This window comes from Enterobacter sp. H2G27, assembly GCF_054403075.1.
Map to the genome: position 1 here is coordinate 2,700,052 of NZ_JBSVSI010000001.1, position 57,671 is coordinate 2,757,722.

At 57.2% G+C, this 57,671-nt stretch carries 46 protein-coding genes and 1 riboswitch (2 of these 47 only partly in view); of the genes, 24 read left to right on the forward strand and 22 right to left on the reverse strand.

The features are described 5' to 3' along the window. The 3 genes in view from wzc to ACW9E7_RS12850 are tightly spaced (at most 6 nt apart) and all read right to left on the reverse strand, a layout consistent with a single transcriptional unit that may run on beyond the window. A protein-coding gene (wzc, locus tag ACW9E7_RS12840; protein WP_111965784.1) for a tyrosine-protein kinase Wzc crosses the window boundary here: on the reverse strand, positions 1-1,861 show its 5' portion. 302 nt of this gene lie to the left of the window's left edge; only the first 1,861 of its 2,163 coding nucleotides appear in the window; it begins with the start codon at positions 1,859-1,861; its stop codon lies beyond the left edge, outside the window. Positions 1,862-1,863: 2 nt separating this feature from the next. Further along, positions 1,864-2,307 carry a low molecular weight protein-tyrosine-phosphatase Wzb gene (gene wzb, locus ACW9E7_RS12845; RefSeq protein WP_023312405.1) on the reverse strand — a complete coding sequence of 148 codons (444 nt, stop codon included), beginning with the start codon at positions 2,305-2,307 and terminating at the stop codon, positions 1,864-1,866. Positions 2,308-2,313: 6 nt separating this feature from the next. Then, positions 2,314-3,453, reverse strand: coding sequence for a polysaccharide export protein (locus ACW9E7_RS12850; RefSeq protein ID WP_014170829.1), 1,140 nt, complete (start codon positions 3,451-3,453; stop codon positions 2,314-2,316). Positions 3,454-4,145: 692 nt separating this feature from the next. Between ACW9E7_RS12850 and ACW9E7_RS12855 the strand changes: the two genes are divergently transcribed. After that, positions 4,146-5,729, forward strand: a complete 1,584-nt coding sequence (locus ACW9E7_RS12855) for a TerC family protein (protein ID WP_115875802.1) — start codon at positions 4,146-4,148, stop codon at positions 5,727-5,729. A 90-nt stretch (positions 5,730-5,819) separates the two neighbouring features. Here the strand turns inward: ACW9E7_RS12855 and asmA are convergent, their stop codons facing one another. From asmA to udk, 3 genes are all read right to left on the reverse strand, one after another. Further along, positions 5,820-7,670 (reverse strand): outer membrane assembly protein AsmA, encoded by a 1,851-nt coding sequence (asmA, locus tag ACW9E7_RS12860; protein WP_458727875.1) that lies wholly within the window; start codon positions 7,668-7,670, stop codon positions 5,820-5,822. A 22-nt stretch (positions 7,671-7,692) separates the two neighbouring features. Continuing rightward, on the reverse strand, positions 7,693-8,274 hold the full coding sequence (gene dcd, locus ACW9E7_RS12865; protein WP_111965787.1) for a dCTP deaminase: 582 nt from the start codon (positions 8,272-8,274) through the stop codon (positions 7,693-7,695). A gap of 91 nt (positions 8,275-8,365) precedes the next feature. Then, the gene (gene udk / locus ACW9E7_RS12870) at positions 8,366-9,007 is read right to left on the reverse strand and encodes a uridine kinase (protein WP_008500855.1); all 642 of its coding nucleotides are present in this window, start codon (positions 9,005-9,007) and stop codon (positions 8,366-8,368) included. 343 nt (positions 9,008-9,350) lie between these two features. On the opposite strand from udk, the gene ACW9E7_RS12875 reads away from it, so the two are divergent. Next, positions 9,351-12,680: a diguanylate cyclase gene (locus tag ACW9E7_RS12875; protein ID WP_458727876.1), complete on the forward strand. Its 3,330-nt coding sequence runs from the start codon at positions 9,351-9,353 to the stop codon at positions 12,678-12,680. On the opposite strand, the gene alkA is transcribed toward ACW9E7_RS12875, so the two are convergent. Further along, positions 12,651-13,517 carry a DNA-3-methyladenine glycosylase 2 gene (gene alkA, locus ACW9E7_RS12880; RefSeq protein WP_127731632.1) on the reverse strand — a complete coding sequence of 289 codons (867 nt, stop codon included), beginning with the start codon at positions 13,515-13,517 and terminating at the stop codon, positions 12,651-12,653. The genes ACW9E7_RS12875 and alkA overlap by 30 nt on opposite strands. Positions 13,518-13,647: 130 nt before the next feature. Between alkA and yegD the strand changes: the two genes are divergently transcribed. The 8 genes from yegD to trhP all read left to right on the forward strand — a co-directional run bounded on the left by yegD (position 13,648) and on the right by trhP (position 27,680). Continuing rightward, positions 13,648-15,000 (forward strand): molecular chaperone, encoded by a 1,353-nt coding sequence (gene yegD / locus ACW9E7_RS12885; RefSeq protein ID WP_115875806.1) that lies wholly within the window; start codon positions 13,648-13,650, stop codon positions 14,998-15,000. Between the two features lie 212 nt (positions 15,001-15,212). After that, the gene (locus ACW9E7_RS12890) at positions 15,213-16,415 is read left to right on the forward strand and encodes an MdtA/MuxA family multidrug efflux RND transporter periplasmic adaptor subunit (protein ID WP_458727877.1); all 1,203 of its coding nucleotides are present in this window, start codon (positions 15,213-15,215) and stop codon (positions 16,413-16,415) included. Next, the gene (locus ACW9E7_RS12895) at positions 16,415-19,537 is read left to right on the forward strand and encodes an MdtB/MuxB family multidrug efflux RND transporter permease subunit (protein ID WP_252093241.1); all 3,123 of its coding nucleotides are present in this window, start codon (positions 16,415-16,417) and stop codon (positions 19,535-19,537) included. Before ACW9E7_RS12890 ends, ACW9E7_RS12895 begins: the two co-directional genes overlap by 1 nt. Further along, positions 19,538-22,615 carry a multidrug efflux RND transporter permease subunit MdtC gene (mdtC, locus tag ACW9E7_RS12900; protein WP_458727878.1) on the forward strand — a complete coding sequence of 1,026 codons (3,078 nt, stop codon included), beginning with the start codon at positions 19,538-19,540 and terminating at the stop codon, positions 22,613-22,615. Next, positions 22,616-24,031 carry a multidrug transporter subunit MdtD gene (gene mdtD, locus ACW9E7_RS12905; RefSeq protein WP_458727879.1) on the forward strand — a complete coding sequence of 472 codons (1,416 nt, stop codon included), beginning with the start codon at positions 22,616-22,618 and terminating at the stop codon, positions 24,029-24,031. It abuts the gene before it with no gap. Continuing rightward, positions 24,028-25,431 carry an envelope stress sensor histidine kinase BaeS gene (gene baeS / locus ACW9E7_RS12910; RefSeq protein WP_455507416.1) on the forward strand — a complete coding sequence of 468 codons (1,404 nt, stop codon included), beginning with the start codon at positions 24,028-24,030 and terminating at the stop codon, positions 25,429-25,431. The genes mdtD and baeS overlap by 4 nt, the downstream gene beginning before the upstream one ends. After that, positions 25,428-26,150 carry an envelope stress response regulator BaeR gene (gene baeR, locus ACW9E7_RS12915; RefSeq protein ID WP_032642850.1) on the forward strand — a complete coding sequence of 241 codons (723 nt, stop codon included), beginning with the start codon at positions 25,428-25,430 and terminating at the stop codon, positions 26,148-26,150. The genes baeS and baeR overlap by 4 nt, the downstream gene beginning before the upstream one ends. Positions 26,151-26,318: 168 nt before the next feature. Continuing rightward, complete coding sequence (gene trhP, locus ACW9E7_RS12920) at positions 26,319-27,680, forward strand: prephenate-dependent tRNA uridine(34) hydroxylase TrhP (RefSeq protein WP_133294786.1); 1,362 nt, start codon at positions 26,319-26,321, stop codon at positions 27,678-27,680. Positions 27,681-27,841: 161 nt separating this feature from the next. On the opposite strand, the gene ACW9E7_RS12925 is transcribed toward trhP, so the two are convergent. Beyond that, positions 27,842-28,342 (reverse strand): 2-thiouracil desulfurase family protein, encoded by a 501-nt coding sequence (locus ACW9E7_RS12925; protein WP_115875813.1) that lies wholly within the window; start codon positions 28,340-28,342, stop codon positions 27,842-27,844. Between the two features lie 140 nt (positions 28,343-28,482). Here ACW9E7_RS12925 and yegS point away from each other — a divergent pair, with 140 nt between their 5' ends. Then, positions 28,483-29,382 carry a lipid kinase YegS gene (yegS, locus tag ACW9E7_RS12930; RefSeq protein WP_136195408.1) on the forward strand — a complete coding sequence of 300 codons (900 nt, stop codon included), beginning with the start codon at positions 28,483-28,485 and terminating at the stop codon, positions 29,380-29,382. A 53-nt stretch (positions 29,383-29,435) separates the two neighbouring features. On the opposite strand, the gene fbaB is transcribed toward yegS, so the two are convergent. Continuing rightward, the gene (gene fbaB / locus ACW9E7_RS12935; RefSeq protein ID WP_458727880.1) at positions 29,436-30,488 is read right to left on the reverse strand and encodes a class I fructose-bisphosphate aldolase; all 1,053 of its coding nucleotides are present in this window, start codon (positions 30,486-30,488) and stop codon (positions 29,436-29,438) included. Between the two features lie 250 nt (positions 30,489-30,738). On the opposite strand from fbaB, the gene ACW9E7_RS12940 reads away from it, so the two are divergent. Genes ACW9E7_RS12940 through ACW9E7_RS12950 form a run of 3 tightly spaced genes read left to right on the forward strand, consistent with a single transcriptional unit; the run spans position 30,739 to position 33,967 of the window. After that, positions 30,739-32,016, forward strand: coding sequence for a nucleoside permease (locus tag ACW9E7_RS12940; RefSeq protein WP_458727881.1), 1,278 nt, complete (start codon positions 30,739-30,741; stop codon positions 32,014-32,016). Continuing rightward, positions 32,013-33,017, forward strand: coding sequence for an ADP-ribosylglycohydrolase family protein (locus ACW9E7_RS12945; RefSeq protein WP_133294788.1), 1,005 nt, complete (start codon positions 32,013-32,015; stop codon positions 33,015-33,017). The genes ACW9E7_RS12940 and ACW9E7_RS12945 overlap by 4 nt, the downstream gene beginning before the upstream one ends. After that, on the forward strand, positions 33,014-33,967 hold the full coding sequence (locus ACW9E7_RS12950; protein ID WP_458727882.1) for a PfkB family carbohydrate kinase: 954 nt from the start codon (positions 33,014-33,016) through the stop codon (positions 33,965-33,967). Before ACW9E7_RS12945 ends, ACW9E7_RS12950 begins: the two co-directional genes overlap by 4 nt. On the opposite strand, the gene ACW9E7_RS12955 is transcribed toward ACW9E7_RS12950, so the two are convergent. The 3 genes from ACW9E7_RS12955 to thiM are packed head-to-tail and all read right to left on the reverse strand — an operon-like array spanning position 33,941 to position 36,297. Continuing rightward, the gene (locus ACW9E7_RS12955; RefSeq protein ID WP_288460842.1) at positions 33,941-34,687 is read right to left on the reverse strand and encodes a GntR family transcriptional regulator; all 747 of its coding nucleotides are present in this window, start codon (positions 34,685-34,687) and stop codon (positions 33,941-33,943) included. The two genes, ACW9E7_RS12950 and ACW9E7_RS12955, sit on opposite strands and share 27 nt — an antisense overlap. Before the next feature lie 42 nt (positions 34,688-34,729). Next, positions 34,730-35,530, reverse strand: coding sequence for a bifunctional hydroxymethylpyrimidine kinase/phosphomethylpyrimidine kinase (gene thiD / locus ACW9E7_RS12960; RefSeq protein ID WP_115875817.1), 801 nt, complete (start codon positions 35,528-35,530; stop codon positions 34,730-34,732). Then, positions 35,527-36,297 carry a hydroxyethylthiazole kinase gene (thiM, locus tag ACW9E7_RS12965; protein WP_458727883.1) on the reverse strand — a complete coding sequence of 257 codons (771 nt, stop codon included), beginning with the start codon at positions 36,295-36,297 and terminating at the stop codon, positions 35,527-35,529. The genes thiD and thiM overlap by 4 nt, the downstream gene beginning before the upstream one ends. Before the next feature lie 35 nt (positions 36,298-36,332). Next, positions 36,333-36,429: riboswitch (TPP riboswitch) on the reverse strand. A gap of 612 nt (positions 36,430-37,041) precedes the next feature. On the opposite strand from thiM, the gene ACW9E7_RS12970 reads away from it, so the two are divergent. Both ACW9E7_RS12970 and ACW9E7_RS12975 read left to right on the forward strand, forming a co-directional pair. Next, positions 37,042-38,115, forward strand: coding sequence for a YadA C-terminal domain-containing protein (locus ACW9E7_RS12970; RefSeq protein WP_458727884.1), 1,074 nt, complete (start codon positions 37,042-37,044; stop codon positions 38,113-38,115). A 213-nt stretch (positions 38,116-38,328) separates the two neighbouring features. Then, positions 38,329-38,790, forward strand: a complete 462-nt coding sequence (locus tag ACW9E7_RS12975) for a hypothetical protein (RefSeq protein ID WP_458727885.1) — start codon at positions 38,329-38,331, stop codon at positions 38,788-38,790. Positions 38,791-38,874: 84 nt separating this feature from the next. Here ACW9E7_RS12975 and ACW9E7_RS12980 read toward each other — a convergent pair whose 3' ends face one another. Both ACW9E7_RS12980 and ACW9E7_RS12985 read right to left on the reverse strand, forming a co-directional pair. Continuing rightward, complete coding sequence (locus ACW9E7_RS12980) at positions 38,875-40,308, reverse strand: glycoside hydrolase family 32 protein (protein ID WP_458727886.1); 1,434 nt, start codon at positions 40,306-40,308, stop codon at positions 38,875-38,877. Positions 40,309-40,323: 15 nt separating this feature from the next. Further along, positions 40,324-41,565, reverse strand: a complete 1,242-nt coding sequence (locus tag ACW9E7_RS12985; RefSeq protein WP_119312181.1) for an MFS transporter — start codon at positions 41,563-41,565, stop codon at positions 40,324-40,326. Between the two features lie 238 nt (positions 41,566-41,803). Between ACW9E7_RS12985 and ACW9E7_RS12990 the strand changes: the two genes are divergently transcribed. The 3 genes from ACW9E7_RS12990 (at position 41,804) to ACW9E7_RS13000 (ending at position 46,005) form a co-directional block, all read left to right on the forward strand. After that, positions 41,804-42,811, forward strand: a complete 1,008-nt coding sequence (locus ACW9E7_RS12990; RefSeq protein WP_136195417.1) for a LacI family DNA-binding transcriptional regulator — start codon at positions 41,804-41,806, stop codon at positions 42,809-42,811. A gap of 332 nt (positions 42,812-43,143) precedes the next feature. Then, the gene (locus tag ACW9E7_RS12995) at positions 43,144-44,520 is read left to right on the forward strand and encodes a diaminobutyrate--2-oxoglutarate transaminase (RefSeq protein WP_014884533.1); all 1,377 of its coding nucleotides are present in this window, start codon (positions 43,144-43,146) and stop codon (positions 44,518-44,520) included. Positions 44,521-44,538: 18 nt separating this feature from the next. Next, positions 44,539-46,005 carry a pyridoxal phosphate-dependent decarboxylase family protein gene (locus tag ACW9E7_RS13000; RefSeq protein WP_126330746.1) on the forward strand — a complete coding sequence of 489 codons (1,467 nt, stop codon included), beginning with the start codon at positions 44,539-44,541 and terminating at the stop codon, positions 46,003-46,005. Between the two features lie 36 nt (positions 46,006-46,041). Here the strand turns inward: ACW9E7_RS13000 and ACW9E7_RS13005 are convergent, their stop codons facing one another. After that, positions 46,042-46,557 (reverse strand): protein disulfide oxidoreductase, encoded by a 516-nt coding sequence (locus tag ACW9E7_RS13005; protein WP_458727887.1) that lies wholly within the window; start codon positions 46,555-46,557, stop codon positions 46,042-46,044. Between the two features lie 251 nt (positions 46,558-46,808). Here ACW9E7_RS13005 and ACW9E7_RS13010 point away from each other — a divergent pair, with 251 nt between their 5' ends. Both ACW9E7_RS13010 and ACW9E7_RS13015 read left to right on the forward strand, forming a co-directional pair. After that, entirely contained in the window at positions 46,809-47,132 is a 324-nt protein-coding gene (locus ACW9E7_RS13010; RefSeq protein ID WP_048992494.1) for an RcnB family protein, read from the forward strand. Next, positions 47,107-47,562 (forward strand): GNAT family N-acetyltransferase, encoded by a 456-nt coding sequence (locus ACW9E7_RS13015; RefSeq protein WP_136195419.1) that lies wholly within the window; start codon positions 47,107-47,109, stop codon positions 47,560-47,562. Before ACW9E7_RS13010 ends, ACW9E7_RS13015 begins: the two co-directional genes overlap by 26 nt. Before the next feature lie 92 nt (positions 47,563-47,654). Here ACW9E7_RS13015 and apbC read toward each other — a convergent pair whose 3' ends face one another. Continuing rightward, on the reverse strand, positions 47,655-48,764 hold the full coding sequence (gene apbC, locus ACW9E7_RS13020; RefSeq protein ID WP_127731658.1) for an iron-sulfur cluster carrier protein ApbC: 1,110 nt from the start codon (positions 48,762-48,764) through the stop codon (positions 47,655-47,657). Positions 48,765-48,901: 137 nt separating this feature from the next. Between apbC and metG the strand changes: the two genes are divergently transcribed. Beyond that, positions 48,902-50,935: a methionine--tRNA ligase gene (gene metG / locus ACW9E7_RS13025; RefSeq protein WP_458727888.1), complete on the forward strand. Its 2,034-nt coding sequence runs from the start codon at positions 48,902-48,904 to the stop codon at positions 50,933-50,935. A 31-nt stretch (positions 50,936-50,966) separates the two neighbouring features. Here the strand turns inward: metG and ACW9E7_RS13030 are convergent, their stop codons facing one another. Genes ACW9E7_RS13030 through ACW9E7_RS13040 form a run of 3 tightly spaced genes read right to left on the reverse strand, consistent with a single transcriptional unit; the run spans position 50,967 to position 53,882 of the window. Next, positions 50,967-51,437 (reverse strand): YehS family protein, encoded by a 471-nt coding sequence (locus ACW9E7_RS13030; RefSeq protein WP_271368655.1) that lies wholly within the window; start codon positions 51,435-51,437, stop codon positions 50,967-50,969. 46 nt (positions 51,438-51,483) lie between these two features. Next, a complete protein-coding gene (btsR, locus tag ACW9E7_RS13035; RefSeq protein ID WP_045908659.1) occupies positions 51,484-52,203 on the reverse strand; it encodes a two-component system response regulator BtsR in 720 nt (239 codons plus the stop codon). Next, the gene (locus ACW9E7_RS13040) at positions 52,197-53,882 is read right to left on the reverse strand and encodes a sensor histidine kinase (RefSeq protein WP_274240350.1); all 1,686 of its coding nucleotides are present in this window, start codon (positions 53,880-53,882) and stop codon (positions 52,197-52,199) included. The genes btsR and ACW9E7_RS13040 overlap by 7 nt, the downstream gene beginning before the upstream one ends. A 217-nt stretch (positions 53,883-54,099) precedes the next feature. Between ACW9E7_RS13040 and mlrA the strand changes: the two genes are divergently transcribed. Both mlrA and ACW9E7_RS13050 read left to right on the forward strand, forming a co-directional pair. Beyond that, entirely contained in the window at positions 54,100-54,840 is a 741-nt protein-coding gene (gene mlrA, locus ACW9E7_RS13045) for an HTH-type transcriptional regulator MlrA (RefSeq protein WP_115875827.1), read from the forward strand. A 69-nt stretch (positions 54,841-54,909) separates the two neighbouring features. After that, positions 54,910-55,023, forward strand: coding sequence for a protein YohO (locus ACW9E7_RS13050; protein WP_008500895.1), 114 nt, complete (start codon positions 54,910-54,912; stop codon positions 55,021-55,023). Here ACW9E7_RS13050 and ACW9E7_RS13055 read toward each other — a convergent pair. The 3 genes in view from ACW9E7_RS13055 to ACW9E7_RS13065 are tightly spaced (each overlapping or abutting the next) and all read right to left on the reverse strand, a layout consistent with a single transcriptional unit that may run on beyond the window. After that, positions 54,998-55,735 carry an ABC transporter permease gene (locus ACW9E7_RS13055; RefSeq protein ID WP_458727889.1) on the reverse strand — a complete coding sequence of 246 codons (738 nt, stop codon included), beginning with the start codon at positions 55,733-55,735 and terminating at the stop codon, positions 54,998-55,000. The genes ACW9E7_RS13050 and ACW9E7_RS13055 overlap by 26 nt on opposite strands. Beyond that, complete coding sequence (locus tag ACW9E7_RS13060) at positions 55,719-56,669, reverse strand: ABC transporter ATP-binding protein (RefSeq protein WP_302235104.1); 951 nt, start codon at positions 56,667-56,669, stop codon at positions 55,719-55,721. Before ACW9E7_RS13060 ends, ACW9E7_RS13055 begins: the two co-directional genes overlap by 17 nt. After that, positions 56,662-57,671 carry the 3' portion of an ABC transporter permease gene (locus ACW9E7_RS13065; protein ID WP_458727890.1) on the reverse strand. 148 nt of this gene lie beyond the right edge of the window, so the window shows 1,010 of its 1,158 coding nt (coding positions 149-1,158); its start codon lies beyond the right edge, outside the window — the gene reads right to left on this strand; it ends in the stop codon at positions 56,662-56,664. Before ACW9E7_RS13065 ends, ACW9E7_RS13060 begins: the two co-directional genes overlap by 8 nt.

Sequence of the window (57,671 nt, forward strand, 5' to 3'; positions counted from 1 at the left end):
TCAGCAGTTCGGACGGGTTAGGCGGCACCTGACCGCGTGGGATCAGATCGAATTTCGGCACCGTTGTAGGTTTCGCGCTCTGGCTGATGTCACCTTTACCGAGCAGGATTTCCGACAGACCGTTAACGTTGTTGGTGCCCAGCAGTTCGTGGGTGTAGCCCTTACGCATATCGCAGTCGATCAGCAGCACGCGCTTGTTGGTCTGGCTGACAACGGCCGCCAGGTTGGCGCAGACGAAGGTTTTACCGATTGACGGGCTAACGCCGGTTAACATCAGGACGTTGTTTTTGGCCTGCATCATCGCGAAGTGCAGGCTGGTGCGCAGGCTGCGGATCGCTTCGATAGCAAGGTCTGTTGGGTTACCCACCGCCAGAAGCTGGCTCTGTTTGTAACGCTTAACGCCCTTGATGGTTTTCACGCTGTCACGGGATTTTTGCCACTCAGACAGCGGAATGCTGGCATAGACGTTGATACCGCTCTCTTCCAGCACCTGCGGGCTTTCGATTCCGCGGTTGAACAGCGAACGCAGCAGTACACCGACGATGGAGAGCATCAGGCCGAGAATAATGCTGCCGAGAATAATCAGCGCTTTCTTCGGCTTCAGTACCCCTGGCTGGGTAATCGCCGGGTCGACGATACGCACGTCACCGACGGTACTGGCTTCGGTGATTTTCAGCTCCTGCTGCTTGTTCAGCAATTGCATGTAAACCTGCTGTCCGGACTCCACGTCGCGGGTCAGACGCACGATCTCCTGCTGCGTTTTCGGCATCGCGGTCACGCGGTCATTGAGCTTCGCCTTCTCCTCTTCCAGCGTACGGCGTTTCTCCAGCAGCGTGCGGTAGGCCGGGTGGCGTTTGGTATAAAGCTTGGAAATTTCCGCCTCTTTGAAGGTCAGCTCGTTGAGCTGCGCATCAATGTTGACCATCGAATCAAGGACCGATTTTGCCTCCAGCGGCAGGTCAACGGAGTCTTTATCCTGACGATAAGCGTTCAGCTTGTTCTCGGCTTCATCCAGATGGGCGCGCACTTCCGGAAGCTGTTTTGACAGGAACGCCAGGCTTTTCGCCGCTTCCGCCGACTTACGCTCGACGTTCTGCTCAAGGTAGTTGCGGGTAATGCTGTTCAGGATGTCGCGGATTTGATCCTTATCTTCACCGGTAAAGGTCATGCTCAGCACGCCGGTGTCCTTACCGTTTTCGGTGACGGTCAGGTTGTTTTGCAGATTGTTGATCATCCCCAGCGTGGAGAATTTGGTGACGGTGAATTCACCGCCCTCCTGGGCGTTAATCGCGCTGACCATCATGCTGACGCCGTCTTTGGTCAGCATCTGCCCCACTTCACCGCGGGCGCTAAAACCTGCGTCGCTGGTTAGCTGATACTGTTTCGGGCCAAGCACCGTCAGGGTAAACGTCTGATCGGCAGCCCCTTTCGGCAGCACGAAGTCAGTGACTTTCACCGTGTCATTGCTTCGCCCCATCAGACGGTCCCAGCCGGCACCAAAGACTGGGAAGGTATTTTTGGTAACGGAGATATCGAGCCCGAGATCGTGAACCGTTTTACCCAGCACCAGACGTGACTGGATGAGCTGAATTTCAGCGTCGGATGCCGGCGGCTTGTTCGCCAGCGCGGAGCCGATATCCTGCACCAGCGAGTTACCGGTATTCTGCTCGATCTGCACCAGCGCGTCGGCGCTGTAGATAGGGGTGGCGAACAGCGTATAAACGACGGCCGCCGCGGCGAATACGGCGGTAATGCCAAGCACCCACCACTTTGCCTCTACAACAGTGCCGACCAGGCGCCCAATATCGATTTCATCACTGCCCGAAGTCGGGGCGGCAGAAGGTCTTGTTTTTTCTGTCATTGTTATCCCTGCTGAACTTTCAGTGCCTGCGCCCACTGTTGGGCAGACTGGTCAAGTAAGGTGTAAACCGCCTCAAAGGCCTCATGGCTTTTGCGATACGGATCGGGGATTTCACGTTCATTGTCCCAGTGACCAAACAGCATCACCTTGCCGCGCATCTCCGGAGCGATATCGCACAGCGCATGAATATGGCGTTTTTCCATCGTCAGGATCAGGTCATACTCCCGGCACATGCGGCCAGTGACCTGGCGGGCCACGTGACCGTCAAGAGAGAGGTGATGATCCCGCGCTACGCTCGTTGCGCGCTCATCGGCACCTTTACCGACCAGTGCACCCAGCCCTGCCGAATCAACGGTCAGTTCGGGCTGGTAGTGTTTCAACAACCGCTCAGCCGTAGGGGAACGGCAAATGTTCCCCACGCATACCACCAGAATTTTGTTAAACATCGCGGATTACCAGGTATGAATGTCGCGCGCCGTATCCGTCATGTAGCGAACGCCACTGATGGTTGGCAGCAACTGGTTGATCAGACGGTTCCAGCGGGCAACCGGCGCGGTGGTGACGTACACCACATCGTATGGCTGGAGACGGAACTCCGTCGCCATCACCAGAGAGGTCGCATCGGACATATCCAGCTGGTAGATGTTGGCAATCTTGCCTTTCGCGCTGCCCTCACCTTTCAGCGGACGGATCACGAAGATACCGGTCGCGTTAGAGGTCGTCAGATCGATACCCTCAGCATTGCCCAGCGCTTCGGTCAGCGTCATACCGCTGAAGTCCATCTTGAGGGTGCTCTGTTTCTTCACTTCACCCATCACGAAGACTTTCAGATCGTCATTGCGCGGCACGTAGAGAATGTCGCCCGGATAAAGCAGGCGGTTCTGGGTCAGATCGCCGTTTTGCATCAGCGCCTGCAGCGAAATGCGCTGCTCCTTCCCGTTGTGGGTGAGCACGACGTTGCGCCAGTCGGCGCCGTCGGTTAACCCGCCCGCGGCGTTGATGGCATCCAGTACGGTCAGAGGAACGTTGGTGATGGCCTGCTGGCCGGATTTGTTCACCTGGCCGGAGATATAGGCTTTTTGCGAGCGGAATGCGGCGATATTAACGTCCACCTGCGGATCGGCGATGTACTGCGCTAAGCGGCCGGTAATATCACTACGGATCTCGGCAAGCGTTTTCCCCGCAACATGGACTTTACCAATGTAGGGATAGAACATGGTGCCATCTGACTGCACCCAGTTACCGGTGTCGCTTGAGCTGCGGTACTGGCCCGCAGGCGTGGTCAGTTCGGGGTGGTCCCAGACGGTCACGTTGATCACGTCACCCGGCCCCACGCGATACTGGTAGGACGCAATTTCCTGGTCCAGCGACATATTCGGCTGGGCAACATTCGGACGTGGACGTAATTGTTCGACCAGACGAGGCGTAAGTGGATAAACATTCACCATTTTGTCGAGATCAAAATCGGCATCCTGTTGCTTGATCACATCCTTACCCATTGTTGACATATTGCTGCCGGGAAAGACCGTGCAACCACTCATCAAGGTCACAGACACCAATAATGGCATCAATTTCATTTTGGATTTCATCATTGATTATTTATCACTTTGGCAGAGTAATTATCCTGTGCAATTTAAATAAGCTCGAGTCGTATTGGGTTTCAGCATGCAGTTAATCAAATAGAAATATAACTGGCATCAGTCCTAAAAAAAGCTTATTCATCCATTGGCTCTTGACAGAATAATCGAGGCTGATTCACACGCTTTCAGGCACGCTACCGCCCTTGGCTTTCAGTTACCAATCCACTGACTAAACAATGTGTTATGGATAGACACCCTCTTGAGCAAGGTCTTCTGGAAATATATCAGTCGCTTGAGAAACCCGACGAATAATGAATAACCATCCCTGAAGACCGAACATTAATAGCAACACCGAGATTTAACATTTGATGCTGGGAGAATTGTTGCAGCTAACCTAATAGCAGGCAAGGAGACAACTGTCCTAATATCGGTTTTTAAGATTAATATTAAGAGCAAATTTTTGACCTTTTAGGATTTTCTTTATATTGACAAAATGAAAGCAAAAATCATCACCTGCGATATATCCTAAAATGCTTTCCCTGTAATTAAATATACGTATTTCGCTTATTTACAGATTATTGAGAATGCTCTCTTTTTTACCCGTCGTATTAAGAGAAATCTCAGCCCGGCATTGCAATTTCTCCCAGCTTTATCCATGATCGAAGTGTGACATTTGTCATATTACAGAAGGTATTGCTATTACTATGGAATGGATTGCCGATCCCTCAATCTGGGCAGGGCTGGTTACGCTGGTCGTCATCGAGCTGGTGCTCGGGATTGATAATCTGGTCTTTATCGCCATCCTCGCTGAAAAACTACCTCCTTCCCAGCGCGACCGCGCGCGCGTAACGGGTCTGCTGCTGGCAATGGTGATGCGGCTACTGCTGCTGGCCTCTATCTCCTGGCTGGTGACGCTCACTCAGCCTCTGTTCTCCATTCACGGTCTGAGCTTTAGCGCCCGCGACTTGATCATGCTCTTCGGCGGGTTGTTCCTGCTGTTTAAAGCCACGGTGGAGCTCAACGAGCGGCTGGAGGGCAAAGACAGCGAGAACCCGACCCAGCGCCGTGGGGCGAAATTCTGGCCGGTGGTGGCTCAAATCGTGGTGCTGGATGCGGTCTTCTCCCTTGACTCGGTGATCACCGCCGTCGGGATGGTGGACCACCTTGCGGTGATGATGGCCGCGGTCATTATTGCCATCACGCTGATGGTAATGGCCAGCAAGGCGCTGACCCGCTTCGTGAACAGTCACCCGACCATCGTGATCCTCTGTCTGAGCTTCCTGCTGATGATTGGCTTTAGCCTGGTGGCCGACGGCTTTGGCTTCCATATTCCGAAAGGCTACCTGTATGCCGCCATCGGATTCTCCGTCATGATTGAAGCGCTTAACCAGCTGGCGATATTTAACCGCCGCCGCTTCCTTTCCGCGAATCAGACCCTGCGTCAGCGCACGGCCGACACGGTTATGCGCCTGTTAAGCGGTAAGAAAGAGGATGCCGAGCTGGACGCCGAATCCTCCGCCATGCTGGCCGATCACAGCGACGGGCAGATCTTTAACCCGCAGGAACGGCTGATGATTGAGCGGGTGCTCAATCTCAATCAGCGGACGGTTAGCAGCATCATGACATCGCGACATGACATTGAACATATCGACCTGACGGCCCCGGAAGCGCACGTTCGCGCCCTGCTGGATAAAAACCAGCACACCCGCGTGGTGGTGACCGGCGGTGAAGAGGAAGATGAGCTGCTGGGCGTGGTGCACGTTATTGACCTGCTCCAGCAGCAGCTTCACGGTGAGCCGCTCAATCTCCGCGTCCTGGTTCGCCAGCCGCTGGTATTCCCGGAAGGGCTACCGCTGCTTTCAGCCCTGGAGCAATTCCGTAACGCGCGCACGCACTTTGCCTTTGTAGTAGATGAGTTTGGTTCAGTGGAAGGGCTGGTCACGCTCAGCGACGTGATGGAAACGATCGCCGGTAATCTGCCTAACGAGGTGGATGAGATTGACGCGCGCCACGACATTCAGAAAAACGCAGACGGCTCCTGGACGGCTAACGGCCACATGCCGCTGGAAGACCTGGTGCAATACGTGCCGCTGCCTCTGGATGAAAAACGGGAATATCACACCATTGCCGGCCTGCTGATGGAGTACTTGCAGCGTATCCCGCAGCCGGGAGAAGAGGTTCAGGTGGGAGACTATCTGCTCAAAACGCTGCAGATTGAAAACCATCGAGTGCAGAAGGTTCAGCTCATTCCGCTGCGGGATGAAGAAGAACTGGATTTTGAGGTATAAAAAAGCCGGGTGGCGCTTCGCTTACCCGGCCTACGATGTTCGGTTTTTGTAGGCCGGGTAAGGCGAAGCCGCCACCCGGCGCAACGGACATCACAGCTTATCCAGCAGCTTTTTCACATCCTTGCCGTCCTGTGAATCTTTATTACGATCCGCCCAGCCGCTAAGCCGACGTTTCGCTTCATCCTGCAGATGCTTGCGCAGGATCTGATCCACCTGCAGGCTGTAATTCAGTGCCTGCCATTTGCCGTATACGGTCAGCGGGACCGGCGTCTCTTTCAGGAAGTCGATGAGCTTGCTTTCACCCTGCCAGCCGGAAAGTACCCGAACGTTAAAGCGCGTATCCGCCGTCTCTTTCACCAGATCCAGCTTGCCTTCACCGGTCACTGATAAGAGTGAAGAGGCGCCCTGCATTCCGTCGAGAGTAAGCTGGCCGTTGTCCAGCGTCAGGTCCGCGGTGAAGCTCTCGAGGCGGGTGGCGCTGTCGTAGTTATCCTGGGCTTTTACATCGCTGCTGCGCTCAACCGCCTGCTGCACCAGCTGCTGGAAGTTAAGCCCTTCCATACGGGAATTTTTCAGATCGAGATGCGCCTGCCCCTGCCACTCGCGGCGGAAAGCATCGGCATCAATTTGCGAACCTGAGAAGTCACCCGCGAGCGTCAACTGCCCCGTCAGGGATATCGGGTAGTTAAACGCCTTCAGGATGGTGCCTATCTCAACATTGTCGAGACGCGGCTGGAATTCGGCGCTGGCAACGTCTTTACGGACATCCAGCGTACCGGGCAGCGAGAGGTTCCCTGCGCCCATCTTACCGCTCAGTTCGGAGATCACCAGCAAACCGTTATGGTTAAACATCTGGCTGCTCACGTCGGTAAAGTCCATGCCTCGCCAGCGCAGGCTATTGGCTTTCAGCAGAATATCCGCCGTGAATCCACGCAGGGCGTTATAGTCGGGCTGATCGAGATTAGACGAGATAACCGGACGTGATACCGGAGCCTGGCTTTGCCCCGTCTGCGTGGCATCGCTGTCCGTGGCGCTGGCTGGCAGAGGCGGCAACAGGTTTTCAAGGTTGAGCCTGTCAAACTGCAGATTCAGCACCCACTCCGGCTTTTCTTCGAGCGTGACGCTCGCCTGCCCCTTCAGGCTACTGTCATTAGCCTGCAGGTTGAGATTATCCAGCTCCAGCTGTTTTTGTTCTTCGCGCCATACGGCCTGCAGCGTTCCCTGCCCGGCGATCCCCTGGGCGGGAAGATCGGCCCCCGTCAGCTGCCAGTTAAGCTGCTGGATATCAGCCGCGAGCTGATGCGGGTAGTCTGACGCATTCACATTCGCATTCAGCGACAGGGTCAAATCACGCTGATCGCGATTCACGCGCCCGCTAAACTCTACCGTCGCAAGGTGGTGAGCATCCTGTTCCATCTGTAGGTTAATGTCGCGAACGGTCACCTGCTCCTGGTGTTCATGCTGGAAAACCAACACGCTATCGGCAACTTTCAGCTTGCCGATATCAAAGGACCAGCCGGTATCGGACGGCTCATCAGGCAGGGTATTCTCGCGCGGCGCGACCGGCGCATTTGCATCACGCACGGCTTCGGTTTGCGGGGTGAGCTGAATCACCGCGCCTTTCAGCATCACCTGCTTAACCTGCAGCTGATGGGAAATGAGCGGGATCAGCGCCACATCAAGGCGCATGTTGTCTGCGGACACCAGCGGCTGGGACGCTCCCGGCGCGGTGAGCGACATGCGGCCAGAGAGAATGCTGAGCTGCGGCCAGACGTGCCAGCGCAGCGGCCCGTCAAGATTCAGTTGATAACCACTGCGTGCCTCGACCTGCCGCACCATGTAAGCGCGGAAATCGTTGGGGTTAACCAGCAGAACCAACGCCGAAAGGCCAGCCACCAGCACCACCAGCAAAATCATCAGCGTTGTCAGAACTCTTCTCATGGCATCCTCAATGGGCTAACGATCAGTCTTTATCAATGCGGCTGGCAACCGCGCCCTGCTGGTCGCGATATTTTGCGTCCTGCCGACGGTTATAAGGACGATCTGCCGGGCCTGACAGCGGTTCAAAACTTAACGCGCCGATCATCATTCCCGGCCGCAGCGCCAGCGGCAATTTACCGGCATTGAAGAATTCCAGAACGATACGCCCCGACCAGCCGGGATCGATACGGTGCGCGGTCACGTGAACCATCAGCCCCAGTCTCGCCAGCGAAGAACGGCCATCAAGCCAGCCGACCAGGTCCGCAGGCAGGGTTACAGATTCAAACGTCACCGCCAGGGCCAGTTCACCCGGATGCAGATAAAAAGCTTCGCCCTCGTCGATAACGATTTCGTCACTCATCACACGATCGAGCGCAGCGCTGACTTCGTCCTTCGGCCCGCTGAGGTCAATGAACGGTGCGGTATGGCCGCTAAAGGTGCGGAATTTATTCCCCAACCGTACATCAACGGTCACACCATTGATACGCTCAATGGGTGGACGTGGGGTAATAGACAAACGGCCTTCATCCAGCCAGGCTTCTATATCGCGATCACAAAGACGCATGGCACTTTCTCCTTTCATGCATCGTACCCTGAGGCGGTAAGCGCTCAGGGTAAAACCAGGTTATCTCTGAACGGTACACAATTCACGCGGCTTATTCAAAAAACTGGCTGATTTTCGCTTTTAAGATATCTATAGCAATGCGGTTTTTACCCCCGCGCGGCACAATGATATCGGCGTATTGTTTGGATGGCTCAATAAACTGCAGGAACATCGGGCGAACCGTTTTCTGGTATTGCGCCATGACGGAGTCCATCGAACGGCCGCGCTCATTCACGTCACGCTTGATGCGGCGCATCAGGCAGATATCCAGCGGAGTATCAACGAAAATCGAGAAGTTCATGGATTCACGCAGGCGGGCGTCGGTCAGAAGCAGGATGCCTTCGAGGATAATGACCTTTTTCGGCTCGATGCGGATGGTTTCCTGGGTGCGGGTGTGTTCTACGTAACTGTAAACGGGCAGTTCAATCGCCTGGCCGCTCTTGAGCGCTTCTAAATGCTGGAACAGCAAGCTGTGATCCATTGCATTTGGGTGGTCATAGTTCGTTTTAACGCGCTCTTCCATCGAGAGATGGGATTGATCTTTGTAATAGCTGTCTTCGGGAATGACGCCGATATGCTCATCACCTACTTGTTCACGCAGTTCGCGATAAAGCGTACTGGCAATTAGACTTTTACCTGAAGCCGATGCGCCGGCGATGCCTATAATGACGCACTGATGAGACTTATCAGTCATAAATTTAGCGACCTGATTAACCTGGATGTTAAGGAAGGACGACGCCGGAGCGTCAAACGCGGCAATTATAGGGATTTCGCGGGCGTGATACCAGTCGAATGCACAGGTTCTGCGAGACTGGCTTAAAAGTGACGTATTATTCCCTGAGTGAAATTTAAATGAGCGTTTTTTCAGCGTTTAACCGTTTTTTTTCACGGAGCTTCTATTTAATAAGTCTGTGGTGTCAAATTCTGAGCGGTCACCATATGAATTGTAAATTGTTTGTACTAGCATAAACCAAATTATCAAATTCACGCGTTCGGACATCTTCCCTGACGGCATGGCGTCTCTGGATAAAGCGGTAATGAATAAACAATACCAGCGGGTTTTGGTTACCACCCCACATCCTTTAATACGACTTGTCTGTCTGGGCCTGGTCACCTTTATCTTTACCTTATTTTCGCTGGAGCTCACCCGGTTCGGCACCCTGCTGGCCCCGCTCTGGTTCCCCACCGCCATTATGATGGTGGCGTTTTACCGCCATGCAGGAAAAATGTGGCCGGGAATCGCCCTGGCCTGTTCGTTCGGCAATATTCTGGCCACATGGATGCTGTTTTCGTGGGGATCGATAAACCTCACCTACACCTCAATTAACGTGGTTGAAGCCTTTACCGGTGCGTTATTGCTGCGCAAATTGCTGCCGTGGTACAACCCGCTGCAGAATCTGAATGACTGGATCCGGGTGGCCATCGGCAGCGCAGTGATACCGCCCCTGGTGGGCGGCGTCCTGGTGTCTCTGCTGGCGCCCGGCCCTGAACCAGCGCGTAATTTCTTCGTCTGGGTGTTGTCTGAAGCCATTGGCGCGCTGGCGGTGGTACCACTGGGACTGTTGTTTAAACCGCATTATCTGCTGCGCCACCGTGACCCGCGATTGCTGCTGGAAACCCTGACCACCCTGGCCGTGACGCTGGCCCTCAGTTGGGCAGCCATTACCTGGCTGCCGTGGCCTTTCACCTGCGTTATCGTTTTGCTTATGTGGAGCGCGGTGCGCCTGCCGCGAATGGAAGCATTCATGGTGTTTCTTGTCACCGTGATGGTTGTGTCGCTGATGATTGCCCGGAACCCGGTGGCGCTGACAACCCAACACGTCGGGCCGATGTTGAACGCCCCCTGGCTGCCGTTCCTGATGCTGCTCCTGCCTGCCAACGTGATGACCATGGTGATGTACGCCTTCCGCGCCGAGCGCAAGCACATTACCGAAAGCGAGGAGCGTTTCCGCAATGCGATGGAGTATTCCGCCATCGGTATGGCGCTGGTCAGCATCGAAGGTAAATGGCTTCAGGCTAACAAGGCGCTGTGCAATTTCCTCGGTTACAGCCAGACGGAGCTCCAGTCGCTGACCTTCCAGCAGCTCACCTGGCCGGAAGATCTGAATACCGACCTGGAGCAGCTCGAACAGCTGGTCAACGGCGACATCAACACTTACACCCTCGAGAAGCGCTACTACACCCGCGACGGGGAAGTGGTCTGGGCGCTGCTTGCCGTCTCCGTCGTGCGCCATGCCGACGGCTCGCCGCTCTATTTTATCGCCCAGATTGAAGATATTAACGACCTGAAGCAGACCGAGTGGGTCAATAAACGCCTGATGGAGCGCATTACGCTTGCTAACGAAGCGGGCGGCATCGGCATCTGGGAGTGGGATCTCGAGCCAGACATCATCAGCTGGGACAAGCGGATGTTTGAGCTGTATGAAATCCCGCCGCATATCAAGCCTACCTGGCAGCTCTGGCACGATACGATGCTGCCGGAAGATCGTGCCCACGCTGAGAAGGTGCTGCGGGACTCGCTGATATCCCGTCTGCCGTTTAAGCTGGAATTCCGCATCCGCGTGAAGGAAGGCGTGCGCCATATTCGCTCCCTGGCGAACCGGGTGCTCAATAAGCAGGGCGAAGTCGAACGGCTGCTCGGTATCAACATGGACATGACCGAGGTTAAGCAGCTTAACGAGGCGCTTTTCCAGGAAAAAGAGCGGCTACACATCACGCTCGACTCTATCGGTGAAGCGGTGCTGTGCACCGATATCAACATGAACGTCACCTTTATGAACCCGGTCGCTGAGAAAATGAGCGGCTGGCTGCAGACCGAAGCTATCGGCCAGCCGATCCTGAAGGTGTTGCATATCACCTTTGGTGAAAAAGGGCCGCTGATGGAGAATATTCACAGCGGCGATATGTCCCGTTCTGATATCGATCAGGACGTGGTGCTGAACTGCCGTACCGGTGGTAATTTTGATATTCATTACAGCATTACGCCGCTCAGCACGCTGGATGGACAGAATATTGGCTCGGTTATCGTGATTCAGGACGTGACAGAGTCGCGCAAAATGCTGCGCCAGCTGAGCTACAGCGCCTCCCACGATGCCCTGACCCATCTGGCAAACCGGGTCAGCTTCGAAAATCATCTCAAACGACTCCTGCAGACCGTTCGCGAAACGCGACAGCGCCATGCCCTTGTCTTTATCGATCTCGATCGCTTTAAAGCCGTCAACGATACGGCGGGCCATGCGGCGGGCGATGCCCTGCTGCGGGAACTCTCTTCTCTGATGCTGACCATGCTCCGCTCCAGCGACGTGCTGGCGCGCCTGGGCGGGGATGAGTTTGGGTTACTGTTACCGGACTGCAATATTGAAAGCGCGCGCTATATTGCCGGTCGCCTGATTCATGCCATCAACGACTATCACTTTATGTGGGAAGGCCGTCTGCACCGGATCGGCGCCAGCGCAGGCATCACGCTGATTGATGAAAATAACCATCAGGCGTCAGAGGTAATGTCGCAGGCGGATATTGCCTGTTATGCCTCAAAAAACAACGGGCGCGGTACTGTGACGGTTTACGAACCCCAGCAGGAGCGGGATCACAACACGCGCAGCATGATGTCGCTTGATGAACAGTGGCACATGATTAAAGACAATCACCTGATGATGATCGCCCGCAGCGTCGCCTCCCCGCGCATCCCGGAAAGCAGTAATTTCTGGCTGCTGTCGTTACGCCTGTGGACCAGCCAGGGCGAAGTCCAGGAGGAGCATGCCTTCCGCTCGGGCCTGGCAGAGCCTGAGCTTTTGCACGCCCTCGACAGACGTATCTTTAGTGAATTTTTCCGTGCCTTCGCCGCTCAGGTGGCCAGTAAAGGCATGGGCGTGGCACTGCCGCTTTCTGAGGCCGGTTTAGCCAGCGTAACGCTGGTCGATGAACTTCTCGACCTGCTGGATAAAAGCCCGATGCCGGGCCGTCTCCTGCATCTGGTTATCTCTGCCGACGTGGTGTGCAGCCCGGATAAAAACCTGCAGCGGAGTCTGCAAAAGCTTCGCCAGGCGGGCTGCCGCGTGATCTTCAGCCAGGTGGGTCGCGACATGAACGTCTTCACCCACCTGACCGCCAATATGGCCGACTATCTGATGCTGGACGCAGAGGTGGTCAGCAACGTCTATGGCAATCTGATGGATGAGATGATGGTGACCATTGTTCAGGGCCACGCCCAGCGTCTGGGGATGAAGACCATAGCAGGGCCGTGTAATCAGCCCATCATGATGGATACGCTCTCGGGCATCGGTATTGATTTTATCTATGGCGACACTATCGCCGAGCCGCAGCCATTAGATCTTCTGCTAAACACCAGCTATTTCGCCATCAACTGACGGTGCCCAGCCGTCGGTATACCAGATGTGCAGCAGCGCGTAGGAGCGCCACGGTTTCCAGCGTTCGGCATAACGACGAATTTGCGCGGGCGTCATTCCGGCGAAGCGTTGCTTAATCAGGTAATCATCCGGCAGAAACACATCTTTCGCCTGCCAGCCGCGCAGGGCCAGATAATTTGCCGTCCAGCGCCCTATCCCCGGCCGCTGCTGTAGCGCCTTCATCCCCTCTTCTATATTCACGGGCGGGAAAAGCGGAAACGTTCCGTCGATAACCGATTGCGCCAGATGAATCAGCGACTCCGCGCGTTTTACGGGCATGCCCAACGCTTTCAGCGCCAGCGGGTCCGCAGCCGCCAGCGCCTGCGGCGTGGGGAAGCAGAGATACCCCGGGCAATCCGCCACCGGTTCGCCACATAACGCCACCACGCGTGACGTCAGCTTCGCCGCCATCGCCACGCTCACCAGTTGTCCGAGGATCGCCCGGACGCCCTGCTCGTACGCATCCATCGATCCCGGCAAACGTAAGCCCGGTCTTGCAGCTCCGAGATCGCCCAGCGTATCCGCTATGTGCTGCGGGTTGCAGGCGAGATCGAACAGGCGTTCTATGCGCTCGAGACATGCCTGCGCAACCGGAATCAACCCCGGACTGAGCGTCACGGTCAGCGTATGGGCAGCGATATCCGGCGTCACGCGAAATATTCCCTGATGCCCTTCGCAGGCAAAACTGCGCTCGTAGTAGTCGTTTGTGACGGTTTCAATGCCCGTCACCGCACGCGCGCCAAGAAAGCCAAACATCCACTGCCAGTCGTAAGGGGGAAGCCAGTTCAGGGTGTACATCGTCTCTCCTTTTGGGTTCTTCACAGCATAAACGGAAAGGTCCTGTTTCGCCTTGCTTTCATATTCCTGTTGTCGCCATGCGGACATTTCGTTAAAGTCTCGCCCCTTCTCACCGGCATGGGGATTCATCGTGTTTATTGGATTTGACTACGGTACGGCAAACTGCTCGGTTGCGATTATGCAAAACGGGCAGCCACGGCTCCTGAAAATGGAAAAAGAGAGCACGCTGCTGCCGTCAATGCTCTGCGCGCCGACGCGTGAAGCGGTGAGTGAATGGCTGTTCCGCCACCATCAGGTTCCGGCCACGGCGGCGGAGACCCAGGCGCTGCTGCGCCGGGCGGTCAGCTTTAATCGCGAGGAAGACATCGACGTTTCGCCGTCCAGCGTGCAGTTCGGCCTCTCTTCGCTCGGGCACTACATTGAAGACCCCGAAGAAGTCTATTTCGTTAAGTCGCCAAAATCCTTCCTCGGTGCCAGCGGCCTGAAGCCGCAGCAGGTCGCGCTGTTTGAAGACCTGGTGTGCGCGATGATGCTGCATATTCGCAATCAGGCGCAGACGCAGGTCACCGATGCGATTACCCAGGCGGTGATTGGCCGCCCGATCAACTTCCAGGGGCTGGGCGGCGACGAGGCTAACCAGCAGGCGCAGGGGATCCTTGAACGCGCGGCGCACCGCGCAGGCTTCCGCGATGTGGTATTCCAGTATGAACCGGTTGCCGCGGGGCTGGACTTTGAAGCCTCGCTGACGGAAGAGAAGCGCGTATTGGTCGTGGATATCGGCGGGGGCACGACGGACTGCTCGCTGCTGCTGATGGGCCCCGAATGGCATAACCGTCGCGATCGTGAAAACAGCCTGCTCGGGCACAGCGGCTGCCGCGTAGGCGGTAACGATCTCGATATCGCGCTGGCATTCAAAAGCCTGATGCCGCTGCTCGGCATGGGCGGTCAGACGGAAAAAGGCATCGCCCTGCCGATCCTGCCGTGGTGGAATGCGATTGCTATCAACGATGTGCCTGCGCAAAGTGATTTTTACAGCACCGCCAACGGCCGCTTCCTGAACGATCTGGTTCGCGATGCCCAGGACGCCGAAAAAGTCGCCCTGCTCTATAAAGTGTGGCGCCAGCGTCTGAGCTACCGCGTGGTGCGTACCGCGGAAGAGAGCAAAATCGCCCTTTCCGACCGCGCCGAGCATGCGGTCTCCCTGCCGTTTATCAGCGACGAACTGGCCACCGCCATTTCGCAGGACGGTCTGGAGACGGCGCTTGCCCAGCCGCTGCAGCGCATTCTGGAACAGGTGCAGCTGGCGCTGGAGAACGGCAAAGAGAAGCCGGACGTCATCTACCTGACCGGCGGTAGCGCCCGTTCACCGCTGATTAAGAAAGCGCTGGCCGAACAGCTGCCGGGTATTCCGATTGCAGGTGGCGATGATTTTGGTTCCGTTACAGCCGGTCTGGCGCGCTGGGCGCAGGTGATGTTTAGCTAGCGTTGTTGCGGTGCGGTCTGGTGCCCTCACCCCGGCCCTCTCCCACAGGGAGAGGGATAAAACACCAAAAACGGCAACGGATGTTGCCGTTTTGCGTTTACCTCCATTCAGACCATTCCTGACAGTCTTCCATATTTCCTCCATTTTTCCGCTGTGTTAGCTGACTAAACTAGTATCATTCCCCGAAGTCTTCAGGATGAGAACGTATAACGATGAAAGGCAGTAACAAATCCCGCTGGGCAATCGCCGCTGGCATCATTGTGGTGGCCCTTGCCGCCGCCTGGTACTGGCACAGTCAATCCGCGAACTCCGCAGCTCCCGCCGGTGCCAGCAATCAGGCACAGCGCCCGGCAGGCGGAGGGCGTCACGGCATGCGCGGCGGAGCCCTGGCGCCGGTACAGGCGGCGACGGCGGTGAATAAAGCCGTTCCTCGCTATCTCACTGGTCTCGGGACCATTACCGCCGCCAATACAGCCACGGTGCGCAGCCGCGTCGACGGCCAGCTCGTCGCGATCCACTTCCAGGAAGGGCAGCAGGTCAAAGCCGGTGATTTACTGGCGGAAATCGATCCGAGCCAGTTTAAGGTCGCCCTCGCCCAGGCGCAGGGACAGCTCGCGAAAGACAAAGCCACTCTCGCCAACGCCCGTCGCGATCTGGCCCGCTACCAGCAGCTGGTGAAAACCAACCTTGTGTCTCGTCAGGAGCTTGATACCCAGCAGTCGCTGGTCAGCGAAACGCAGGGCACTATCAAAGCCGACGAAGCCGCCGTGGCCAGCGCCCAGCTGCAGCTGGACTGGAGCCGCATCACCGCGCCGATTGACGGACGTGTCGGCCTGAAGCAGGTCGATATCGGCAACCAAATCTCCAGCGGCGACACCACGGGCATCGTGGTGATCACCCAGACCCACCCGATTGATTTAGTCTTTACCCTGCCGGAAAGCGATATCGCGACCGTCATGCAGGCGCAAAAAGCCGGTAAAGGCCTGGTGGTGGAAGCCTGGGACCGCACCAACAAGCAGAAATTGAGCGAAGGGTCTTTGCTCAGTCTGGATAACCAGATCGACACCACCACCGGCACCATCAAGCTGAAGGCGCGCTTTAATAACCAGGACGATGCCCTCTTCCCGAACCAGTTCGTCAATGCGCGCATGCTGGTTGCGACCGAAGAAAACGCTGTGGTGATCCCCACCGCCGCGCTGCAGATGGGTAATGAAGGTAACTTCGTCTGGGTGCTGAACAGCGACAATAAGGTCAGCAAGCACCTGGTAAAAACCGGGATTCAGGACAGCCAGACGGTGGTCATCAGCGCAGGCCTTTCGGCAGGCGACCGCGTGGTCACCGACGGTATTGACCGTCTGACCGAAGGAGCCAAAGTGGAAGTGGTTGAACCTGCGAAACAGGGAGAGAAATCCTGATGCAGGTGCTGCCGCCAGGCTCTACAGGTGGGCCGTCACGCCTGTTTATCCTCCGTCCTGTCGCCACCACGCTGCTTATGGTGGCGATCCTGCTCGCCGGGATTATCGGCTATCGCTTCCTGCCCGTATCGGCGCTGCCGGAAGTGGATTACCCAACCATTCAGGTGGTGACGCTCTATCCCGGCGCCAGCCCTGATGTCGTGACGTCCGCCATCACCGCACCGCTGGAGCGTCAGTTCGGCCAGATGTCGGGGCTAAAACAGATGTCCTCCCAGAGCTCCGGCGGCGCATCCGTCGTGACGCTGCAGTTCCAGCTGACGCTGTCGCTGGACGTCGCCGAGCAGGAGGTGCAGGCGGCCATCAACGCCGCCACCAACCTGCTGCCGTCGGATCTGCCTAACCCGCCGGTCTACAGCAAGGTGAACCCGGCGGATCCGCCGATCATGACGCTGGCCGTCACATCCTCCGCGATGCCGATGACCCAGGTAGAGGACATGGTCGAAACGCGCGTGGCGCAAAAAATTTCTCAGGTTTCCGGCGTCGGCCTCGTCACCCTGGCGGGTGGTCAGCGCCCGGCGGTGCGCGTCAAGCTGAACGCGCAGGCCATCGCCGCGCTGGGGCTCACCAGTGAAACCATCCGCACCGCCATTAGCAACGCCAACGTCAACTCGGCGAAGGGCTCGCTGGACGGCCCAACCCGCGCCGTCACGCTCTCGGCGAACGACCAGATGCAGTCCGCAGACGAATATCGTCAGCTGATTATCGCCTACCAGAACGGCGCGCCGGTGCGTCTGGGCGACGTGGCGACCGTAGAACAAGGTGCGGAAAACAGCTGGCTGGGAGCCTGGGCCAACAGGCAGCAGGCGATCGTGATGAACGTGCAGCGCCAGCCGGGCGCGAACATCATCGAAACCGCCGACAGCATCCGCACCATGCTGCCGCAGCTGATCGAAAGCCTGCCGAAATCGGTCAGCGTGAAGGTGCTTTCCGACCGTACCACCAACATTCGCGCGTCGGTCACCGACACCCAGTTTGAGCTGATGCTGGCGATTGCGCTGGTGGTTATGATCATCTATCTGTTCCTGCGTAACGTCCCGGCGACCATTATTCCCGCCGTCGCCGTACCGCTCTCGCTGGTCGGCACCTTTGCGGTGATGGTGTTCCTCGATTTTTCGATCAATAACCTGACGCTGATGGCGCTCACCATCGCCACCGGGTTCGTGGTGGATGACGCCATCGTCGTTATCGAGAACATCTCGCGCTATATCGAGAAAGGCGAAAAACCGCTGGCCGCCGCGCTGAAGGGCGCAGGGGAAATCGGCTTTACCATTATCTCGCTGACCTTCTCGCTGATTGCGGTGCTGATCCCGCTGCTGTTTATGGGCGATATCGTCGGGCGGCTGTTCCGCGAGTTTGCCGTGACGCTGGCGGTCGCCATTTTGATCTCCGCCGTGGTGTCGCTGACTCTGACGCCGATGATGTGCGCCCGCATGCTGAGCCACGAGTCCCTGCGCAAGCAAAACCGCTTCTCGCGCGCCTCCGAGCGCATGTTCGAGCGCATTATTGCCGCCTATGGTCGCGTGCTGGCGAAAGTCCTGAACCATCCGTGGGCAACGCTCGGCGTGGCGCTCGGCACGCTGGCGCTCAGCGTGATGCTGTGGATTTTCATTCCGAAAGGCTTCTTCCCGATCCAGGACAACGGCATTATCCAGGGCACGCTTCAGGCCCCGCAGTCAGTCTCCTTCGCCAATATGGCCCAGCGCCAGCAGCAGGTGTCTGACATCATCATGAAGGATCCGGCGGTAGAGAGCCTGACCTCCTACGTGGGCGTCGACGGCACCAACCCGTCGCTCAACAGCGCGCGTCTGCAGATCAACCTCAAGCCGCTGGATGAACGCGACGATCGCGTCAACGCCGTCATTGAGCGTCTGCAAAACGCCGTCGCGCGCGTGCCGGGCGTTGAGCTTTACCTGCAGCCGATTCAGGATTTGACCATTGATACGCAAGTCAGCCGCACGCAGTACCAGTTCACGCTGCAGGCCACCACGCTGGATGCCCTCAGCACCTGGGTGCCGCAGCTGGTGAACAAGCTTAACACCCTGCCCCAGCTCTCCGATGTTAGCAGCGACTGGCAGGACAAAGGGCTGGCGGCGTACGTTAACGTCAACCGCGATACCGCCAGCCGTCTGGGTATCACCATGGCGGACGTGGACAACGCCCTGTACAACGCCTTCGGTCAGCGCCTGATCTCCACCATCTACACCCAGGCGAACCAGTACCGCGTGGTGCTGGAGCACAACACGGAGAACACGCCCGGCCTGGCGGGGCTGGACTCGGTGCGCCTGACCAGCAAAGACGGCGGCATTGTGCCGCTGAGCGCTATCGCCACGGTGGAAGAACGCTATACCCCGCTGTCGATCAACCATCTGGATCAGTTCCCGTCCACCACCATCTCCTTTAACGTGCCGGACAGCTATTCTCTGGGCGAAGCGGTGGAGGCCATTCAGGCGGCTGAAAAAGAGCTCAGCTTCCCGTCCGACATTCAGACCCAGTTCCAGGGCAGCACCCTGGCGTTCCAGGCCGCGCTGGGCAACACCATCTGGCTGATCGTGGCGGCGGTTGTGGCGATGTACATCGTGCTCGGCGTGCTGTACGAAAGCTTTATCCACCCGATCACCATCCTCTCTACCCTGCCGACGGCGGGCGTGGGGGCACTGCTGGCACTGATGCTGGCGGGAAGCGAGCTGGACGTGATTGCCATCATCGGCATCATCCTGCTTATCGGGATCGTGAAGAAAAACGCCATCATGATGATCGACTTCGCCCTGGCCGCCGAGCGCGAGCAGGGCATGTCGCCGCGCGATGCGATTTTCCAGGCCTGCCTGCTGCGTTTTCGCCCTATCCTGATGACCACGCTGGCCGCCCTGCTGGGCGCGCTGCCGCTGATGCTGAGCACCGGCGTCGGCGCGGAGCTCCGTCGTCCACTGGGTATCGGCATGGTAGGCGGTCTGCTGGTGAGCCAGGTGCTGACGCTGTTCACCACGCCGGTGATCTACCTGCTGTTTGACCGCCTGGCGCTGTGGACCAAAAGCCGCTTCCCGAAACGTGAAGAGGAGGCGTAAGTGAAGTTTTTCGCCCTCTTCATTTATCGCCCGGTGGCGACGATTTTAATCTCGCTCGCCATTACCCTCTGCGGCGTGCTGGGCTTCCGGCTGCTGCCGGTGGCCCCCCTGCCGCAGGTGGATTTCCCGGTGATCATGGTCAGCGCTTCGCTGCCGGGCGCCTCACCGGAAACCATGGCCTCGTCGGTTGCCACGCCGCTGGAGCGTTCGCTAGGGCGGATTGCGGGGGTCAACGAGATGACCTCCAGCAGCTCGCTGGGCAGCACGCGCATCATTCTGGAGTTCAGCTTCGACCGGGATATTAACGGCGCAGCGCGCGACGTGCAGGCGGCCATCAACGCCGCGCAAAGCCTGCTGCCGAGCGGGATGCCGAGCCGCCCAACCTACCGCAAGGCCAACCCGTCCGACGCGCCGATCATGATCCTGACGCTGACCTCGGATACGTACTCGCAGGGGCAGCTTTACGACTTTGCATCCACCCAGCTGGCGCAGACAATCTCACAAATTAACGGCGTCGGCGACGTGAGCGTCGGTGGGAGTTCCCTGCCCGCCGTGCGCGTGGGGTTAAACCCGCAGGCGTTATTCAACCAGGGCGTGTCGCTGGACGACGTGCGCTCCGCCATCAGCAACGCCAACGTGCGTAAACCGCAGGGGGCGATTGAGGACGGCAGCCACCGCTGGCAGATCCACACCAACGACGAGCTGAAAACCGCGGCGGAATATCAGCCGCTCATCATCCACTATAACAACGGCGCGGCGGTGCGCTTAAGCGACGTTGCCAGCGTCACCGATTCGGTGCAGGACGTGCGTAACGCCGGGATGACCAACGCCAAGCCGGCGATTCTGCTGATGATCCGCAAGCTGCCGGAGGCCAACATTATCGAGACGGTGAACAGCATTCGCGCCCGTCTTCCGGACCTGCAGGAGACCATACCGGCGGCGATCGATCTGCAAATTGCCCAGGATCGCTCCCCGACCATTCGCGCCTCGCTGGAAGAGGTCGAGCAAACGCTGGTGATCTCCGTCGCGCTGGTGATCCTGGTGGTCTTCCTGTTCCTGCGATCCGGCCGCGCGACGCTTATTCCGGCGGTGGCCGTGCCGGTCTCGCTGATCGGTACCTTTGCCGCCATGTACCTGTGCGGGTTTAGCCTCAACAACCTGTCGCTGATGGCCCTGACGATTGCGACGGGCTTCGTGGTGGATGACGCCATCGTGGTGCTGGAGAACATTTCCCGCCATCTGGAAGCGGGCGTGAAGCCGCTGCAGGCCGCGCTGCAGGGCACGCGCGAAGTGGGCTTTACGGTACTCTCCATGAGCCTGTCGCTGGTCGCGGTGTTCCTGCCGCTGCTGCTGATGGGCGGGCTGCCGGGCCGGTTGCTGCGCGAGTTTGCCGTCACTCTCTCCGTCGCCATCGGCATTTCGCTGGTCATCTCCTTAACGCTGACGCCAATGATGTGCGGCTGGATGCTCAAGCGCAGCAAACCCCATTCGCAGCCGCGCCGGAAAGGCTTTGGCCGTTTCCTGATGGCACTGCAGGAAGGCTATGGTAAATCGCTGAAGTGGGTGCTGAACCATACGCGTCTTGTCGGCCTGGTGCTGATCGGTACCATCGTGCTCAACGTCTGGATGTACATCACCATCCCGAAAACTTTCTTCCCGGAGCAGGACACCGGCGTGCTGATGGGCGGCATTCAGGCGGACCAGAGCATTTCGTTCCAGGCGATGCGCGGCAAGCTGCAGGACTTTATGAAGATCATTCGGGAAGACAAAGCCGTGGATAACGTCACCGGCTTTACCGGCGGGTCACGCGTCAACAGCGGGATGATGTTTATTACCCTCAAACCGCGCGGCGAGCGCAACGAAACCGCCCAGCAGGTGATTGACCGCCTGCGGGTGAAGCTCGCCAAAGAGCCGGGGGCAAACCTGTTTTTGATGGCCGTTCAGGATATCCGCGTCGGCGGGCGACAGGCGAACGCCAGCTATCAGTACACGTTGCTCTCGGACGATTTGGCCGCCCTGCGCGAGTGGGAGCCGAAGATCCGCAAGGCGCTGGCTGCCCTGCCGGAGCTGGCGGACGTAAACTCCGATCAGCAGGACAACGGCGCCGAGATGGCGCTGACCTATGACCGCGAAACCATGTCGCGGCTGGGTATTAATGTTGAAGCCGCCAACAGCCTGCTGAACAACGCCTTCGGCCAGCGCGAGATCTCCACCATCTACCAGCCGATGAACCAGTACAAAGTGGTAATGGAAGTTGACCCGCGCTACACCCAGGACATCAGCGCCCTGGACAAAATGTTTGTGATTAACAACGACGGCAAGGCGATTCCACTCTCCTACTTCGCCAGCTGGCAGCCTGCCAACGCGCCGCTGTCGGTGAACCATCAGGGGCTTTCGGCGGCGTCGACCATCTCCTTTAACCTGCCCGCCGGTTCGTCGCTTTCTGAGGCCAGCGACGCAATCAACCGCGCGATGACCCAGCTTGGCGCGCCGTCGACCGTACGCGGCAGCTTTGCCGGGACAGCGCAGGTGTTCCAGGAGACGATGAATTCGCAGGTGATTTTGATTATGGCCGCCATCGCCACGGTCTATATTGTGCTGGGCGTACTGTACGAAAGCTACGTGCACCCGCTGACCATTCTCTCGACGCTGCCGTCGGCGGGCGTGGGGGCACTGCTGGCGCTGGAGCTGTTCGGCGCGCCGTTCAGCCTTATCGCGCTCATCGGGATCATGCTGCTGATCGGTATCGTGAAGAAAAACGCCATCATGATGGTGGACTTCGCGCTGGACGCCCAGCGCAACGGCAATCTGTCGCCGGAAGAGGCCATCTTCCAGGCCTGCCTGCTGCGCTTCCGGCCGATCATGATGACCACCCTGGCGGCGCTGTTTGGCGCGCTGCCGCTGGTGATCTCGGGCGGCGACGGCTCAGAGCTGCGCCAGCCGCTGGGGATCACCATTGTCGGCGGCCTGGTGATGAGCCAGCTGCTGACGCTGTACACCACGCCGGTGGTCTATCTGTTTTTCGACCGCCTGCGGCTGCGCTTCTCGCGTAAAAACAGAACCACGGTGACCGGGTAAATGACAGATCTCCCCGCTAACGTTCGCTGGCAGTTATGGATAGTCGCCTTCGGCTTCTTTATGCAGTCGCTGGATACGACCATCGTCAACACCGCCCTCCCCTCCATGGCGAAAAGCCTGGGGGAGAGCCCGCTGCATATGCACATGGTGATTGTCTCCTACGTGCTGACGGTGGCCGTGATGCTGCCCGCCAGCGGCTGGCTGGCCGATAAGGTCGGCGTGCGGAACATCTTCTTTACCGCCATCGTGCTGTTTACCACCGGCTCGCTGTTTTGCGCCCAGGCCAATACCCTCGACCAGCTGGTCATGGCGCGCGTGCTGCAGGGCATCGGCGGGGCGATGATGGTCCCCGTCGGGCGGCTAACGGTGATGAAGATTGTGCCGCGCGAGCAGTACATGGCGGCGATGACCTTTGTGACCCTGCCCGGTCAGGTGGGGCCGCTGCTGGGTCCAGCGCTGGGCGGCATTCTGGTGGAGTACGCCTCCTGGCACTGGATCTTCTTAATCAACCTCCCGGTGGGCATCATCGGTGCCATCGCCACCCTGACGCTGATGCCGAACTACAAAATGCAGACGCGGCGCTTTGATTTCTTCGGCTTTATCCTGCTGGCGGCGGGTATGGCAACGCTTACCCTGGCGCTCGACGGGCAAAAAGGGCTGGGGATTTCGCCCCTGACGCTCGGGCTCCTGATCGCGCTCGGCGTTACCGCCATACTGTGGTATCTGCGGCATGCCAGAGGTAACGATAAGGCGCTGTTCAGCCTGAACCTGTTTAAAAACCCTACCTATCGCCTTGGCCTGTTCGGCAGCTTCGCCGGACGCATCGGCAGCGGGATGCTGCCGTTTATGACGCCCGTTTTTCTGCAAATTGGCATGGGTTTTTCGCCATTCCACGCGGGCCTGATGATGATCCCGATGGTGCTCGGCAGCATGGGGATGAAGCGCATCGTGGTGCAGGTGGTCAACCGCTTTGGCTATCGACACGTGCTGGTGGCCGCTACGCTGGGGCTGGCGCTGGTCAGCCTGCTGTTTATGGCCGTGGCGCTGATGGGCTGGTACTACGTCCTGCCGCTGGTGCTGTTCTGCCAGGGGATCATCAACTCCATGCGCTTCTCGTCGATGAATACCCTGACGCTGAAGGACCTGCCGGACGATCTGGCGAGCAGCGGCAACAGCCTGCTGTCGATGGTGATGCAGCTCTCCATGAGCGTGGGCGTGACTATTGCGGGGTTACTGCTCGGCATGTACGGCCAGCACCACCTCAGCGTCGACACGCCGGTGGCGCATCAGGTCTTTTTGTATACCTATCTCAGCATGGCGGTCATCATCGCCCTGCCCGCTTTCATCTTCGCCAGAGTGCCGGATGATACCAGCAAGAACGTCGTGATTAGGCGCGGCAAAAGGAGTGGCTCATGAAATTCTGGCGTCCGGGTATTACCGGCAAGCTCTTTGTAGCGATCTTCGCCACCTGTATCGTCCTGCTGATCACCATGCACTGGGCGGTGCGGGTAAGCTTCGAGCGCGGCTTTATTGATTACATCAAGCATGGCAATGAACAGCGTTTACAGGGCTTAAGCGATGCGCTGAGTGAACAGTACGCCCAACACGGCAACTGGCGTTTTCTGCGCAATAACGACCGCTTTATTTTCCAGATCCTGCGCTCGCTGGAGCACGATACCGGTGACGATCGCCCTGGGCCGGGCATGCCGCCGCACGGCTGGCGCACCCAGTTCTGGGTGATCGACCAGGATATGCGCCCCCTGGTTGGGCCGCGCGCGCCGATACCGCCGGACGGCACCCGGCGGGCAATTAAAGTGAATAACGCCACCGTGGGCTGGGTGATCGCCTCGCCGGTGGAGCGCCTGACGCGCAACACCGACATCAACTTTGACCGCCAGCAGCGCCGCACAAGCTGGCTGATTGTCGCCCTCTCCACGCTGCTCGCCGCGCTCGCCACCTTCCCGCTGGCGCGCGGCCTGCTCGCCCCGGTAAAACGGCTGGTGGAGGGTACGCACAAGCTCGCCGCCGGGGATTTCACCACCCGCGTCGATACCCGCAGCCAGGACGAACTGGGCAAGCTGGCGCAGGACTTTAACCAGCTCGCCAGCACGCTGGAGAAAAACCAGCAGATGCGCCGCGACTTTATGGCCGATATCTCCCACGAGCTGCGCACGCCGCTTGCGGTGCTGCGGGGCGAGCTGGAGGCCATTCAGGACGGCGTGCGCCAGTTTACGCCCGAATCGGTGGCCTCCCTGCAGGCGGAGGTGGGTACGCTCACCAAGCTGGTGGACGATCTCCACCAGCTCTCCATGTCCGACGAAGGCGCGCTGGCCTACCAGAAAGCGCCGGTGGACGTGATTAACATTCTGGAAGTGGCGAGCGGCGCCTTCCGCGAGCGCTTTGCCAGCCGCGACCTGAAAATCGACCTCTCCCTGCCGGACAGCGCGGTGGTGTTTGGCGACAAAGACCGGCTGATGCAGCTGTTCAACAACCTGCTGGAAAACAGCCTGCGCTACACCGACAGCGGCGGAGGGCTGCACATCTCCGGCAGGCAGGAAAACGGGCGCTTTGCCCTCACCTTCGCGGATTCCGCCCCCGGCGTGCAGGACGCGCAGCTGGAAAAACTGTTTGAACGTTTCTACCGTACCGAAGGCTCCCGCAACCGCGCCAGCGGCGGCTCCGGCCTGGGGCTGGCGATTTGCGTTAACATCGTCGAGGCGCATAATGGCACGATCCGCGCAGCCCATTCGCCTTTTGGCGGGGTTAGCATTACAGTAGAGTTACCTCTGGAACGGGATTTATCGAGAGAAGTATGACCGAGTTACCGATTGACGAAAACACGCCGCGCATTTTGATCGTTGAAGACGAACCCAAGCTGGGACAGCTGCTAATCGACTATTTACGCGCGGCCAGCTATGCCCCGTCCCTGATAAGCCACGGCGACCAGGTGCTGCCGTACGTGCGCCAGACTCCGCCGGATCTTATCCTGCTTGATTTAATGCTGCCGGGCGTTGATGGACTGACCCTGTGCCGGGAAATTCGCCGCTTCTCCGACGTGCCGATCGTCATGGTCACCGCCAAAATTGAAGAGATTGACCGCCTGCTGGGGCTCGAAATCGGCGCGGACGACTACATCTGCAAGCCCTACAGCCCGCGTGAAGTGGTCGCCCGCGTGAAAACCATTCTGCGCCGCTGCAGGCCGCAGCGCGAGCTTCAGGTGCTGGACGCCGAAAGCCCGCTGATTGTCGACGAAAGCCGCTTCCAGGCGAGCTGGCGCAGCAAGCTGCTGGACCTGACCCCTGCGGAGTTCCGCCTGCTCAAAACCCTCTCCCACGAGCCGGGCAAAGTCTTCTCCCGCGAACAGCTGCTGAACCACCTGTACGACGATTACCGCGTAGTGACCGACCGCACCATCGACAGCCATATCAAAAACCTGCGCCGCAAGCTGGAGGCGCTGGACGCCGAGCAGTCGTTTATTCGCGCGGTGTATGGCGTGGGGTATCGCTGGGAAGCGGATGCATGCAGGATTGCCTAGTCATCCGCGGGTCAATGCAGGCCGGGTAAGGCGAAGCCGCCACCCGGCACAATAACTTTACCTCCCTGTCCCGCGGCGCTACAATACCCGCCCTTAAAGTGGGGGATCTCCCCTTACCGCTGCACCTGGTGCACGCGGATCTGACCTGTCATCAGAACGAGAACAAACATGTTTAAACCGGAACTCCTTTCCCCGGCGGGAACGCTGCAAAATATGCGTTACGCTTTCGCCTATGGTGCCGACGCCGTTTATGCGGGCCAGCCGCGCTACTCGCTGCGCGTGCGTAACAACGAATTCAACCACGAGAACCTGCAGCTCGGCATCAACGAAGCGCATGCCCTGGGCAAGAAATTCTACGTGGTCGTGAACATCGCGCCGCACAACGCTAAGCTGAAAACGTTCATCCGCGACCTGAAGCCGGTGGTGGATATGGGGCCGGACGCGCTGATCATGTCGGACCCGGGTTTAATCATGCTGGTTCGGGAGAACTTCCCGGAGATGGATATTCACCTCTCCGTCCAGGCTAACGCCGTCAACTGGGCGACGGTGAAGTTCTGGAAGCAGATGGGGCTGACCCGCGTCATTCTGTCCCGCGAACTGTCTCTGGAAGAGATCGAAGAGATCCGTACCCAGGTGCCGGATATGGAAATCGAAATCTTCGTCCACGGCGCGCTGTGCATGGCCTACTCCGGCCGCTGCCTGCTCTCCGGCTATATCAACAAGCGCGACCCGAACCAGGGCACCTGCACCAACGCCTGCCGCTGGGAATATAACGTCCAGGAAGGCAAAGAGGATGACGTCGGTAACATCGTCCACAAGCACGAGCCGATCCCGGTGACCAACGTCGAGCCGACGCTGGGCATCGGCGCGCCAACCGACAGCGTGTTTATGATTGAAGAAGCCAAACGTCCGGGCGAGTACATGACCGCCTTTGAAGACGAGCACGGCACCTACATTATGAACTCGAAAGATCTGCGCGCCATCGCCCACGTTGAGCGTCTTACCCAGATGGGCGTGCACTCCCTGAAGATTGAAGGCCGCACCAAATCCTATTACTACTGCGCGCGCACAGCGCAGGTGTACCGCAAAGCCATCGACGATGCGGCGGCCGGTAAACCGTTCGATACCAGCCTGCTGGAAACTCTGGAAGGCCTGGCGCACCGCGGCTATACCGAAGGCTTCCTGCGTCGTCATACCCATGACGACTACCAGAACTACGAGCACGGCTACTCCGTTTCCGAACGCCAGCAGTTTGTCGGCGACTTCACCGGCGAGCGCAAAGGCGCGCTGGCGGCCGTGGCGGTGAAAAACAAATTCACCAAAGGCGACAGCCTGGAGCTGATGACCCCGCAGGGCAACATGAACTTCACGCTGGAGCATCTGGAAAACGGCAAAGGCGAAGCGATTGAGGTCGCGCCGGGCGACGGGCATACCGTCTGGCTGCCGGTTCCGGAAGAGGTGGAGCTGAAGTTCGCGCTGCTGATGCGTAACTTCAACGGTGAAAGCACCCGAAACCCACACGGCAAATAGTTAATCAGGGAAATTTTTTCGCGCTGGGATAATTCTTAGAATCGGATCACATACCGCTTCGTTCAATACGGGTATTATCCCCCCGCTGAAAAACATAACCCATAAATGCTAGCTGTACCAGGAACCACCTCCTTAGCCTGCGTAATCTCCCTTACGCGGGCTTATTTTTTGCCTTCTCTCTCCTCAATCCAGGCAATGAGTTCGTCGATTTGCTTCTCTGAGAACACGGCGATCCCATGCTCAGCGAGCAACGATGCCGCAACCCCCCTCCCCGCTTTATGTATGCCGCGAAACGATCCGTCATAAATAAACTCGCTGCCGCACGTTGGGCTGCCATCGGTTAACAATGCAGCGCTACACCCCGACTCCTGAGCAGCGCGTAGCGCAAGCCAGGCTGCAAGCTGATAATGTGCGGTCACATCCTGCCCGGTATTTTCAATAATTCTGGCTTGCCCGCGCATTACGTCTTTCCCATCAGCAGACATAATCTCTGCCGGAGGACGCGGTACAGGCAGCCCGGCAGCCAATTCAGGACAGTGGATAACCAGACGTTGTTCCTGTTGCCAGCGAGCGAGTTGCGCGTTCATTCTCGCTTTTTCACTTGCGTTATAACGAACCCTGAAGCCCATCAGGCACGCGCTTACCAAAATTTTATTCATCATCACTTTCCTGTGATTAGTCCATATCATCGCTGGAGTGTAACGCGCTTTCGGGCATATTTTGTTCCTTTCATCCTGTTCTTACCCGCTTTTTTCCTCTCTGCTATACACTCTTACTAACGCTAAAAAAGGGAGCAGCGCGGATGGCAACCTATCCAGACAGTTTATTGATTCTCAATGGCAAAAGTGCAGGCAACGATCTGTTGCGTCAGGCAATTCGCGGCTTGCGCGACGACGGCGCGCGCATTCACGTCAGGGTGACGTGGGAAAAAGGCGACGCGGCACGCTATATCAATGAAGCCCTCGGGCTTGGCGTTGAGACCATCATTTCCGGCGGCGGCGATGGCACTATCAATGAGATTGCCTCAGCGCTAATAGACCTGCCCCCGGCAAACCGCCCGGTGATGGGCATTTTACCGCTCGGCACCGCCAATGACTTTGCCACCAGCGCCGGGATCCCGGAGGAGTTAGAGAAGGCGCTCCAGCTGGCGATCCTCGGTAAAGCCACCGCCGTGGATATTGCGCAGGTGAATGATAAAACCTGCTTTATCAATATGGCGACCGGCGGGTTTGGCACGCGCATCACCAGCGAAACGCCGGAAAAACTGAAGGCGGCGCTGGGCGGCGTGTCGTATCTGATCCACGGTCTGATGCGCATGGATACCCTCAAGCCTGACCGCTGCGAAATTCGCGGCGAGGATTTTCAGTGGCAGGGTGACGCGCTGGTGATTGGCATTGGAAATGGTCGACAGGCAGGCGGCGGTCAGCAGCTGTGCCCGGAGGCGCTGATCAATGACGGTCAGCTACAGCTGAGGATTTTCACGGGCGACGGCCTGCTGCCCGCGCTGTTTACCACGCTGACGCAGCCGGAAGAGAGTCCAAATATCATTGACGGGAAATCGGCGTGGTTTGAGGTAAATGCCCCGCACGGGATGACGTTTAACCTCGACGGAGAGCCGTTAAGCGGAACACAGTTCCGCATTGAGGTGTTGCCCGGCGCGCTGCAGTGTCGGTTGCCGCCGGACTGTGTGCTTTTGCGCTAATGGTATTGCCGGGTGGCGGCTACGCCTTACCCGGCCTACACTTCGCCCTCAGGTCAGGCAATCGTGACTTTGCTGTCCAGATAGACGTCCTGCACCGCATTGATCAGCTTCACGCCGTCGGCCATCGATTTCTTAAACGCCTTACGACCCAGGATCAGCCCCATGCCGCCCGCGCGTTTGTTAATAACCGCCGTACGCACCGCGTCTGACAGGTCAGTATCGCCGCCCGCCGCGCCGCCGGAGTTGATCAGCCCCGCGCGGCCCATATAGCAGTTCGCCAGCTGGTAGCGCACCAGGTCGATCGGGTTATCGCTGGTCAGCTTGCTGTAAACGCGGTCATCGGTGTAGCCAAAGTTTACCGCTTTATAGCCGCCGTTATTCTCGGCCATTTTCTGCTTCACGATGTCTGCGCCAATGGTCGCCGCCAGATGGTTCGCCTGGCCGGTCAGGTCGGCCGACACGTGGTAATCCACGCCGTCTTTTTTGAACGCCGAGTTACGCAGGTACGCCCACAGCACGGTCACCATGCCGAACTCATGAGCGCGCTCAAACGCCGCAGAGATCTCTTCAATCTGACGACGGGACTGTTCAGAGCCAAAGTAAATCGTCGCCCCAACGGCAACCGCCCCCATATTGAACGCCTGCTCGACGCTGGCGTAGAGCGTCTGGTCATATTCGGTAGGGTAACTCAGGGTTTCGTTGTGGTTCAGCTTCACCAGGAACGGAATGCGGTGGGCATAGCGACGCGAGACGGAGGCCAGCACGCCGTAGGTGGAGGCTACACAGTTACAGCCCGCTTCAATCGCCAGTTCAACAATGTTCTTCGGATCGAAGTAGAGCGGATTCGCCGCAAAGGAGGCGCCCGCCGAGTGCTCAACGCCCTGGTCTACCGGCAGAATCGAGAGATATCCGGTGCCGCCGAGCCGCCCGGTGTTATAGAGCGTCTGCATATTTCGCAGCACGGCAGGGGGACGGTTGTTATCGACCATCACGCGGTCAACGTAATCATGACCAGGCAGGTAAAGCTGGTCGGCTGGAATGGTCATACAACGATGCTGTAAAAGGCTGTCGGCGTCTTTGCCAAGCAACTGCGCAATATCAGTCATGTGATACTCCCGTAAGTCCGACGTCGTGTCGGTGTGTGTTTATCCAGTCCCATTATTTATGGGCAGACTAAGCCTGGTACCGACTTAACAGATTTTCCACCCATTGCATTTTTTTTCAGCACAATCTGCTGGCTCGATTCGTGTACAACAAAACTGTTACATTGATCAAACAATCGCCACAAAGGTATTTAAAAGGTATTATTGAATGGTATGTTAAAGGCGTACCCTCTCTGACATGCAGGATTAAAAAATGAAAACGAAAGTCCAACTGTCATTCATGATGTTTGTTGAATGGTTTATCTGGGGCGCGTGGTTTGTGCCGCTGTGGCTGTGGCTGAGCAAAAGCGGTTTTACCGCCGGGGAAATCGGCTGGTCTTACGCCTGTACCGCCATTGCCGCTATCCTCTCCCCGATTCTTGTCGGATCGCTGACGGACCGCTTCTTCGCCGCGCAGAAAGTACTGGCGGTGCTGATGTTTGCCGGCGCGATTATGATGTACTTCGCCGCACAGCAAACCCAGTTCAGCACCTTCTTCCCGCTGCTGCTGGTTTACTCCCTGACCTATATGCCCACAATCGCGCTGACCAACAGTATTGCCTTCGCGAACGTGGATGACGTCGAGGCCGATTTCCCGCGCATCCGCGTGATGGGCACTATAGGCTGGATCGCCTCCGGGCTGGCGTGCGGCTTCCTGCCGCAGATGCTGGGCTACAGCGATATTTCCGATACCAATATTCCGCTGCTGATGACGGCCGCCAGCTCCGCCCTGCTCGGCGTCTTTGCCCTCTTCCTGCCGAACACACCGCCGAAAAGTACCGGCAAGCTGGACTTCAAAGTGATGCTGGGGCTGGACGCGCTGATCCTGCTGCGCGACAGAAACTTCCTCGTATTCTTCTTCTGCTCGTTCCTGTTCGCCATGCCGCTGGCCTTCTACTACATCTTCGCCAACGGCTATCTCACCGAAGTGGGAATGAAAAACGCCACCGGCTGGATGACGCTCGGCCAGTTTTCTGAAATCTTCTTTATGCTCGCCCTGCCGTTCTTTACCAAACGCTTTGGTATTAAGAAGGTCTTACTGCTGGGTCTGATCACGGCCGCCATCCGCTACGGGTTCTTCGTATACGGCGGTGCGGAACAGTACTTCACCTACGCCCTGCTGTTCCTCGGGATTCTGCTGCACGGCGTGAGCTACGACTTCTACTATGTCACCGCGTATATCTACGTGGATAAAAAAGCGCCGGTGCACATGCGGACCGCCGCGCAGGGCCTGATTACGCTGTGCTGCCAGGGCTTTGGTAGCCTGCTGGGTTACCGCCTGGGCGGCGTGATGATGGAAAAAATGTTCGCATACAAAGAGCCGGTGAATGGGCTGACCTTCAACTGGGCCGGAATGTGGACGTTTGGTGCAATCATGATTGCCGTGATTGCCGTGCTGTTTATGCTGTTTTTCCGCGAATCGGACAAAGAGATCGCCGCAATTGCGGTGGTTGATGGCGATACCGCGCTGACACAAGGGGAAGTTAAATGAAACAAGACCGTGTTCTCGGGGCCCTTTACGGGCAGGCGTTAGGGGATGCGATGGGCATGCCGTCGGAGCTGTGGCCGAGAAAGCGCGTCAAGGCGCACTTCGGCTGGATCGACCGCTTTTTACCCGGCCCGGCAGAGAATAATGCGGCCTGCTATTTCAAACAGGCAGAGTTTACTGACGATACCTCAATGGCGCTGTGCCTGGCTGACGCGATCGTTGAGTGCGACGGGGAGATTAACGCGGACGTTATCGGCAAGCATATTCTGCACTGGGCGCTCGATTTCGATGCGTTTAATAAGAACGTGCTCGGCCCGACCTCCAAAATCGCGCTTAACGCAATTCGTGACGGCAAGCCGGTCAGCGAGCTGGAAAACAACGGCGTGACCAACGGGGCGGCGATGCGCGCCTCGCCGCTGGGCTGCCTGCTTCCGGCCACGCGTCTGGAACACTTTGTTGAGCAGGTGGCGCTGGCCTCCAGCCCGACCCATAAATCGGACCTCGCCATTGCCGGCGCGGTGGTGATTGCGTGGGCGGTTTCCCGCGCCGTCGACGGCGAAAGCTGGCAGAACATCGTCGATGCTCTGCCGGGTATCGCCCGCTATGCGCAGGAGATGAAAACCACCACCTTCAGCGCGTCGCTGGCGGCGCGTATTGAGCTGGCGCTTAAGACCGTACGGGAAGCCAACGGCATCGACTCCGCCAGCGAGCAGATTTATCAGCTTGTCGGCGCAGGAACCAGCACCATTGAGTCCGTCCCGGCGGCCATTGCGATGGTCGAACTGGCGGAAACCGATCCGAACCGCTGCGCCATTTTATGCGCCAACCTGGGCGGCGATACCGACACCATTGGTGCCATGGCGACAGCCATCTGCGGCGCGCTCCACGGCGTCCAGGCAATTGACCCGGCGCTGAAGGCCGAGCTCGACGCCGTTAACCGGCTCGATTTCGGCCACTATTGCGAGAAACTGCTGCACTACCGGGAGCAAAGGGAGGGCGTATGAATGCATTTGCCCAACGTCTCGACACCCTGCACGCCACGCGCCCGGTGACGGTGCTGGGCGCAGCGGTGATAGACGTCATCGCCGACGCCTACGCCCTGCCCTGGCGCGGGTGCGATATCGAACTTAAGCAGCAGGGCGTGAATATCGGCGGCTGCGCGCTAAACATTGCCATCGCCCTGAAGCGGCTCGGCATTACGGCGCAAAACGCTCTGCCCGTCGGTCACGGCGTCTGGGCGGATATTATCCGCAACGCCATGGCGAAGCAGGATCTGCACAGCGCCGTGGAGGCCGATACGGGCGACAACGGCTGGTGCCTGGCGCTGGTTGAGCCTGACGGCGAACGTACCTTTATGTCCTTTAGCGGCGTGGAGAACCAGTGGCAGCAGCGCTGGCTGGATGCGCTTTACGTTCCGCAAAACAGCCTGGTTTATTTGTCCGGCTACCAGCTGGCATCGCCGTGCGGCGAGCTGCTGACACGCTGGCTGGAGGGATTACAGGACGTGACGGCATTGATCGATTTCGGCCCCCGCATCGCGGATATCCCCGACGTGCTGATGGAGCGGATTATGACCTGCAGGCCAATCGTGTCGCTCAATCGTCAGGAAGCGGGGCTCGCGGCTGAAAGACTGGGCGTAGAGGCTGACAACCTGGGTGAAGTATGGCAGCAGCGCTTCGGCGCCGCGCTAATCGTGCGCCATGATAAAGACGGTGCTATGTGGTATGACGGTGACGCCTCGGGCGTTGTTCCGGCGTTCCCGGCGACGGTTGTGGACACCATTGGTGCTGGCGACAGCCACGCGGGCGGCACGCTGGCAGGGCTGGCAGCGGGATGGTCGCTGGCAGACGCCGTTCTGCTGGGGAATGCCGTGGCGTCCTGGGTGGTCAGCCACCGCGGCGGCGATTGCGCCCCGACTCGTGAGGAATTACTCCTCGCACACAAAGACGTATAGATCGCTGCGACAGTAGCTGATGCTGTACTCAATCGGACGGTGCTGCTGGTCAAGCGCAACCTGCTTGATCACCAGCACCGGTATTTTTTCATCCATCTTAATGTGCGCCTGAAACTCGCTGTCCGGCATGCGGGCGCTCACCCTTGAGCGGGTGCGCTGCGGGAAAATATTCTGACTGCGGAAGTAGTCATACAGCGAAATGCCAATTGCATCCGGATCGGGAATTAACCCGACCGGGACCCAGGACTCTTCAATCGACACCGCATCGTCATCCACATAGCGAATGCGCTTAAGTAAAAAAACCTCGCTGTCCGGGGAGATCGACAGGTGGTTAGCCACCTCTTCCGGGCATTTCACCACCCGCTTGTTGACCCACAGCGTATTTGGCGTTTGGCCGCGCAGCACCACCTGCTGCGAGAACCCGCGCGCCTCTTTCAGCGAATATTCAAAGATGTTGTTGATTTGCGTGCCATATCCACGAGAACGCGTCACCACGCCCTCTTCCTCCAGCGCCTGCATTGCCTTTCGCACGGTGATGCGCGACACGCCGGTTAACTGGCTCAGATCGCGCTCGCCGGGCAAAATATTCCCGTGCTCCAGCATGCCGCTTCGCACCGCATTTTTTACCGTTTCGGCAAATTTCAGGTACAGCGGCGTGTTGTCCGGCGCGGCGATCCGTTCATTCAGTTGAGCGATTAACCGGGTATGCGCTTGTTCCATCTCTGTTTTCTCAGGCGTGGTGTTTCCTGCCAGTATACTGGGTTACCACCATGCATGAAAATGATGAACCGGCCCAATACCGTGACCGACTTCCAGAGTATCGGCTTTTGCCAGCGCCGCCGAGAGCCAGGCTTTCGCTTCGCTAACCGTATCGGCCCAGCCTTCATGCCGGGGACGCAGCGCCGCCAGCGCGGCGGAGAGCGTGCAGCCCGTGCCGTGGGTGTTTTTGGTCTGCACGCGCGGCGCGGTAAAACGTACTTCGCCATCGCGGGTAAAGAGCCAGTCCGGGCTTTCAGCGTCGTCAAGATGACCGCCCTTCATCAGCACCGCGCCGCAGCCCATCGCCAGCAGCGCGTTTCCCTGCGCTTTCATCTCGCGTTCCGTTTGCGCATGCGATGTGCCTAACAGCGCGGCGGCTTCCGGCAGATTGGGCGTGATAAGCGCCACCTGCGGCAGCAGTTTTGTACGCAGCGTCTCCACGGCGGAGGCCGAAAGCAGCGGGTCGCCGCTTTTTGCCAGCATGACGGTATCCAGCACCACGTTTTGCACCTGATAGCGTTTAAGCCGCTCGGCCACCGCTTCCACAATATCCGTCTCGGCCAGCATGCCGATCTTGGTGGTATCGATGCGCACGTCGCTGAACACAGAATCCAGCTGCGCGGCAACAAAATCTGGCTCAATACGGTAGACCGACTGCACGCCGCGCGTGTTTTGCGCCACCAGCGCGGTAATGACCGAGCAGCCGTACGCGCCAAGGGCCGAGAATGTTTTCAGGTCAGCCTGGATACCCGCGCCGCCGCTGGGATCGGTGCCGGCAATGGTCAGGGCGTTAATCCGCTTCATGCCTGCTCCTCCAGCGTATAGAGCGCGTCGAGGAACGCGCTGGCAAAACTGCCCGGGCCAAGGGAGTGCGTAACGGCTACCGTTCCGGCTCGCTTCATCCATCCGCAGGCGGCTGCAATGTTATCCAGCCGGTCACCCGGCAGCGAACAGCTCGCCGCCACAACGGCAGAAAGCGCGCATCCGGTGCCTACCACGCGCGTCATCAGCGGATCGCCGCCGGTAACCGTTCGGGTACGTTGCCCGTCCGTGATGTAATCCACCTCGCCGGTGACGACCACAACGGCATTGGTCTGGCGGGCCAGCGCCTGTGCAGCGGGCACCGCGCTGGCGGCGGTATCGGTCGTATCAACGCCGCGCCCACCCGGGCTCATCCCGGCAAGAGCAAGGATTTCAGAGGCATTGCCGCGAATGGCCGCCGGTTTCAGGGCAAGAATTTGATGGCAAAAACGGGTGCGGAACGCCAGGGCGCCCACGGCAACCGGGTCCAGCGTCCAGGGCTTGCCTGCCGCCACCGCGCTCTCAATCGCCCGGCGCATCGACTGGGCGCGCGGCGCGGTCAGCGTGCCAACGTTGACCAGCAGCGCATCGGCGATCGCAGCAAACTGTTCAGCCTCTTCGGCCTCAATCACCATCGCGGGTGATGCGCCAAGCGCCAGCAGAACGTTGGCCGTAAAGGTCTGTACGACATCATTGGTCATACAATGGGTCAGTGGAGAACGGGTGCGGAAGTGATGTAAAACGTGTAAATCGAGCAGGTCAGGCTGCATGGGTTCGCTCCTGCCTTGCGTGAAGAAGCGATGACCGGGAAGGCATCTGACTTCCCTACGCTGGCATTATCCAGATCAGGTAATACGGGTATTTCTCAGCCTTCACAAGGAAGGGCACCCCGAGTCAAAATACTTTTAAAACAATGATTTATTGAAATCAATGTTCTCAATCAGTGTAACCGTGGCCACAGGTCAGGCGCAAGCGGTTTTGATTTATCACGGCAGCGATCGCGTTATGAATCTCCCTAAACACTTTTTCGCTAGCATCTTCAACATAAATATTTTCTCCTAGTATATCCCGGAACAAAAATGAGCTGAATTTATTTTCATTCGAAGCTGACGAAAGGTTCGATAATAAATAATCGGCAAAAAACCATAAATTTACATAAACTGTTATGTGTATTATTAACCCATTCAAATCAAAACACTTAAATATATTTAATGCATTAGTGTTTTATATCTAATTTGACTCTCATCCATTATGAATCGCTATCTTATTGTATTATAAGATTATTAAGCCGAGCTTTTCTGGAACGACTCGTTTAGCTATTCCTGCTATTTATGATTTAGATCAATAATCAAAATTACACATTCATAGATAGTTACTGCACGTTACGAAATAAGTTATCAAACCAAAACTTTCAACGTTGATCGTGAATTATTTCAGATATAACAAGACGTTGTATCTTCCCGCCAGGATAGCGCCCTTACTTTTTTTCTTGTAGTGATGATGAGAGCTTTAAAATGAACTATTTAAATACAACAGCTATCGCTGTTTTTGGTTTTGTGTTTGCTGGTTCAATGAATACTGCAAATGCTGCGGAAGTAAACATAAACCTTGACGATAACGTCAACAATCCAGGTGCTCACATTCAAATTCAGGGTACCGATAAAACCGCCTATAACCTTGATAACATCGAGGGGAGTAACATTAAGCAAGACGGGCAAATCTATAACCTTCAGGGCGATATTGACAGAGCAAATACAGCTATTAATAAAGCACAAGATACAGCTAACACCGCTCAAGATGGCGTAAATACTAACACTCAAGCTAACGCTATCCTTAATCAGAAAGTCGACGATTACAAAGCAGATCAGACAATCACTGATAACAAACAGAATATATTGATTGATAACACTAATAATAAAGCAGACGCGGCTTTACAAGGCGTTATTACTAACGGTCAAGCAATCATTGATACAAACACGAGAGTAGATAAAACTGACATCACCGCGACCAATGCGAACAACAAAGCAGACGCCAACACTCAAGCGCTAGCAAGTAAGGTCGATAAAAGCATTTTCAACGCCGATCAGGATAGACAAGATCAAGCACTTCAGGATGCCTCTGGCAAAGCGACTCAGGCATTTAATACGGGCGCTTATGCGCAATCTTTAGCTGTCGATGCACAAACGGTAGCCGCAGCGAATAAAGCTGCTGTTGCTACCGTTCAGTCACGCCAGCAAACACAGGAAGCGACGATTCAGAATCACAGCGCACAATTAGCGAATCATGAATCACGTATTACTGCGTTAGAGAGTCAAAATAACGCTAAGTTCTCTTCTCTGGAGAATCAGCAGAATGAGGATCGCAAGGAATATCGTGCTGGTATCGCTGGCGCTGCTTCTCTTGCTGGTTTGCATTACGTTGATACAGATAACGCGGTTGCCGTCGGTGCTGCCAACTTCAAAGATGCGCAAGGTTATGCAATCGGCTACCGTCACAAGTTCGCTGAGAATGTAGCTGCTACCCTCTCTACATCAGGTACATCCAACGGCAATGAAATTGTTGCGGCGTCCGCATCTTACGGATGGTAATGTTACAGTATTAAAATATAATGCCAGTGAGCTAAAAAAATCGCCCATGAGTTTTAATCAGCTGGCTATAACTCAATACATTGCTGCTCGCAAATAAAATGACAAAGTACATTTTTATCTCCGTTGTTTTGTATCTCACTTTTATTTTATTAGGGATATGGATCGGCTTGATGTTAGGCACCTATATTTATAATTGCAATTACTGAGGCAATAATGAAAAAGTTAATGATGATAGCGGCTGTATTATCTCTTACTGCGTGTTCCTCACCAGCGCAACGGATGGCGGATTGTCAAAGCAAGGGGGTGAGTAAAGACGCTTGTTATATTGCAGAGCAAAACCGCACATCAGCCATTAACGCTGCTGCAGAAAAACAGGCTTTGGAGAATGCTGCTCAACTTGCACAATCAGCACATAAGCATTTTCCTGAAGGCTGCACTCAGGTTATGGATGCTGCTGGTCGTTGTGACAGCAAGACTGCCAAAGCAATCGGCGATGTTAAACAGTTTTCAGGTGAAGCGGATCGCGTTATGAATAAGCCAATATCTGATGCTGCTGAATATCTGCTTTCGAAAGGCTGGAAGCCAAATAAGGGTTTATGGCACAAGGGTAGCTATATTATGCAGCTGGTTGTCGAAAAAGAGAGAGTCGTAAACGCACAATTATCAAAAATATGATCTTAGCACTACGCTCCCTCCTGATAAGATTTACATAGCCCCATTTGTATGGGGCTTTATTTTAGCTCATGACTAAATACAGATTTACTCTAACTGCCACGCCCCGCCATGAATAAGCGATGCTCCTCCCGTCCAGGCAAATAACGCCAGCTCGCGGCATTCGGCATCAGGATAAATACGGCTGCTGAGGCACGCCTCACCTTCGTTAACAAACACTTCCACCGAAGAGCAGTCAAAGAAGAGGCGCAGGCTGAGCGCGCCGTTCAGGTTAAGCGCGACGCTTCGGGTACCGCACAGGCCATACTGTGGATAGTGTCGCTCCAGCACCAGGCGCTGCATCTGGGCATCAACATAGAGGCGTAGGCCGTCGCCGAGACGAATGCCGTATTGCTCCGCGCTGCTATTCGTGCAATCCCATTGCAGAATGACCTCCATCGCATCGCAGTGTTCCACCAGCGTCATCTGCTGGTTATTAAGTGTACTTATCGGCCAGGGGAACCACGCCCCGCGCAGGGCTTCAACTTCTCTGGCTGGCCGCATTTGCAGATGGTTATCCGCACTCAGCGTCAGCTCGCGCGGTAAAGAAAGCATACCCGCCCAGCCATCCTGCTGTTCCGGCAGGGGCGATTCCCACATGTCCAGCCAGCCGATAACAATGCGGCGGCCGTCAGGAGTCAGGAAACTTTGCGGCGCATAGAAATCATGCCCGCGATCCATCTCCACAAACTCACCTTCAGGCACAAAGGGCTGACCAGGCTGCCATTCACCTACCAGGTAGCCGCTCTGGAAAAGATTGCGATGATTAAATCCGTCTGCGGTGAGTCCCTGAGGTGAGAACATCAGCACGCGTTTACCGTTGAGGGTAAAAAAGTCCGGACATTCCCACATATAACCCATCTCTTTTTCAGCCACCGCGAGCACGCCCCTGTCCTGCCACTCGCGCAGATCGGCAGAGCGATAAACACGTACCTGGCCCATATCACCCTCCCGCGCACCAACGACCATGTACCACCACGCCCCTTCACGCCATACCTTCGGATCGCGGAAGTGATGCAGCCCGGGCGGTGTATTAATGACTGTCCCGTGCCGCACAAACTGGATGCCGTCACGGCTGGTTGCCAGGCACTGAACCTGGTAGAGATTAGCCTCATCGCCAGGATCGCCGTGGAATTTGTGGCCGGTGTAGATCAGCGCCAGAGTGTCGCCATCCACCACCGCCGAGCCAGAAAAACAGCCGTCCTTGTCGTCAGGTCCTTCCGGTGCCAGCGCAACAGGAAGGTGCTCCCAGTGAACTAAATCCTTGCTGCGCGCATGGCCCCAGTGCATCGGCCCCCACTGGGTCGAATACGGATGGTGTTGATAAAAGGCGTGATACCAGCCGTCAAACCAGACCAGGCCATTCGGGTCGTTCATCCAGCCAGCGCGCGCGGCGAGGTGGTAACGGGGATACCAGCGCAGATTAAGCCCTTCGCGCCTGGACTGAAGTTCCTGTTCTGCTTTCGTAATGGAATACGTCATTTCTCTACTCTTTGATCAGATGGTGGAAGGTTGCGGCATGAGCGGGTCAGAAGAGGACTTACCCGAGCGCAACAGGAAGATGGAGATAAACGTGGTGCTGAAGACCAGTAGCCCCATGATGAGATAGGACTGGGCAAAGCCGTATTTCTCATAGCTGTAACCTGCCAGCGGCGACAGCACCGAGGCAATCACCGAGCTTGTACAGGCAAAGCCCACCAGATAGAGGGTGGAAGAGAGTCGCTTATCAAAATGCAGGCTGTTGTATTTAAAGATGGAGACCAGCAAAACGGGCAGCTCAACCGCGTGCAATAGCTTGGTAATGGAGATCAACACCGGTCCCTCAACCAGACCCGATGCCACCATACGCATCGCCATCACCATTCCGGCGAAAATCAGGCCGTTTTTCGCACCGAGGCGATTCACCAGCCACGGGGCGCAAAACATGCCCGCCGCCTCAAGGAAAACCTGGAAGGAGTTGAGATAGCCGTACATGGCGTTTCCTTCCTGCAGCGTCGGGAACTGTGAGGAGAAATAGACCGGGAACTGCTGGTCGTAGACGCCATAAATACAGGTGCCGATAACAAAAAACACCAGCGCCCAGAACCGCGGTAGCGTCAGCAGGCGCAAGGCATCTTCCAGCGTGACCTTACCGCCGGATACCGCCTCCTGCATGGCGTGCGGGGCCGAAGAGACTCTTAGGCGCGCCAGCAAAACAAAAAACACCAGCCCGGCGCAGCTCGCGACAGCAAAGTTCAGCTTCGGGTTAATGTTAAACAGGAGCCCCGCAAAAAAGGTTGCCGCCGCCCAGCCCAGCGATCCCCACATCCTCGCCTTGCCGAACTCAAACTGGCTCTGGCGGGCCACGCGCTCGGTATAGGATTCCAGTACACCAATCCCGCCGTTAAACGTCAGCCCAATATAAATCCCGCCGAAAATACTGCCGAGTAACACGTTAATCTGCAGCAGATAACCAAACAGCAGGAAGGCCGGACCGGAAAGTATGAGCAGGCTGGTCAGAAACCAGAGCAGGTTTTTTCGCAGGCCGAGTTTGTCCTGAATGAAGCCGTAGCAGATTTGCGCGCACAGCGCGGAGACGGACAGCACGGCATAGATGACCCCCGTATCCCCTGCCTTTAACCCCACCTCCTGGTGAAGCCAGATAGAGAGCAACGAGCCGGAAGATGACCACGTGACAAAAAAGAAAAACAGTAATGCGCTTAATAAAGGGTAGCTGTGAGAGTGATGCGTTTTCATCATGACATTCTCATGTTGGAGTAATGACGCAATGGTAACGTTAACATTTACGTTTTCTCATGCTGTTTGGCTGAAATTTAAGATGTTAATCACGAAAGTTAACGTTAACATTAAGAGAATGAGATCGCGATCAAATATTCATCACTGAGGTAAACATGACCCGGCCTGGGCATCAGCCTTTCTTTTACATCAGCGACTTAGTTGTATACCCTTTCCCGCAGAGCATTAACGGAGTAAGACAATGGCTTCCCTGAAGGACGTCGCAAAGCTGGCTAACGTATCGCTGATGACGGTCTCCCGCGCGCTGAACAGCCCGGAGCGCCTTAAACCTGAAACGCTGGCGCGCGTTCAGCTGGCTATCGAGCAGACCAGCTACGTTCCTGACCTGTCCGCCAAGAAAATTCGCGGCGCGCATGCCTCGCCTAAAACCATAGGCGTACTGGCGCTCGATACGGTGACGACACCTTTTTCGGTGGAGATCACGCTGTCAATTGAAGAGACGGCCAGAATGCACGGCTGGAACAGCTTCGTGATGAATATGTTTACCGATGACAACCCGGACGCCATTGTCGACCTTCTTCTCTCTCATCGGCCTGACGGAATTATCTACACCACCATGGGGCTACGTCAGGTTCCTCTCCCGGCTAAACTCCTCACCCTTCCCTGCGTGCTGGCCAACTGCGAAAGTGACGGCGAAAAGGTTGCCAGCTATATTCCCGATGATGAACAGGGGCAATATACCGCCGTGCGGGCGTTACTCGCGCAGGGTTATCGACGCCCTCTCTGCCTGCATTTGCCTGCGGGGCATCTGGCCACAACCCGTCGTCGTCAGGGGCTGGAGCGTGCATGCCGTGAAGCGGGGCTCGATCCGGACGGCCTGGCGCACAGCTATATGGCACCCGGCGATGAGCACTATCGCGACATTCCGTCAGTATTGCTGGCTCACATCCTGAATGGCATTCCCCGATTCGACGCGGTTATCTGCGGCAACGATCGTATCGCGTTTATGGTGTATCAGACGCTGCTGGGGCAAGGGCTTCGCATACCGGAAGATGTCGCCGTTATCGGCTATGACAATATGGTGGGCATTGGAGAGTTGTTCCTGCCGCCACTCACGACGGTTCAACTGCCGCACTATGAAATTGGTCGCCTGAGCGCCTTGCATATTATTAACGGTGAAGAGCATCTGGAAACCACACGCGTAGAAAGTCCATTTTTACTGCGTGATTCTGTTGCGCATGTAACGTAAGCCTGCTTTTTTGCCCATGACCCAAAAACAGGGAGCGTCCCCCTCTTTTTTGCCGTTCGATGGCACGTTTTGTCACACTCTTTTCTGTGTCTTTACACGCCGGGTAAACGGGCCGTAACGCGCTGTTTTTATTTGGCATAAAATGCAATTTTCTTTTTAAAAATGGGGATATTTTCTCCCCACAGCCGCTTGTCACAAAACAGTAAACAAATTAACCATTGAGCCCCGTGGCAAAAGGCTCTATATTGGCGGCGTTTTTTTCAGGCCCCCATCTGTTTTTTAACTTTTTATTCAATCGTGGCTCATAACGAAGCGGCGGTTGTAGGAGTGATATGATGACGGATAAAGTCCGTATTGACACCGTAGATGCCCACAAAAGCAACGAAACCTATCTGGCCCGTCAGGCCGAGTTTGAATCTAACGTCAGGAGTTATCCGCGCAAACTGCCTTTAGCCATCACTAAAGCAGAAGGCGTGTGGATCACCGATGCAGATAATAAAGAATACCTTGACTGTTTAGCAGGCGCGGGGACCCTTGCGCTTGGCCATAACCATCCTGATGTGCTGAAAAGCATCCAAAATGTCATTACCAGCGGCTTGCCGTTACATACCCTGGATCTGACTACGCCTCTGAAAGACGCGTTTTCTGAATACCTGCTCTCTCTGCTGCCTGGTCAGGGCAAAGAGTACTGCCTGCAGTTCACCGGTCCATCCGGTGCTGACGCCGTTGAAGCGGCGCTGAAGCTGGCGAAAAAAGTGACCGGTCGTAGCGGTATCATCAGCTTCTCTGGTGGTTACCACGGTATGACCCACGGCGCGCTGTCCGTGACCGGCAACCTGTCTCCAAAAGAAGCGGTTGACGGTATGATGCCAGAAGTACAGTTCATGCCTTACCCGCACGAGTACCGTTGCCCGCTGGGTATCGGTGGTGAAGCGGGCGTGAAAGCGCTGACTTACTACTTCGATAACCTGATCAACGACGTTGAAAGCGGCGTGCGTAAACCTGCTGCGGTGATTCTGGAAGCCGTTCAGGGCGAAGGCGGCGTGAACCCGGCTCCGGCTGAGTGGCTGCAGCGCATCCGTAAAGTGACTCAGGAACACGGCATTCTGCTGATCCTCGACGAAGTTCAGGCTGGCTTTGCCCGTACCGGTAAATTCTTCGCCTTCGAACACGCGGGCATTGAGCCAGACATTATCGTGATGTCTAAAGCCGTAGGTGGCGGTCTGCCGCTGGCCGTGCTCGGTATCAAAAAGCAGTTCGACGCATGGGCGCCAGGTCACCACACCGGTACCTTCCGCGGCAACCAGCTGGCGATGGCAACCGGTCTGACGACGCTGAAAATCCTGAAAGACCAGAACATCGCAGGCAAAGTGGCTGCACAGGGCGAATGGCTGAAAGGCCAGCTGAAAGAGATGGCGAAACGCTATCCTGTTATCGGCCACGTGCGCGGCCTGGGCATGATGATCGGTATTGAGATCGTTAAGCCACACGAAGCCGCTGACCACATGGGCTGCTTCCCGGGCGACGGCGAGCTGTCTGCACTGATTCAGAAGAAGTGCTTCGAAGCCGGTCTGATTCTGGAGCGCGGTGGCCGTAACGGTATCGTTCTGCGTCTGCTGCCGTCTCTGCTGATCAGCGACGAAGAGCTGAAAATCTTCCTGGATAAATTTGAGCAGGCACTGCTTGCTGCGGGCGTTCGCCCGGCGTAACCGGAGTTATTGATTACGATGTCTGATTCAAACCCAATTTTGTTCTCCTCTGCGCAGAGCATTGAAGCTTATCAGCAGGCGATCGAACAAAGCACTCAGGCTGTGATGCAGTGGCTGAAACAGCCTGAGATGTACCAGGGCAAAACGGTCGCAGAACTGCGCGACCGTATTAAGCTGGATTTCAACCCGAAAGGGCTGGGCAACGAAGCGGCGATTGAACGCGCCGTGGAGTTCTTCCTGAAAGACAGCCTGTCCGTTCATCACCCGCAGTGTGTGGCGCACCTGCACTGCCCAAGCCTGGTGGTAAGCCAGGCGGCGGAAGTGCTGATCAACGCCACTAACCAGAGTATGGACTCCTGGGATCAAAGCCCGTCCGCAACCATTATTGAGATCAAGCTGATCGAGTGGCTGCGTACCCGCGTGGGTTATCAGGCCGGCGACGCAGGTGTCTTCACCAGCGGCGGTACCCAGAGCAACCTGATGGGCCTGATGCTGGCTCGCGATGCGTTCTTCGCGCGTCAGGGTCACTCCGTTCAGCAGGACGGTCTGGTGGGAGATCTGCGCAAAATTCGCGTGCTGTGCTCCGAGAACGCGCACTTCTCCGTGCAGAAAAACATGGCACTGATGGGCCTGGGCTACCAGTCCGTGGTGCAGGTGAAAACGGACGAATTCTCCCGCATGGATCTGACCGATCTGGCGGCGAAAATTGAACAGTGCAATGCGAACGGCGAGCAGATTCTGGCGATCGTCGCGACGGCAGGTACCACCGATGCCGGTGCTATCGACCCGCTGCGCGCGATTGCAGAACTGGCCGCGAAGCAGAACATCTGGGTACACGTTGATGCAGCCTGGGGCGGCGCGCTGCTGATGTCCGAGCAGTATCGTCACTACCTTGATGGCATTGAGCTGGTGGATTCAGTGACCCTGGACTTCCACAAACAGTTCTTCCAGACCATCAGCTGCGGCGCGTTCCTGCTGAAAGAAGCGCGTCACTATGAGCTGATGCGCTATCAGGCGGCCTACCTGAACTCTGAGTTCGACGAAGAAGCGGGTGTGCCTAATCTGGTGTCCAAATCTCTGCAGACCACCCGTCGTTTTGACGCGCTGAAGCTGTGGATGAGCCTGGAAGCGCTGGGTCAGGAGCAATACGCGGCGATCATCGATCACGGCGTGACCCTGGCACAGCAGGTTGCGGCCTACGTGAAAGCGCAGCCTGCGCTGGAACTGGTTATGCAGCCGCAGCTGGCAAGCGTTCTGTTCCGCTTCCGCGGTCAGGTGCAGATGGATGACGCTGGCATCGCCCTGCTGAACCAGAAAATTGGTGACGCGCTGCTGGAATCCGGCCGTGCGAACGTCGGTGTGACCGAGCATAACGGCGTGACCTGCCTGAAGCTGACGCTGCTGAACCCAACCGTGACGCTGGAAGATATCAAAATCCTGCTGTCTCTGGTTGAGCGCACCGCGCAGGAAGTTCTGGCTAAGTAATACAACACCCCTCTTCCGCCGGGAGAGGGGTTATTTTTACAGCCCTGCCCACCACATCCTTAATTTTAATCCCCAGTAGCTCGTCCAGCCCGTTGTGGTACTCACCACGTTCCCCTTCGACACAACCACCAGCGTTGGCGTGACGCTCACCTGCCATTGCTGCGACAAAGCACCGTTTGCATCGTTAATCACCGGCATTTTCAGCTGTTTCTTTTCAACCCAGCGCGCAAGCTTTGCATTGTCACCAGAGCGCATGGCGATACTCACCACGTTCCCGCCCTCTTCTGCCAGTTGATTAACCGAGGGCGTCGTATAACGGCATATGCTGCACCATGTCGCCCAGACGTAAATCAGCAGCGGGCGCTCCTGGCTGAGCGCCGCGATATCATGAATGTTGCCGTCGATGCTCTGCATCGGTGTTGCGCTAAAACTGGCGGGGAGTATCGGTTTTCGATATTGATCCACACCCCACACTACGGCCAGCGTCAGCAGAACGAATATTATCCCTTCCCGCGCCCAGCGGCGCAGTCGATTGTTTTTGCGGTTGTCCATTGTGACCTCGTGTTTTAACGGAGGTCATCTTAGCGGGCATTACACCACTATGCTGTAAAGAAGTGTCGCGTCTGTTTGCTGGTAAAGATCATTTCATCGATGAGGCTTACCAAACGGAAAACGGTTATCAGGTAGGTTCATTTTTGTTACATTTTTTTTCGAACAAGCCATAGTCTGATATTTAAAATAGGCAGGTTGCCGTATTGTTGACAGGCAAAATCAAACTTAAAAACCGTTCAACTGGAGAAAAAATGGCTAAGTGTAAATGGCTGCTTCTGGGTGTCGTGATGTCTCTGGCAAGCGCGGCGAATGCAGCACCACAAGCGGCATCCGGCATCAAGGCCTATGAAGAACAAGAGTTCATCGCTGACTTCACGAAATTCAAAATTGGCGACACGGCGCCGGCGCAGTATCAAACGCCGGAGTACACCATCAAACAGTACCAGCTGCGTAACCTGCCGGCTCCGGATGCCGGAACCCACTGGACCTACATGGGCGAGAACTATGTGCTGATCGGCGATGCGGACGGCAAAATCTACAAAGCCTACAATGGAGATATTTTCTATCACCGCTAATACCATCCTGATTCGCCCCTGGCAGGAAAGCGATCGCCCTTTCCTGCGCACGCTTTTCCTCCACGCCCGGCGTGAAGCCTGGCCATGGCTGGACGGTTCAGACTGGCAGCTTGAAGACTTTGACGCGGTAACGCGTGACGAAGTGATTTGGGTTGCCACGCAGAACGGCCATCGCCTGGGTTTTGCTTCCGTCTGGACGAACGATAATTTCCTGCACAACCTGTTTGTAGATCCGCAGTATCAGAGCATGGGCGTCGGGCATGAGTTGCTTGAACACGTGCAGAAAACGTTTACCAGTACGGGTTCGCTTAAGTGTCTGGTGAAGAATGCGCGGGCTATTGCGTTTTACCAGCGGCACGGCTGGCACATTGAGGCGACGGGTGATTCTCCGGACGGAGAGTACTATCTGATGCATTATCGGCTAGAGTAAGTCAGGTGGCGCTTCGCTTACCTGACCTACAAAACCGTATTTCGTAGGCCGGGTAAGGCGAAGCCGCCACCCGGCAATCCAGCGCTGGGGAATTACACCGCGCGGAACGCGATTTCGCCCGGGATCACTTCGCCCTGCCAGTAAAGCTGCGCCGCAACGCGTCCCGCCAGCTGGCGATACATATCTGCAAATTCGCTGTCCGGACGGCTGACGACCGTCGGTTTTCCGCTGTCCAAATCTTCACGCAGGGTAATGTGCAGCGGCATCTGCCCAAGCAGTTGGGTGTGATACTTCGCGGCCAGTTTTTCTGCGCCACCGGTACCGAAGATAGGTTCGTGGTGACCGCAGTTGCTGCAGATGTGCATGCTCATGTTCTCAACGATACCGAGCACCGGCACTTCCACCTTCTCGAACATTACGATGCCTTTTTTGGCGTCGATCAGCGCGATATCCTGCGGCGTCGTCACCACAACGGCCCCCGTGACCGGAATGTTTTGCGCCAGCGTCAGCTGAATGTCACCGGTGCCCGGCGGCATATCCAGTACCAGATAATCCAGATCCGGCCACATCGTCTCCTGCAGCATCTGCAGCAGCGCTTTGCTGGCCATCGGGCCGCGCCAGACCATGGCGTTATCGTCAGTCACCAGATAACCGATGGAGTTGGTCGCCAGACCGTGAGCCATGATTGGCGCCATGTGGGTGCCGTCCGGCGAGGTTGGACGCTGGTTTTCCGCACCCAGCATGTTCGGAATAGACGGACCGTAGATATCCGCATCCAGAATGCCGACCTTTGCCCCTTCCGCCGCCAGCGCGAGCGCCAGGTTAACGGCGGTAGAGGATTTCCCTACCCCACCCTTACCCGAGCTGACGGCAATGATATTTTTCACGCCGTTCACGCCAGGCTGGTTTTTCACGCGCTTCAGCGTGGCGATGCTGTGGCTCAGCTTCCAGTCAATCGCCTTCGCGCCGGTAATGCGCAGCAGCTCAGAGCTGGTCTGCTCTTTCAGTGCGTCAAAGGCGCTGGTCCAGACGAACGGCATCTGCAGTTCAATGTGCAGGGTATCGTCCAGCCAGGCAACGTGGTGTAACGCTTTCAGCGTAGTGAGATTGTGCTTCAGGGTTGGATGCTGAAAGTTAGCCAGCGTCCCGGCGACCATTGCTCGTAAGGCTTCCGGTGATTTGGCCTGGGATTGAGAACTCATCCCGACTCCTTTGTTCTTGTGAATAAGACCTTAGATGAACAAGTTTACCTGAAAGGCCGTGGTTTGTGCTTACTTAATAATGCCCCTTTTGGTAATATCGAAAACCCTTTTCACAGTTAAAAGAAGTAATGCCTACTATGACTCAAGTCGCGAAGAAAATTCTGGTAACGTGCGCACTGCCGTACGCCAACGGCTCAATCCACCTCGGCCACATGCTGGAGCATATCCAGGCTGATGTCTGGGTCCGTTACCAGCGAATGCGCGGCCACGAGGTTAATTTCATCTGTGCGGACGATGCCCACGGCACGCCGATCATGCTGAAAGCGCAGCAGCTGGGGATCTCCCCGGAGCAGATGATTGCCGAAATGAGTCAGGAGCATCAGACTGATTTTGCTGGCTTTGACATCAGCTATGACAACTATCACTCCACGCACAGCGACGAAAACCGCGAGCTGTCGGAGCTGATCTACACCCGTCTGAAAGAGAATGGTTTTATCAAAAACCGCACCATCTCTCAGCTGTACGATCCGGAAAAAGGCATGTTCCTGCCGGACCGTTTCGTCAAAGGCACCTGTCCGAAATGTAAATCCCCGGACCAGTACGGCGATAACTGCGAAGTGTGCGGCGCAACCTACAGCCCGACCGAGCTTATCGAGCCGAAATCCGTGGTTTCTGGTGCCACGCCTGTCATGCGTGACTCCGAGCATTTCTTCTTCGACCTGCCGTCCTTCAGCGAAATGCTGCAGGCGTGGACCCGCAGCGGCGCGCTGCAGGAGCAGGTGGCGAACAAAATGCAGGAGTGGTTCGAATCCGGCCTGCAGCAGTGGGATATCTCCCGCGATGCGCCGTACTTCGGCTTTGAAATCCCGAACGCGCCGGGCAAATACTTCTACGTCTGGCTGGATGCGCCAATCGGCTACATGGGCTCCTTCAAGAACCTGTGTGACAAGCGTGGCGACACCGTGAGCTTCGACGAATACTGGAAGAAAGATTCCACGGCAGAGCTGTACCACTTCATCGGTAAAGACATCGTTTACTTCCACAGCCTGTTCTGGCCGGCCATGCTGGAAGGCAGCAACTTCCGCAAGCCAACCAACCTGTTCGTACACGGCTACGTGACGGTGAACGGCGCGAAGATGTCCAAGTCCCGCGGTACGTTCATCAAAGCCAGCACCTGGCTGAACCACTTCGATGCGGACAGCCTGCGCTACTACTACACCGCGAAGCTCTCTTCCCGCATCGACGATATCGACCTGAACCTGGAAGATTTCGTGCAGCGCGTGAACGCGGACATCGTCAACAAGGTGGTGAACCTGGCCTCCCGTAACGCGGGCTTTATCGCCAAACGCTTTGACGGCCTGATGGCGGCTGAACTGGCTGACCCTGCCCTGTACAAAACCTTTACCGACGCGGCAGCTACCATTGGCGACGCGTGGGAAACTCGTGAGTTCGGTAAAGCCGTGCGCGAAATCATGGCGCTGGCCGACCTGGCAAACCGCTATGTGGACGAGCAGGCACCGTGGGTTGTCGCTAAACAGGAAGGTCGCGATGCCGATCTGCAGGCGATCTGCTCTATGGGCATCAACCTGTTCCGCGTGCTGATGACGTACCTGAAGCCGGTTCTGCCACAGCTGGCGGCCCGTGCCGAAGCATTCCTGAACACCGAACTGACCTGGGATGCCATCCAGCAGCCGCTGCTCGGCCACAAGGTGAACACCTTTAAAGCGCTGTACAACCGCATCGAGATGAAGCAGGTTGAAGCCCTGGTGGAAGCGTCTAAAGAAGAGGTTAAAGCGGCTGCGGCACCGGTCACCGGCCCGCTGGCAGACGATCCGATTCAGGAAACCATTACCTTCGACGATTTCGCTAAAGTCGACCTGCGCGTGGCGCTGATTGAGAACGCGGAGTTCGTGGAAGGCTCTGACAAGCTGCTGCGCCTGACGCTGGATCTGGGCGGCGAGAAGCGTAACGTCTTCTCCGGCATCCGTTCAGCCTACCCGGACCCGCAGGTGCTGATCGGTCGTCAGACCGTGATGGTGGCGAACCTGGCGCCGCGCAAAATGCGCTTCGGCATCTCTGAGGGGATGGTGATGGCTGCAGGCCCTGGCGGGAAAGATATCTTCCTGTTAAGCCCTGACGAAGGCGCGAAGCCTGGCCAGCAGGTGAAATAACAAAAAAGCCGGAGATAATCTCCGGCTTTTTTTATGGTTTAGGATGATGCACCCGGTGGGTCAGCCCGCGCAGGAAATTACGCAGGAACTGGTCGCCGCACTCGCGGTAGTTTTTATGATCCGGCGCGCGCATCATGGCGGTGACTTCCGGCACGGATACGCGGAATTTTTGCTCGGTCATGATCGCCACGATATCGTCCGTTTTCAGCGAGAACGCGATACGCAGCTTTTTCAGCACCGTGTTATTGTTCACGCGACGCTCCAGCGCCAGCTCTGGCGCGGCAGGATCTTTGCCACGCTTATCGTAAATCAGGCCGTTCAGGAAACCCGACAGAATGATATCAGGGCAGCGGACAAAGCCCTCTTCGTCTTCTTTGGTCATCCACGTGTCAAAACCCGCAGACGTGGATTCCATGTCGGACAGCGCAAGAATGCGCACCATGTCGTTATTGTTCGCTTTCAGGGTGTAGCGCAGGCTACGAAGAATATCGTTACTTAGCATAGAGCCTTCGAATGTCGATGATGCAATGGCGCGCAGTGTACCAGCTTTACAGCCCAATCGCCTCTTTCAAACTCTTCAGGTAGCGGCGGCTGACGGGTACCGTTTGCCCGGCACGCAGCACCAGTTCGGCCTGGCCGTTATCTTCCAGGCGGATCTCCTTCAGGTGCGCCATGTTCACCAGATACTGGCGGTGGCAGCGGATCAGCGGCGTGCGGCTCTCGAGCGTGCGAAGGGTCAGCTCGGTAAATCCTTCGTTCCCTTCCGCGCTGGTGACAAACACCCCGCTCAGGCGGCTGCTGACGAACGCCACATCATCCATCTGCAGAAGATAGATCCGGCTGTGCCCGGTGCAGGGGATAAACTTCAGCGGCTGCTGGTTCTCCGGCAGCAGCGTGACGTCCTGTGCGGTTCTCTCCTGGCGTAAACGGGTGAGCGTTTTTTCAAGGCGCTTCTCTTCGATCGGCTTGAGTAGATAGTCAAACGCGTGCTCCTCAAAGGCCTTAACGGCATATTCGTCGAACGCCGTCAGAAACACGATGTAGGGACGATGTTCCGGGTCGAGCATGCCGACCATCTCCAGGCCGCTGATGCGGGGCATCTGAATATCAAGGAACAGCACGTCCGGGCGCAGCTTGTGCACCGCGCCGATGGCCTCAATGGCGTTGGCGCACTCACCCACAATCTCAATATCCGGTTGCTCCTGCAGCAGAACGCGCAGGTTTTCCCGTGCCAGCGGCTCATCATCCACAATCAGCACTCTTAACATGCGTTCTCCTCCAGCGGCAGTCGTACGGTAATACGGGTAAATCGGTCGGGCTCGCAGGCGACGGTTATGCCACAGTCATCGCCAAAATGGGCACGCAGGCGTTTATCCACCAGGCTCATCCCTAAACCGCCGGAGGCGGAAGGCTGATAAAGTCCGGCATTATCTTCAATATCCAGCACCAGGTGATGGTTGAAACGGCTGGCGGCAATGGTTATTTCCCCTGTACCCAGAAGCTGTGACGTGCCGTGCTTAATGGCGTTTTCGACAATAGGCTGCAGGGTAAAAGCCGGGAGGTGCTGATACGCCAGCTCGTCCGGCACGGAGAGCGTCACCTGCAGGCGCGACTGGAAACGCGCCTGCTCAATCTGCAGATAGGCGTTCACGTGCTCAATCTCGTCGGCGAGGGTCACGATCTCAGACGGCCGCTTCAGATTCTTGCGGAAAAAGGTCGACAGAAACTGCACCAGCTGCGCGGCCTGATCGCTGTCGCGGCGGATCACCGCTTTGAGCGTGTTGAGGGCATTAAACAGGAAATGCGGGTTGACCTGGGCATGCAGCAGCTTAATTTCAGACTGCGTCAGCAGGGCTTTCTGCCGCTCATACTGTCCGGCGAGGATTTGTGCGGACAGCAGCTGGGCTATCCCCTCCCCCAGCGTGCGGTTGATCGAGCTGAAAAGACGGTTTTTTGCCTCATACAGCTTGATAGTCCCCATCACCCGCTGATTTTCCCCGCGCAGCGGAATCACCAGCGTGGAGCCCAGCTTGCACTGCGGATGCAGCGAACAGCGATAAGGCACTTCGTTACCGTCGGCATACACCACTTCGCCGGTTTCGATGGCGCGCAGCGTATAGGCTGAGGAGATCGGTTTACCAGGCAGATGGTGATCGTCCCCTGTGCCGGTAAAGGCCAGCAGCCGCTCGCGGTCGGTTATGGCCACCGCGCCGATATCCAGCTCCTTGTAGAGCACCTGCGCGACCTTCATGCTGTTTTCTTCGTTAAACCCCTGGCGCAGGATCCCTTCGGTCGAGGCGGCGACCTTCAGCGCCGTGGCGGAAAACGCCGAGGTGTACTTCTCAAACATAGCGCGCTTGTCGAGCAGAATGCGCATAAACAGCGCCGCACCCACGGTGTTAGTCACCATCATCGGGGCGGCAATGCTGTTGACCAGGTGCAGCGCATCTTCAAACGGACGCGCAATGAGCAGAATGATCGCCATCTGCGCCATTTCGGCCACAAAGGTAATGGCACCTGCGGTGAGCGGGCTGAAGACTTTATCCGGACGGCCGCGCTTAATCATATAGCTGTGCACCAGGCCGCCGAGCAGCCCTTCCACGATCGTGGAGATCATGCAGCTCAGGGCCGTCATCCCGCCCATGGAATAGCGATGCAGCCCCCCGGTTAAACCGACAAGGCCACCGACGACGGGACCGCCCAGCAGCCCCCCCATCACCGCGCCAATCGCGCGCGTGTTGGCAATAGAGTCTTCGATATGGAGACCAAAATAAGTCCCCATGATGCAGAAAATAGAGAAGGTGACGTAGCAGAGCAACTTATGCGGCAGACGAACGGTGACCTGCATCAGCGGGATAAACAGGCGCGTTTTGCTCATCAGCCAGGCAATGACAAGAAACACGCACATCTGCTGAAGCAACAGCAGCACCAGATTAAACTCGTACATACTCAAAACCGCACACGCTAAAAACGCGTAACATACACTGATGCGGGGTTACTTTCTTTGAAGCATTCCAAAAAAGCACAAAATCGTGTCCGTTATCACACCTTTTTCTGAATATCGTGCATGCTTCGCATTGTTTGTTCAAAAATCAATCAGTCCTTCCTGGTTCGCAAAAGTGGGTCTACAGTTAAGCTGGGAACGCGTAAGCCAGGGGGCGAATATGGCGTTTTACACGATAGGTGAAGTGGCACTCCTTTGTGATATCAATCCCGTTACCCTACGGGCGTGGCAGCGACGGTATGGATTGCTCAAACCGCAAAGGACCGACGGCGGGCATCGCCTTTTCAATGAGGCCGATATTGACCGCATCCGCGAGATTAAGAGCTGGATCGACAACGGGGTGCAGGTCGGCAAAGTGAAGTCTCTGCTGAGCCACGACGACCCGGACACGCAGCACCTCTGGCGCGAACAGCAGGAAACCCTGCTGCGGCTCCTGCAGGCGGGCAATCTTCAGCGCCTGCGCGCATGGATAAAAGAGCAGGGCCGCGACTATCCGGCACAGACGCTGATCTCCCATCTTTTCATCCCGCTCCGTCGACGCCTGCAGTGCCAGCAGTCCACCCTGCAGGCGCTGCTCAGCATGCTCGACGGGGTGCTGATCAACTATATTGCCGTCTGCCTTGCCTCAGCGAAGAACAAAGCCGGAAAAGATGCGCTGGTAGTGGGCTGGAACGTGCACGATACCACCCGCCTGTGGCTGGAAGCGTGGATTGCTACCCAGAAGGGCTGGCGCGTGGATGTTCTGGCGCACTCGCTGGCTCAGCTTAAGCCTGAGTTTTTCGACGGCCAGACCCTGCTGGTCTGGTGTGGCGAAGTGCCGTCCGCCACGCAGCAGCAGCTTCTGATGGAATGGCGAGAAAATGGTTACCCGGTTTATTCCCTTGGGCCGGATGAGCCATAACGGCATTTAATGGTTCATTAACAGCTGCGCTTCACCGTATAATTGTTCCGTTAACAACAGGAGCACATGATGAAGGCAACCAAACTGGCCATTATTACCCTTTTTGTCCTGATGGCCGTGAGCGGTATCGGCGGCGTAATGCTGGCAGGGTACTCGTTTATTGTTCGCGGCGGTGTCGGCTGAGGTACAGCGCCAGCCGCTCAAAAAGGCGATCGACGACGATGGCCGCCAGCGCGACCAGCACCGCACCCTGCACAATATAAGCCGTATTAAACCCGCTCAGGCCGATAATGATCGGCGTTCCCAGCGTATTGGCACCGACCGTCGACGCAATGGTCGCCGTCCCGATGTTAACGATGACCGACGTGCGGATCCCGGCAATAATAACCGGCGCCGCAAGCGGCAGTTCAACCTTGCGCAGCCGCTGGCCGCGACTCATCCCCATCCCTTCTGCCACGCTCAGCACTGCCGCCGGTACCGCCGCGAGGCCCGCCAGCGTGCCCTGCAGCACCGGCAATACGCCGTATAGAATCAGCGCAATGATGGCGGGCTGCTGACCAAAGCCCATCACCGGAACCGCTATCGCCAGCACCGCCACCGGGGGAAACGTCTGACCAATGGCCGCAATCGTCTCCACCAGCGGGCGAAACTCCCGGCCCGCAGGCCGCGTGACCGCGATGCCCGCCCCCACGCCCAGCACGATCGCGACAGCGCTTGAGAGCGCCACCAGCCAGAGATGCGCCAGGGCGAGATTAATAAAGCTCTCCTGCTGATACACCGGCCGCGGCAGCCCGGGAAAGAGGCTGTTAAACAGCGCCGCGCTGTGGGGCATCAGAAACAGCAAGGCGGCAAAGAGCGCTACCAGCCAGAGGAGCGGATCACGCAGAGCCTTCACGCGTCACCTCCCCGGCCAGCAGATCGCGAAAATGTAAGGTTCCGCACGGCGTCCCGCCGGAGTCCGAGACGGGCAATACCTCGCACTGGCGCGCGACAAACGCGGAGAGGGCATCCCGCAGGCTCATCTGCGCCTGCAGCGGTTCGCCGCTCACCGGCACCTCTTCCCGGCGCATATAGTCGCTAACCGTCCGCAGGGAGAGCAGCCTGACGCCCAGCTCGCTGCGGCCAAAAAACTCGCGCACAAAGTCGTTCTTCGGCCAGGTTAACAGCTCAAGCGGCGAGCCCTGCTGCACCACTTCGCCATGATCCATCAGCACCAGATGGTCGGCCAGACGCAGGGCTTCATCAATATCGTGCGTCACGAGAACGATCGTGCGTCCGAGAATGCGGTGAATGCGGGTCATCTCCGCCTGCAGCGCCCCGCGCGTGACCGGATCCAGCGCGCCGAAGGGTTCATCCATCAGCAGTACCTGCGGGTTGGCCGCCAGCGCGCGCGCCACGCCCACGCGCTGCTGCTGCCCGCCGGAAAGCTGGTGCGGATAGCGATCGCGCAGCGCAGGCTCTAACCCCAGCAGGGACATCAGTTCATCCACCCGGTCAGCGATTTTCGCCCGCGACCACTTCTCCAGCTGCAGCACGGTGGCGATGTTCTGCGCCACCGTCCAGTGCGGAAACAGGCCAATAGACTGAATGGCATAGCCCATCCGACGGCGCAGCTCCAGCACCGGCAGGCTGCGGATCTCTTCTCCGGCAAAGCGAATCAGCCCGCTGTCATGCTCAACCAGACGGTTGATCATCTTCAGCGTGGTGGATTTTCCCGAGCCCGAGGTGCCAATCAGCACGGAGAACGCCCCCTCGGCAAAGTTCAGGTTCAGATGGCTCGCCGCCGGGCGACCGGCAAAGGTTTTACTGACATCATGAAATTCAATCATTGGCTCTTCTCCCGAGCAGCGCGAGCCATAAGGCAAACAATGCGTCGACGACCACCGCCAGCGCAATCGTGGGCACCACGCCCAATAGCACCAGATCCAGAGCGCTGCTCAGCAGCCCCTGGAACACCAGCGCGCCAAAGCCACCCGCGCCAATCAGCGCCGCAATCACCGCCATGCCGACGGTTTGAACCGCCACCACACGCAGGCTGCGCAGCAGCAGGGGCAGCGCCAGCGGGAGCTGAATCTTCCAGAAACACTGCCGCGCGCTCATTCCCATCGCATGGGCGCTTTCCAGCACGTCAGGTGCGACCTGACCTAAGCCCGCGACCACGCCGCGCACCAGCGGAAGCAGCGCATACAGCACCAGCGCGATAAGCGCGGGCATTAACCCCGTCCCGGCGACACCGAGCGTTCCGAGCACCGGGAATGACTTCACCAACCCGGCCAGCGGCGCAATCAGCAGGCCAAACAGCGCAACGGATGGAATGGTCTGGATAACGTTGAGCACGGCAAAAACCCCACCCTGGCGTGAAGGATGGCGATAGCACCACATGCCAAGGGGGATCCCAACCAGAAGCGCCGGAACGAGCGTACCGAAGAGGATCGTCAGGTGCTGCGCGAGCGCATCATCAAACACCTCCTGACGGTTAGCGTACTCTTTTAGCAGCGAGAGGTTGTTCAGTTCCCCGCTGAACAGCAGGAGTAAAGGAATACACCATATCTGCGCATTGAGCACCCATCGCCAGACCGCGCTGGCGATGAGTCGACGAATGGCATCGCTGCTGGCCAGCAGACACAGCGCCAGCCACAGCCACAGGCCGCTGCCGATAGTGGTTCTCGCCAGCGGACTTTCCGCCGACGCCATATGCGTCGCCGCCAGTCCGGCGCTCCAGAACAGCACGATGAAGAGCCCTTCAGAGAGGAGCAGCGTCAGCCACTGCGCCGGGCGTCCCTGCCAGATCGACAGGATCACCCACGCGCTCAGCGACGCCACCAGCCACC

Bases quoted from the DNA above. Each gene is read 5' to 3' on its own strand.
- wzb (WP_023312405.1), bottom strand. From the start codon at position 2,307: ATGTTTAACAAAATTCTGGTGGTATGCGTGGGGAACATTTGCCGTTCC.
- ACW9E7_RS12850 (WP_014170829.1), bottom strand. From the start codon at position 3,453: ATGATGAAATCCAAAATGAAATTGATGCCATTATTGGTGTCTGTGACC.
- ACW9E7_RS12855 (WP_115875802.1), top strand. From the start codon at position 4,146: ATGGAATGGATTGCCGATCCCTCAATCTGGGCAGGGCTGGTTACGCTG.
- asmA (WP_458727875.1), bottom strand. From the start codon at position 7,670: ATGAGAAGAGTTCTGACAACGCTGATGATTTTGCTGGTGGTGCTGGTG.
- dcd (WP_111965787.1), bottom strand. From the start codon at position 8,274: ATGCGTCTTTGTGATCGCGATATAGAAGCCTGGCTGGATGAAGGCCGT.
- udk (WP_008500855.1), bottom strand. From the start codon at position 9,007: ATGACTGATAAGTCTCATCAGTGCGTCATTATAGGCATCGCCGGCGCA.
- ACW9E7_RS12875 (WP_458727876.1), top strand. From the start codon at position 9,351: ATGAATAAACAATACCAGCGGGTTTTGGTTACCACCCCACATCCTTTA.
- alkA (WP_127731632.1), bottom strand. From the start codon at position 13,517: ATGTACACCCTGAACTGGCTTCCCCCTTACGACTGGCAGTGGATGTTT.
- ACW9E7_RS12890 (WP_458727877.1), top strand. From the start codon at position 15,213: ATGAAAGGCAGTAACAAATCCCGCTGGGCAATCGCCGCTGGCATCATT.
- ACW9E7_RS12895 (WP_252093241.1), top strand. From the start codon at position 16,415: ATGCAGGTGCTGCCGCCAGGCTCTACAGGTGGGCCGTCACGCCTGTTT.
- mdtD (WP_458727879.1), top strand. From the start codon at position 22,616: ATGACAGATCTCCCCGCTAACGTTCGCTGGCAGTTATGGATAGTCGCC.
- baeS (WP_455507416.1), top strand. From the start codon at position 24,028: ATGAAATTCTGGCGTCCGGGTATTACCGGCAAGCTCTTTGTAGCGATC.
- baeR (WP_032642850.1), top strand. From the start codon at position 25,428: ATGACCGAGTTACCGATTGACGAAAACACGCCGCGCATTTTGATCGTT.
- trhP (WP_133294786.1), top strand. From the start codon at position 26,319: ATGTTTAAACCGGAACTCCTTTCCCCGGCGGGAACGCTGCAAAATATG.
- ACW9E7_RS12925 (WP_115875813.1), bottom strand. From the start codon at position 28,342: ATGATGAATAAAATTTTGGTAAGCGCGTGCCTGATGGGCTTCAGGGTT.
- yegS (WP_136195408.1), top strand. From the start codon at position 28,483: ATGGCAACCTATCCAGACAGTTTATTGATTCTCAATGGCAAAAGTGCA.
- fbaB (WP_458727880.1), bottom strand. From the start codon at position 30,488: ATGACTGATATTGCGCAGTTGCTTGGCAAAGACGCCGACAGCCTTTTA.
- ACW9E7_RS12940 (WP_458727881.1), top strand. From the start codon at position 30,739: ATGAAAACGAAAGTCCAACTGTCATTCATGATGTTTGTTGAATGGTTT.
- ACW9E7_RS12945 (WP_133294788.1), top strand. From the start codon at position 32,013: ATGAAACAAGACCGTGTTCTCGGGGCCCTTTACGGGCAGGCGTTAGGG.
- ACW9E7_RS12950 (WP_458727882.1), top strand. From the start codon at position 33,014: ATGAATGCATTTGCCCAACGTCTCGACACCCTGCACGCCACGCGCCCG.
- ACW9E7_RS12955 (WP_288460842.1), bottom strand. From the start codon at position 34,687: ATGGAACAAGCGCATACCCGGTTAATCGCTCAACTGAATGAACGGATC.
- thiD (WP_115875817.1), bottom strand. From the start codon at position 35,530: ATGAAGCGGATTAACGCCCTGACCATTGCCGGCACCGATCCCAGCGGC.
- thiM (WP_458727883.1), bottom strand. From the start codon at position 36,297: ATGCAGCCTGACCTGCTCGATTTACACGTTTTACATCACTTCCGCACC.
- ACW9E7_RS12970 (WP_458727884.1), top strand. From the start codon at position 37,042: ATGAACTATTTAAATACAACAGCTATCGCTGTTTTTGGTTTTGTGTTT.
- ACW9E7_RS12975 (WP_458727885.1), top strand. From the start codon at position 38,329: ATGAAAAAGTTAATGATGATAGCGGCTGTATTATCTCTTACTGCGTGT.
- ACW9E7_RS12980 (WP_458727886.1), bottom strand. From the start codon at position 40,308: ATGACGTATTCCATTACGAAAGCAGAACAGGAACTTCAGTCCAGGCGC.
- ACW9E7_RS12985 (WP_119312181.1), bottom strand. From the start codon at position 41,565: ATGATGAAAACGCATCACTCTCACAGCTACCCTTTATTAAGCGCATTA.
- ACW9E7_RS12990 (WP_136195417.1), top strand. From the start codon at position 41,804: ATGGCTTCCCTGAAGGACGTCGCAAAGCTGGCTAACGTATCGCTGATG.
- ACW9E7_RS12995 (WP_014884533.1), top strand. From the start codon at position 43,144: ATGATGACGGATAAAGTCCGTATTGACACCGTAGATGCCCACAAAAGC.
- ACW9E7_RS13000 (WP_126330746.1), top strand. From the start codon at position 44,539: ATGTCTGATTCAAACCCAATTTTGTTCTCCTCTGCGCAGAGCATTGAA.
- ACW9E7_RS13005 (WP_458727887.1), bottom strand. From the start codon at position 46,557: ATGGACAACCGCAAAAACAATCGACTGCGCCGCTGGGCGCGGGAAGGG.
- ACW9E7_RS13010 (WP_048992494.1), top strand. From the start codon at position 46,809: ATGGCTAAGTGTAAATGGCTGCTTCTGGGTGTCGTGATGTCTCTGGCA.
- ACW9E7_RS13015 (WP_136195419.1), top strand. From the start codon at position 47,107: ATGGAGATATTTTCTATCACCGCTAATACCATCCTGATTCGCCCCTGG.
- apbC (WP_127731658.1), bottom strand. From the start codon at position 48,764: ATGAGTTCTCAATCCCAGGCCAAATCACCGGAAGCCTTACGAGCAATG.
- metG (WP_458727888.1), top strand. From the start codon at position 48,902: ATGACTCAAGTCGCGAAGAAAATTCTGGTAACGTGCGCACTGCCGTAC.
- ACW9E7_RS13030 (WP_271368655.1), bottom strand. From the start codon at position 51,437: ATGCTAAGTAACGATATTCTTCGTAGCCTGCGCTACACCCTGAAAGCG.
- btsR (WP_045908659.1), bottom strand. From the start codon at position 52,203: ATGTTAAGAGTGCTGATTGTGGATGATGAGCCGCTGGCACGGGAAAAC.
- ACW9E7_RS13040 (WP_274240350.1), bottom strand. From the start codon at position 53,882: ATGTACGAGTTTAATCTGGTGCTGCTGTTGCTTCAGCAGATGTGCGTG.
- mlrA (WP_115875827.1), top strand. From the start codon at position 54,100: ATGGCGTTTTACACGATAGGTGAAGTGGCACTCCTTTGTGATATCAAT.
- ACW9E7_RS13050 (WP_008500895.1), top strand. From the start codon at position 54,910: ATGAAGGCAACCAAACTGGCCATTATTACCCTTTTTGTCCTGATGGCC.
- ACW9E7_RS13060 (WP_302235104.1), bottom strand. From the start codon at position 56,669: ATGATTGAATTTCATGATGTCAGTAAAACCTTTGCCGGTCGCCCGGCG.